The 55,853-nt window shown below is 34.6% G+C and carries 67 protein-coding genes (1 of these 67 only partly in view); 22 read left to right on the forward strand and 45 right to left on the reverse strand.

The genetic code is table 11. The annotated features are described in order from the left end of the window. Both KCG49_RS12460 and KCG49_RS12465 read left to right on the forward strand, forming a co-directional pair. A protein-coding gene (locus tag KCG49_RS12460; RefSeq protein WP_218546933.1) for a tetratricopeptide repeat protein crosses the window boundary here: on the forward strand, positions 1-493 show its 3' portion. The gene continues 383 nt to the left of window position 1, outside the view; the window shows 493 of its 876 coding nt (coding positions 384-876); its start codon lies beyond the left edge, outside the window; the stop codon is at positions 491-493. A gap of 124 nt (positions 494-617) precedes the next feature. Next, entirely contained in the window at positions 618-1,040 is a 423-nt protein-coding gene (locus tag KCG49_RS12465) for a VOC family protein (protein WP_218546934.1), read from the forward strand. A gap of 48 nt (positions 1,041-1,088) precedes the next feature. Here the strand turns inward: KCG49_RS12465 and KCG49_RS12470 are convergent, their stop codons facing one another. The 4 genes from KCG49_RS12470 to KCG49_RS12485 form a co-directional block, all read right to left on the reverse strand. Then, a complete protein-coding gene (locus tag KCG49_RS12470) occupies positions 1,089-1,973 on the reverse strand; it encodes a bifunctional 5,10-methylenetetrahydrofolate dehydrogenase/5,10-methenyltetrahydrofolate cyclohydrolase (RefSeq protein WP_218546936.1) in 885 nt (294 codons plus the stop codon). Positions 1,974-2,014: 41 nt separating this feature from the next. After that, positions 2,015-2,386 carry a four helix bundle protein gene (locus tag KCG49_RS12475; protein ID WP_218546937.1) on the reverse strand — a complete coding sequence of 124 codons (372 nt, stop codon included), beginning with the start codon at positions 2,384-2,386 and terminating at the stop codon, positions 2,015-2,017. A gap of 47 nt (positions 2,387-2,433) precedes the next feature. Beyond that, positions 2,434-3,765, reverse strand: a complete 1,332-nt coding sequence (gene ffh, locus KCG49_RS12480; RefSeq protein ID WP_218546939.1) for a signal recognition particle protein — start codon at positions 3,763-3,765, stop codon at positions 2,434-2,436. A gap of 345 nt (positions 3,766-4,110) precedes the next feature. Next, entirely contained in the window at positions 4,111-6,417 is a 2,307-nt protein-coding gene (locus tag KCG49_RS12485; protein ID WP_218546941.1) for an FIDD domain-containing protein, read from the reverse strand. Between the two features lie 101 nt (positions 6,418-6,518). Here KCG49_RS12485 and KCG49_RS12490 point away from each other — a divergent pair, with 101 nt between their 5' ends. The 4 genes from KCG49_RS12490 (at position 6,519) to KCG49_RS12505 (ending at position 10,890) form a co-directional block, all read left to right on the forward strand. Then, positions 6,519-7,034, forward strand: coding sequence for an RNA polymerase sigma factor (locus KCG49_RS12490; RefSeq protein WP_218546943.1), 516 nt, complete (start codon positions 6,519-6,521; stop codon positions 7,032-7,034). An 88-nt stretch (positions 7,035-7,122) separates the two neighbouring features. Next, complete coding sequence (locus tag KCG49_RS12495; protein WP_218546944.1) at positions 7,123-8,013, forward strand: FecR family protein; 891 nt, start codon at positions 7,123-7,125, stop codon at positions 8,011-8,013. After that, a complete protein-coding gene (locus tag KCG49_RS12500) occupies positions 8,006-10,303 on the forward strand; it encodes a TonB-dependent receptor domain-containing protein (RefSeq protein ID WP_218546945.1) in 2,298 nt (765 codons plus the stop codon). Before KCG49_RS12495 ends, KCG49_RS12500 begins: the two co-directional genes overlap by 8 nt. A 41-nt stretch (positions 10,304-10,344) precedes the next feature. After that, positions 10,345-10,890, forward strand: coding sequence for a YfiT family bacillithiol transferase (locus KCG49_RS12505; protein ID WP_218546946.1), 546 nt, complete (start codon positions 10,345-10,347; stop codon positions 10,888-10,890). 16 nt (positions 10,891-10,906) lie between these two features. Here KCG49_RS12505 and KCG49_RS12510 read toward each other — a convergent pair whose 3' ends face one another. Together KCG49_RS12510 and argS are read right to left on the reverse strand one after the other, a co-directional pair. After that, positions 10,907-12,208 carry a carboxypeptidase-like regulatory domain-containing protein gene (locus tag KCG49_RS12510; RefSeq protein WP_218546947.1) on the reverse strand — a complete coding sequence of 434 codons (1,302 nt, stop codon included), beginning with the start codon at positions 12,206-12,208 and terminating at the stop codon, positions 10,907-10,909. A 116-nt stretch (positions 12,209-12,324) separates the two neighbouring features. Then, a complete protein-coding gene (argS, locus tag KCG49_RS12515; RefSeq protein WP_218546948.1) occupies positions 12,325-14,106 on the reverse strand; it encodes an arginine--tRNA ligase in 1,782 nt (593 codons plus the stop codon). A gap of 119 nt (positions 14,107-14,225) precedes the next feature. Here argS and KCG49_RS12520 point away from each other — a divergent pair, with 119 nt between their 5' ends. The 4 genes from KCG49_RS12520 to KCG49_RS12535 all read left to right on the forward strand — a co-directional run bounded on the left by KCG49_RS12520 (position 14,226) and on the right by KCG49_RS12535 (position 18,783). Beyond that, a complete protein-coding gene (locus KCG49_RS12520) occupies positions 14,226-14,594 on the forward strand; it encodes a bleomycin resistance protein (protein ID WP_218546949.1) in 369 nt (122 codons plus the stop codon). A gap of 7 nt (positions 14,595-14,601) precedes the next feature. Further along, positions 14,602-15,729, forward strand: a complete 1,128-nt coding sequence (locus KCG49_RS12525; protein ID WP_218546950.1) for a glycoside hydrolase family 53 protein — start codon at positions 14,602-14,604, stop codon at positions 15,727-15,729. A gap of 329 nt (positions 15,730-16,058) precedes the next feature. Next, positions 16,059-18,113, forward strand: a complete 2,055-nt coding sequence (locus KCG49_RS12530; RefSeq protein WP_218546952.1) for a tetratricopeptide repeat-containing sensor histidine kinase — start codon at positions 16,059-16,061, stop codon at positions 18,111-18,113. Between the two features lie 40 nt (positions 18,114-18,153). Then, the gene (locus tag KCG49_RS12535) at positions 18,154-18,783 is read left to right on the forward strand and encodes a chromophore lyase CpcT/CpeT (protein WP_218546953.1); all 630 of its coding nucleotides are present in this window, start codon (positions 18,154-18,156) and stop codon (positions 18,781-18,783) included. Between the two features lie 64 nt (positions 18,784-18,847). Here the strand turns inward: KCG49_RS12535 and ctlX are convergent, their stop codons facing one another. After that, positions 18,848-19,780 (reverse strand): citrulline utilization hydrolase CtlX, encoded by a 933-nt coding sequence (gene ctlX / locus KCG49_RS12540; RefSeq protein WP_218546955.1) that lies wholly within the window; start codon positions 19,778-19,780, stop codon positions 18,848-18,850. Between the two features lie 114 nt (positions 19,781-19,894). On the opposite strand from ctlX, the gene KCG49_RS12545 reads away from it, so the two are divergent. Continuing rightward, positions 19,895-21,649 (forward strand): M14 family metallopeptidase, encoded by a 1,755-nt coding sequence (locus KCG49_RS12545; protein ID WP_218546956.1) that lies wholly within the window; start codon positions 19,895-19,897, stop codon positions 21,647-21,649. 129 nt (positions 21,650-21,778) lie between these two features. Here the strand turns inward: KCG49_RS12545 and KCG49_RS12550 are convergent, their stop codons facing one another. Then, positions 21,779-22,360, reverse strand: a complete 582-nt coding sequence (locus tag KCG49_RS12550) for an NUDIX hydrolase (protein ID WP_218546958.1) — start codon at positions 22,358-22,360, stop codon at positions 21,779-21,781. A gap of 118 nt (positions 22,361-22,478) precedes the next feature. On the opposite strand from KCG49_RS12550, the gene pyrE reads away from it, so the two are divergent. Continuing rightward, positions 22,479-23,123, forward strand: coding sequence for an orotate phosphoribosyltransferase (gene pyrE, locus KCG49_RS12555; protein WP_218546959.1), 645 nt, complete (start codon positions 22,479-22,481; stop codon positions 23,121-23,123). Between the two features lie 104 nt (positions 23,124-23,227). Further along, positions 23,228-23,623, forward strand: a complete 396-nt coding sequence (locus KCG49_RS12560) for an SRPBCC family protein (RefSeq protein ID WP_218546961.1) — start codon at positions 23,228-23,230, stop codon at positions 23,621-23,623. Here KCG49_RS12560 and KCG49_RS12565 read toward each other — a convergent pair. Continuing rightward, the gene (locus KCG49_RS12565) at positions 23,620-24,351 is read right to left on the reverse strand and encodes a biotin--[acetyl-CoA-carboxylase] ligase (RefSeq protein WP_218546964.1); all 732 of its coding nucleotides are present in this window, start codon (positions 24,349-24,351) and stop codon (positions 23,620-23,622) included. The two genes, KCG49_RS12560 and KCG49_RS12565, sit on opposite strands and share 4 nt — an antisense overlap. Positions 24,352-24,444: 93 nt before the next feature. Here KCG49_RS12565 and rsfS point away from each other — a divergent pair, with 93 nt between their 5' ends. The 6 genes from rsfS (at position 24,445) to KCG49_RS12595 (ending at position 29,229) form a co-directional block, all read left to right on the forward strand. Further along, a complete protein-coding gene (gene rsfS, locus KCG49_RS12570; protein WP_218546966.1) occupies positions 24,445-24,816 on the forward strand; it encodes a ribosome silencing factor in 372 nt (123 codons plus the stop codon). A gap of 30 nt (positions 24,817-24,846) precedes the next feature. Continuing rightward, positions 24,847-26,790 (forward strand): ATP-dependent zinc metalloprotease FtsH, encoded by a 1,944-nt coding sequence (gene ftsH, locus KCG49_RS12575; protein ID WP_218546967.1) that lies wholly within the window; start codon positions 24,847-24,849, stop codon positions 26,788-26,790. Between the two features lie 103 nt (positions 26,791-26,893). Continuing rightward, positions 26,894-27,502, forward strand: a complete 609-nt coding sequence (locus KCG49_RS12580; RefSeq protein WP_218546968.1) for an LUD domain-containing protein — start codon at positions 26,894-26,896, stop codon at positions 27,500-27,502. Beyond that, positions 27,502-28,323: a phosphatidate cytidylyltransferase gene (locus KCG49_RS12585; RefSeq protein ID WP_218546969.1), complete on the forward strand. Its 822-nt coding sequence runs from the start codon at positions 27,502-27,504 to the stop codon at positions 28,321-28,323. The genes KCG49_RS12580 and KCG49_RS12585 overlap by 1 nt, the downstream gene beginning before the upstream one ends. Beyond that, positions 28,313-28,966 carry a phosphatidylserine decarboxylase family protein gene (locus KCG49_RS12590; protein ID WP_218546970.1) on the forward strand — a complete coding sequence of 218 codons (654 nt, stop codon included), beginning with the start codon at positions 28,313-28,315 and terminating at the stop codon, positions 28,964-28,966. Before KCG49_RS12585 ends, KCG49_RS12590 begins: the two co-directional genes overlap by 11 nt. Next, positions 28,963-29,229: an acyl-CoA-binding protein gene (locus tag KCG49_RS12595; protein ID WP_218546971.1), complete on the forward strand. Its 267-nt coding sequence runs from the start codon at positions 28,963-28,965 to the stop codon at positions 29,227-29,229. The genes KCG49_RS12590 and KCG49_RS12595 overlap by 4 nt, the downstream gene beginning before the upstream one ends. Here KCG49_RS12595 and KCG49_RS12600 read toward each other — a convergent pair whose 3' ends face one another. Together KCG49_RS12600 and KCG49_RS12605 are read right to left on the reverse strand one after the other, a co-directional pair. Further along, positions 29,230-30,141, reverse strand: a complete 912-nt coding sequence (locus KCG49_RS12600; RefSeq protein WP_256259998.1) for a dimethylarginine dimethylaminohydrolase family protein — start codon at positions 30,139-30,141, stop codon at positions 29,230-29,232. Positions 30,142-30,204: 63 nt separating this feature from the next. Next, positions 30,205-31,491 (reverse strand): citrate synthase, encoded by a 1,287-nt coding sequence (locus KCG49_RS12605; protein WP_218546979.1) that lies wholly within the window; start codon positions 31,489-31,491, stop codon positions 30,205-30,207. Between the two features lie 217 nt (positions 31,492-31,708). On the opposite strand from KCG49_RS12605, the gene KCG49_RS12610 reads away from it, so the two are divergent. Next, the gene (locus KCG49_RS12610) at positions 31,709-32,461 is read left to right on the forward strand and encodes a DUF481 domain-containing protein (protein ID WP_218546981.1); all 753 of its coding nucleotides are present in this window, start codon (positions 31,709-31,711) and stop codon (positions 32,459-32,461) included. Positions 32,462-32,519: 58 nt separating this feature from the next. On the opposite strand, the gene eno is transcribed toward KCG49_RS12610, so the two are convergent. The 34 genes from eno to rpsL form a co-directional block, all read right to left on the reverse strand. Further along, entirely contained in the window at positions 32,520-33,812 is a 1,293-nt protein-coding gene (gene eno, locus KCG49_RS12615; RefSeq protein WP_218546982.1) for a phosphopyruvate hydratase, read from the reverse strand. A gap of 151 nt (positions 33,813-33,963) precedes the next feature. Then, a complete protein-coding gene (carA, locus tag KCG49_RS12620; RefSeq protein WP_218546983.1) occupies positions 33,964-35,067 on the reverse strand; it encodes a glutamine-hydrolyzing carbamoyl-phosphate synthase small subunit in 1,104 nt (367 codons plus the stop codon). A gap of 181 nt (positions 35,068-35,248) precedes the next feature. Beyond that, a complete protein-coding gene (gene rplQ, locus KCG49_RS12625) occupies positions 35,249-35,722 on the reverse strand; it encodes a 50S ribosomal protein L17 (RefSeq protein WP_218546984.1) in 474 nt (157 codons plus the stop codon). Between the two features lie 114 nt (positions 35,723-35,836). Then, positions 35,837-36,829 (reverse strand): DNA-directed RNA polymerase subunit alpha, encoded by a 993-nt coding sequence (locus KCG49_RS12630; RefSeq protein WP_218546985.1) that lies wholly within the window; start codon positions 36,827-36,829, stop codon positions 35,837-35,839. A gap of 94 nt (positions 36,830-36,923) precedes the next feature. Beyond that, positions 36,924-37,529 (reverse strand): 30S ribosomal protein S4, encoded by a 606-nt coding sequence (gene rpsD / locus KCG49_RS12635; RefSeq protein WP_218546986.1) that lies wholly within the window; start codon positions 37,527-37,529, stop codon positions 36,924-36,926. 243 nt (positions 37,530-37,772) lie between these two features. Then, on the reverse strand, positions 37,773-38,156 hold the full coding sequence (rpsK, locus tag KCG49_RS12640; RefSeq protein ID WP_218546988.1) for a 30S ribosomal protein S11: 384 nt from the start codon (positions 38,154-38,156) through the stop codon (positions 37,773-37,775). 97 nt (positions 38,157-38,253) lie between these two features. Beyond that, positions 38,254-38,628, reverse strand: coding sequence for a 30S ribosomal protein S13 (gene rpsM / locus KCG49_RS12645; protein WP_218546990.1), 375 nt, complete (start codon positions 38,626-38,628; stop codon positions 38,254-38,256). Positions 38,629-38,727: 99 nt separating this feature from the next. Beyond that, the gene (gene ykgO, locus KCG49_RS12650; RefSeq protein ID WP_008269159.1) at positions 38,728-38,844 is read right to left on the reverse strand and encodes a type B 50S ribosomal protein L36; all 117 of its coding nucleotides are present in this window, start codon (positions 38,842-38,844) and stop codon (positions 38,728-38,730) included. Between the two features lie 73 nt (positions 38,845-38,917). Continuing rightward, entirely contained in the window at positions 38,918-39,133 is a 216-nt protein-coding gene (infA, locus tag KCG49_RS12655) for a translation initiation factor IF-1 (RefSeq protein ID WP_007094967.1), read from the reverse strand. A gap of 78 nt (positions 39,134-39,211) precedes the next feature. Continuing rightward, the gene (secY, locus tag KCG49_RS12660; RefSeq protein ID WP_218546992.1) at positions 39,212-40,573 is read right to left on the reverse strand and encodes a preprotein translocase subunit SecY; all 1,362 of its coding nucleotides are present in this window, start codon (positions 40,571-40,573) and stop codon (positions 39,212-39,214) included. A 10-nt stretch (positions 40,574-40,583) separates the two neighbouring features. Further along, positions 40,584-41,036 carry a 50S ribosomal protein L15 gene (gene rplO / locus KCG49_RS12665; RefSeq protein WP_218546994.1) on the reverse strand — a complete coding sequence of 151 codons (453 nt, stop codon included), beginning with the start codon at positions 41,034-41,036 and terminating at the stop codon, positions 40,584-40,586. A 16-nt stretch (positions 41,037-41,052) separates the two neighbouring features. Beyond that, a complete protein-coding gene (rpmD, locus tag KCG49_RS12670) occupies positions 41,053-41,232 on the reverse strand; it encodes a 50S ribosomal protein L30 (protein WP_114300031.1) in 180 nt (59 codons plus the stop codon). A gap of 11 nt (positions 41,233-41,243) precedes the next feature. Then, a complete protein-coding gene (gene rpsE, locus KCG49_RS12675) occupies positions 41,244-41,768 on the reverse strand; it encodes a 30S ribosomal protein S5 (protein WP_218546996.1) in 525 nt (174 codons plus the stop codon). 6 nt (positions 41,769-41,774) lie between these two features. Continuing rightward, positions 41,775-42,131 carry a 50S ribosomal protein L18 gene (gene rplR, locus KCG49_RS12680; RefSeq protein WP_218546998.1) on the reverse strand — a complete coding sequence of 119 codons (357 nt, stop codon included), beginning with the start codon at positions 42,129-42,131 and terminating at the stop codon, positions 41,775-41,777. Positions 42,132-42,141: 10 nt separating this feature from the next. Further along, a complete protein-coding gene (gene rplF / locus KCG49_RS12685) occupies positions 42,142-42,684 on the reverse strand; it encodes a 50S ribosomal protein L6 (RefSeq protein ID WP_218547000.1) in 543 nt (180 codons plus the stop codon). Between the two features lie 12 nt (positions 42,685-42,696). Beyond that, complete coding sequence (rpsH, locus tag KCG49_RS12690; RefSeq protein WP_218547003.1) at positions 42,697-43,098, reverse strand: 30S ribosomal protein S8; 402 nt, start codon at positions 43,096-43,098, stop codon at positions 42,697-42,699. Positions 43,099-43,200: 102 nt separating this feature from the next. Then, positions 43,201-43,470 carry a 30S ribosomal protein S14 gene (rpsN, locus tag KCG49_RS12695; RefSeq protein ID WP_114300021.1) on the reverse strand — a complete coding sequence of 90 codons (270 nt, stop codon included), beginning with the start codon at positions 43,468-43,470 and terminating at the stop codon, positions 43,201-43,203. A 2-nt stretch (positions 43,471-43,472) separates the two neighbouring features. Next, entirely contained in the window at positions 43,473-44,024 is a 552-nt protein-coding gene (gene rplE / locus KCG49_RS12700) for a 50S ribosomal protein L5 (RefSeq protein WP_218547005.1), read from the reverse strand. A 2-nt stretch (positions 44,025-44,026) separates the two neighbouring features. Continuing rightward, complete coding sequence (gene rplX, locus KCG49_RS12705; protein WP_218547007.1) at positions 44,027-44,338, reverse strand: 50S ribosomal protein L24; 312 nt, start codon at positions 44,336-44,338, stop codon at positions 44,027-44,029. Between the two features lie 12 nt (positions 44,339-44,350). Next, a complete protein-coding gene (rplN, locus tag KCG49_RS12710; protein ID WP_155089961.1) occupies positions 44,351-44,719 on the reverse strand; it encodes a 50S ribosomal protein L14 in 369 nt (122 codons plus the stop codon). A 2-nt stretch (positions 44,720-44,721) separates the two neighbouring features. Then, positions 44,722-44,979 carry a 30S ribosomal protein S17 gene (rpsQ, locus tag KCG49_RS12715; RefSeq protein WP_008269174.1) on the reverse strand — a complete coding sequence of 86 codons (258 nt, stop codon included), beginning with the start codon at positions 44,977-44,979 and terminating at the stop codon, positions 44,722-44,724. 17 nt (positions 44,980-44,996) lie between these two features. Beyond that, positions 44,997-45,188 carry a 50S ribosomal protein L29 gene (gene rpmC, locus KCG49_RS12720; protein WP_218547009.1) on the reverse strand — a complete coding sequence of 64 codons (192 nt, stop codon included), beginning with the start codon at positions 45,186-45,188 and terminating at the stop codon, positions 44,997-44,999. A gap of 12 nt (positions 45,189-45,200) precedes the next feature. Further along, on the reverse strand, positions 45,201-45,620 hold the full coding sequence (rplP, locus tag KCG49_RS12725; protein WP_218547011.1) for a 50S ribosomal protein L16: 420 nt from the start codon (positions 45,618-45,620) through the stop codon (positions 45,201-45,203). Positions 45,621-45,640: 20 nt separating this feature from the next. Next, positions 45,641-46,357, reverse strand: a complete 717-nt coding sequence (gene rpsC / locus KCG49_RS12730) for a 30S ribosomal protein S3 (RefSeq protein WP_185790315.1) — start codon at positions 46,355-46,357, stop codon at positions 45,641-45,643. A 9-nt stretch (positions 46,358-46,366) separates the two neighbouring features. After that, on the reverse strand, positions 46,367-46,774 hold the full coding sequence (rplV, locus tag KCG49_RS12735; protein WP_218547013.1) for a 50S ribosomal protein L22: 408 nt from the start codon (positions 46,772-46,774) through the stop codon (positions 46,367-46,369). A 5-nt stretch (positions 46,775-46,779) separates the two neighbouring features. Further along, entirely contained in the window at positions 46,780-47,058 is a 279-nt protein-coding gene (gene rpsS, locus KCG49_RS12740; protein WP_008269180.1) for a 30S ribosomal protein S19, read from the reverse strand. 10 nt (positions 47,059-47,068) lie between these two features. Next, positions 47,069-47,896 (reverse strand): 50S ribosomal protein L2, encoded by an 828-nt coding sequence (rplB, locus tag KCG49_RS12745; protein ID WP_218547014.1) that lies wholly within the window; start codon positions 47,894-47,896, stop codon positions 47,069-47,071. An 8-nt stretch (positions 47,897-47,904) separates the two neighbouring features. Next, complete coding sequence (gene rplW / locus KCG49_RS12750) at positions 47,905-48,195, reverse strand: 50S ribosomal protein L23 (protein WP_218547017.1); 291 nt, start codon at positions 48,193-48,195, stop codon at positions 47,905-47,907. Positions 48,196-48,202: 7 nt separating this feature from the next. Then, a complete protein-coding gene (rplD, locus tag KCG49_RS12755) occupies positions 48,203-48,832 on the reverse strand; it encodes a 50S ribosomal protein L4 (RefSeq protein ID WP_218547019.1) in 630 nt (209 codons plus the stop codon). Then, entirely contained in the window at positions 48,832-49,449 is a 618-nt protein-coding gene (rplC, locus tag KCG49_RS12760; protein ID WP_218547020.1) for a 50S ribosomal protein L3, read from the reverse strand. Before rplC ends, rplD begins: the two co-directional genes overlap by 1 nt. Positions 49,450-49,633: 184 nt before the next feature. Continuing rightward, entirely contained in the window at positions 49,634-49,939 is a 306-nt protein-coding gene (gene rpsJ / locus KCG49_RS12765; protein ID WP_007650482.1) for a 30S ribosomal protein S10, read from the reverse strand. 12 nt (positions 49,940-49,951) lie between these two features. Then, entirely contained in the window at positions 49,952-52,078 is a 2,127-nt protein-coding gene (gene fusA / locus KCG49_RS12770) for an elongation factor G (protein ID WP_218547022.1), read from the reverse strand. A 5-nt stretch (positions 52,079-52,083) separates the two neighbouring features. Beyond that, a complete protein-coding gene (gene rpsG, locus KCG49_RS12775; protein ID WP_218547025.1) occupies positions 52,084-52,560 on the reverse strand; it encodes a 30S ribosomal protein S7 in 477 nt (158 codons plus the stop codon). 22 nt (positions 52,561-52,582) lie between these two features. Beyond that, on the reverse strand, positions 52,583-52,957 hold the full coding sequence (gene rpsL, locus KCG49_RS12780) for a 30S ribosomal protein S12 (RefSeq protein ID WP_008269190.1): 375 nt from the start codon (positions 52,955-52,957) through the stop codon (positions 52,583-52,585). 214 nt (positions 52,958-53,171) lie between these two features. Between rpsL and KCG49_RS12785 the strand changes: the two genes are divergently transcribed. Next, positions 53,172-54,860 carry a POTRA domain-containing protein gene (locus KCG49_RS12785; protein ID WP_218547027.1) on the forward strand — a complete coding sequence of 563 codons (1,689 nt, stop codon included), beginning with the start codon at positions 53,172-53,174 and terminating at the stop codon, positions 54,858-54,860. A gap of 23 nt (positions 54,861-54,883) precedes the next feature. Next, a complete protein-coding gene (rlmB, locus tag KCG49_RS12790) occupies positions 54,884-55,624 on the forward strand; it encodes a 23S rRNA (guanosine(2251)-2'-O)-methyltransferase RlmB (RefSeq protein ID WP_218547029.1) in 741 nt (246 codons plus the stop codon). Positions 55,625-55,853 lie beyond the last annotated feature (229 nt).

The following is a 55,853-nucleotide window of genomic DNA, read 5'->3' on the forward strand; positions in this document are numbered from 1 at the left end:
TAATTCGCTCAGAGATAACGAACGTTTTAAAACCATTAGCAAAAACATGTACAAACGCGCCAATCCTTGTAAGTTTGACGAAAATTATAGAAAATTTGATTTTTGGTTTGGTGAATGGGAGGTGTATTCGCAAGGTCAGAAAATTGCTGAAAGCAGTATTACAAACACCAATGGAGACTGTGGCATTTTAGAAAACTGGCGACCAACAAATAGTAATGGGGGAAACTCTATAAGCTATTATGATTCTACAGATAAAAAATGGAAACAAAACTGGGTAGCTAACGGTAGTGTAAGTCATTACGAAGAACCCGAAAACTATAAAGATGGTAATATGCAACTAATTGCGAAGAGTGATAACGTTTGGTACAAAATGGTTTACACTCGTAACGAAGCAGAAGATACTGTGAGACAAACTTTAGAATCTAGTACCGATGAAGGAGAGACTTGGACTATATCGTTCAATGGATTATATAAAAGAAAACAGAAAGATTGATTGATGGTTAGATTGATTTTTTGTTATGGCTTGCTAAAATTCTATGTTTTAGCAAGTCTTTTTAATTTTGGATGAATTGAAATCTTATTTTGATTATATTTAAATCAGCAATCAATCCATTATTATGTCCAGGATTACCCCATTTCATTTAGCAATTCCTGTTTCTAATTTAGCAGAATGCCGGAATTTTTATACCCATATTTTAAATTTTGAAGAAGGTCGAAGTAGTGACCATTGGGTAGATTATAACTTTTTTGGACACCAACTTGTTATACACTACAAACCTAAAGCCAAAGGGGATAATCATACCAATGCCGTAGATGGAAAAGATGTGCCTGTTCCACATTTTGGTGTAGTTTTGCCATGGAACACTTTTGAAGAATTTGCAGATTTACTAAAATCCAAGGACATCAAATTTATTATAGAACCTTATATACGTTTTGAAGGACAAGTTGGTGAGCAAGCCACCATGTTTTTTAAAGATCCATCTGGCAATGCCTTAGAATTTAAAGCCTTTAAAGACATCGGGCAGTTATTTGCCAAATAGCCTCTACTGCACAAAAAATAATGTACCACAGAGAAAAGATAAAACCAACTATCTATTATGGAGTCTATGCTGTTCTCTTGCCAACAACGTATTCTTTAATAACATAGCAATGGTCATAGGCCCTACACCGCCTGGAACAGGTGTTATGTAACTTGCCTTTTTACTTACGTTTTCAAAATCAACATCACCAGTAATATAGTAGCCTTTTTCAGAATCATCTGGTACACGTGTAATACCAACATCAATAACAACAGCATCATCCTTTACCATCTCTGCTTTTAGAAAATTTGGTATCCCTAAAGCTGAAATTACAATATCAGCTTGCGAAGTAATTTGGGTGATATTTTTTGTATGGCTATGTGTTAGAGTTACTGTTGAGTTTCCAGGAAATCCCTTACGCCCCATTAGAATACTCATAGGACGACCAACAATGTGAGAACGGCCAATGACGACCGTATGCTTTCCTTTGGTTTCCACACCGTAACGATCTATAAGTTCTAAAATCCCAAATGGGGTTGCAGGTATAAAGGTTGACATGTCTAGAGCCATCTTTCCAAAATTTGTCGGATGAAATCCATCTACATCTTTATCTGGATGCACAGCCATTAATACTTTTTGCGTATTAATTTGTGGAGGTAATGGCAACTGAATAATAAAGCCGTCTATATCGTCATTATCATTTAATTCCTCTATTTTATCAAGCAGTTCTATTTCGCTAGTTGTGTTTGGAAGACGTACCATTGTAGATTCAAAACCAACACGTTCACAAGCTCTTACCTTACTGCCAACATAAGTTAAACTCGCCCCATCATTACCAACGATTACAGCAGCAAGATGTGGTACTTTTTCACCGTTGGACTTCATTTTATCAACTTCGGCCTTTATTTCGTCTTTAATATCCTTGCTGGTTTTTCTTCCGTCTAAAATTGTCATGCTTTAATTAGTTTTCAGTCACAGTCGCAGTATTCAGTTACTTACTCTTCCTTTACTCCGAATTTGTCTGGATTATTAATCATATAATTTATTAATTTACCTATCTCTATGGCTTGATTAGATAAATCTCTATATACATTCTCTGAAATATATTGACATTCTAATGCAAAATCTAACCAAGTGGATGTTTCAGAATTTTCACCGTCAGAATCTGTTAACTTAGTAATAAAATGTCTAGGATATTTTCTCTTTCTATATGCTTCGGCAATGTTGGCATTTACAGAACGAGAATTTCTTCTTATTTGGTCAGTTAACGGATAAGTCTCCTCCTTTGGAAATGATTTTGAAATTTCAAAAATTGACATGGCTAAATCAAAACCTTTTTGATAAGCTAGTAATTTTTTGAAATCCATATATTTTTATTTCTAATTCTGTAAACTGAGACTGAGACCGCCAACTTCTAACGTGGCATGTTCTTCATGGCCTGCATCATACGCTTTCCGCCTCCACCTTGCATCATCTTCATCATCTTGCTCATTTGGGTAAACTGTTTCAATAATTGGTTGACTTCTTGTACAGATGTACCTGATCCTTTACCGATTCGTTTTTTACGGCTAGAATTGATTATTGATGGATTAGAACGTTCTGCTGGGGTCATTGAATGGATAATGGCTTCAATGCCCTTAAAGGCATCATCATCAATATCAATATCTTTCATCATTTTACCAGCACCAGGTATCATTCCGATAAGATCTTTCATGTTACCCATTTTCTTAATTTGTTGAATCTGCTTTAGAAAATCATCGAATCCGAATTGATTTTTAGCAATCTTCTTTTGAAGTTTACGTGCTTCCTCTTCATCAAATTGTTCTTGGGCACGTTCTACAAGCGATACAACATCTCCCATTCCCAAGATACGATCTGCCATACGTGATGGATAGAAGACGTCAATCGCTTCCATTTTTTCACCTGTACCAATAAATTTAATAGGTTTATTAACTACCGATTTAATAGAAATTGCAGCACCACCTCTGGTATCACCGTCTAACTTAGTAAGAATAACACCATCAAAATTTAAAATATCGTTAAAAGCTTTTGCGGTATTTACAGCATCTTGACCCGTCATAGAATCTACAACAAACAATGTTTCTTGTGGCTGAATGGCTTTATGAATATTTGAAATTTCTGTCATCATAGCCTCATCTACAGCCAAACGACCAGCAGTATCTATAATAACTACATTAAACCCATTGGCCTTTGCGTACGCAACACCTGCTTTTGCAATGGCAACAGGATCGTTGTTGTCTTTGTCACTGTATACTTCAACGTTAATTTGATCACCTACCACGTGCAATTGATCTATCGCTGCAGGACGATATACATCACAAGCTACCAATAACGGTTTCTTTGTTTTTTTGTTTTTAAGATAGTTGGCGAGTTTACCTGAGAATGTGGTTTTACCAGATCCCTGTAAACCAGACATTAAAATTACACTTGGATTACCCGAAAGGTTGATGCCTTCTGCATCTCCTCCCATAAGCTCAGTTAATTCGTCCTTAACGATTTTAACCATTAACTGACCTGGTTGAAGTGTGGTCAATACATTTTGACCTAAAGCTTTCTCTTTAACTTTATTAGTAAATTGTTTTGCAATTTTAAAGTTAACATCGGCATCTAAAAGCGCACGTCTCACTTCCTTTAAAGTTTCGGCTACATTGACCTCTGTAATGCTGCCATGACCTTTAAGAACATGTAACGCTTTATCTAACTTATCACTTAAATTATTGAACATATTTTCAGTATTCAGTTTTCAGTCTGCAAGTAAGCAGTCTGTTTATTTTTTTATAGGATGCAAATTTAAGAATTTAAGAGAGATAAACGAATGTGATATTTATAATTCTATACTTGTAATTTTAGGAATTATATAAGAATTAGACTTTCAGCGGGATTATTGCAGCTTGCAATTTTCAGTAAGGTTTACGGATTGCTAAAAATCAAAAAAATAAATTTAATACTAGATATCTCTCTCTAGCGGGATTAGTTTTGCTAAAAAAGAAAAGAGCTGCCTAGCGGTTGGCAACCCTCTTCATCAACTTAAACTTACTAAAATTACTAACTAACCTAGTGCTTTTGTTTATTAACTACAATTTTGTTCTAAAACTAAAATATCGTCTCCTCTGTGCAGTTCTAATCGATTATCTTCACACTCTACAACTAACCATTCTCCAGTTATAGCCTGTATATTTGGGCCTGTTACATTGGTAAAGGTTACTATAGCACCATCATTGGACTGTGATGTGGTCCAAGTCGCATCTATAGTTTCTGTATCTGTGTATATAACTACGATTTGGTTGTTTCCTTCAAAATCAAAATTCCAATTCATTAAATTATCGCTACCATTGTAGTTTACCGCATTCCAAATACATTGTGTAAGTATGCCATCTATATCTTCTTCTGTACAGTAATTTGCACATTCTTCAACGATTAATTCATGTGTGAAAATTTGGAAAACACTTGGGTTACCCGCCAAAGAAACTCTGGAGTAAATAACTTGAGGATTCGATGTATTAACATAAGGGGTAGGTATGGCTCCTAAATCATTTTCTGCATCAGCTATAGTCTGATGAAATGTATATTCAATATCATCATTAGGGCAATTTGCATAGATAAGATTTAAATCAAACGAGCCAAAACTATCTTGTATGCCATCATCTTCGTCACACACAGATAAATCATAATTACCAAAACACTCAAAAGGATTTTCTTCTGAATCTTGACAAACTAATATTAACTCACTATCTCCTTGATAAAAAACTAAATCATCATCATCGCATTCAGACAAATACCATTGTCCGTTATAATACTGGTCTATAAAGGAAGGGAAAGTAATGATTATGAAAACTCCATTATCATCAGAGCTTATGTCCCATGTGCCAGTATGAGGAAGATCCCCTTGATACATTGTAAACAAACTGTTGTCTTCTGAAAACTGAAATGTAGTTAATGGTGAAGTATAGCCATTAACTGTCGGCACTATATTACAAGACGTTAAATAATCACTGACTTCTTGTTGAGTACAATCAGGCTCTAAATCGCATTCTTGTTCTAATTCTATATAATTATTGCCACTGACTAAATACAATTCATCATCTTCACATTCTACAATTTGCCACTGACCATTTAAACTACTTAGGTCTTGCTGCAAATTAAGCTCTATAAAAACATCTCCAGCAATGAGCATTAACTCATAAGTTCCTATTTGGGTTTCTGTTCCATCATTATTGTCGATTAAAACTTGTCCATTTGGTGTAAAGTAGACATAAATCTGTACAGTAGTGTCAATAAGATTAGTTTCGAGTTCCCAAGGACATTCCCCAAGAACTTCATTTATATCCACCACAGAACATCCTAAATCGCCTTCGCAATCTTGTTCTAATTCAATATCGTAATCTCCTCTCACGATTTCAATTTCATCATCATCGCATTCAACAATTAACCATTCTCCACCTAAATCATCTTGAAATGCAGTTAGGTCAGTTAAATTCAAAATAAGACCTTCTGAGGTTGAAGATAAGCTCCATGATCCACCAATGGCAGATGTGGCTTCACCTTCTGTTATTGCTAAGCTTCCGTCTTCGTCAAAAATGATTTGATAGATTTCAAAATCATCATTTTCATCTTCAATATCCCAAGGACATTCTACTAATAAATCAGCAATATCTTCTTCGTTACATTCGTAGCTATTGTCAACACAATCACCTTCAGCAGCTTCAATGGCCTGCGCCAATTCTTCATTAGAGTTCACCTCTATGCTTTCTCCGTTTGCATAAATTAAGGTTACAGGATAATTTAAACTTACAATCAGAGCATTGTCATCTTCTTCTAAACCATCGATAAATTCGTAAAGTGCTTCGTCGTTCTCAATAGTTATGGTTTCAATAAGACTGAATTCTGAATTGAAGACAGAAAAGGAAATAGGATATTCAAAATCTACACATTCAATGATATCATCATCTTCTTCACCTTCACAGTCTTCAATAAAATCTTCGAGCTGTTCTTCATTTTCAATAACAATTGTAGTATAGTCATTAAAAATTATTGTGATTGGAAATACAAAGTCTAAAACCTCGTCATCATCGTCCAGGTCTTCGTACAATTCTTCTAATTGTTCTAAATCTTCTTCAGTTTCTATAACCATAGTAATATCGTTTACAATAATGGTTACAGGCAATTCTACGGAAAAACAACTCGCTTCATCCAAGATATCATCCATAGCACCATGGTTAGCCGTTGTTCTGCTTACCAATTCAGCTAACGGAGTACCAGATTGAATGGTTTCTTGTTCTTCAGAATTATTAACTTCTGATGCTTCATCTTGGCATGCCGTAAAACTTAATAAGGCAAAAAGGGCGAATAGAAATAAATAATTGATTTTGATTTTCATATAAATTGGAGCTTTTATCAATTTATTATAAAACAGTTATAATATAAAAATCCCTACCCTAAATTTTCAAAATATTATTTATAATTTGTGAAGCGAAAAATATGGATCAACCTCTAAACGATAATATTTGCCAAGAACAGCTGTTTGAACGTTTTTACAAAAAACATTCAAAGAACTTGCATGACTTTTTGTATTATAAATTTGGTGAGCACCTCAATCCACAAGATAAAGTACAGGAAGCATTTATAAAGCTATGGCAAAATTGCGGAAAAGTTTCGCTAGATAAGGCCAAAAGCTTTTTATTTACTACGGCTAACAACCTAATGCTTAATGCTGTTGCACACCAAAAGGTTGTTTTAAAGTACCAAAAATTACCTCAAAAATATTCTACAAACGAATCACCAGAGTTTGTAATGCAAGAAAAGGAATATCATAAAAAACTACAGAATGCTTTGGCTAATTTAACCGAAGCACAACGTGTTGCTTTTTTAATGAACCGGATTGAAGGTAAGCGTTTTAAGGAAATTGCAACACTTTTGAATATTTCTACCAAAGCCGTAGAGAAACGCATTTATGGCGCATTAAAGAAGTTGCGTGAAGATATTGATGAGTTGTGAGTGATAAGTGAATATAAAAACTTGAATACTGAATACAAGAAGGGTAGGAATTTTGGTATTATAACTGTTATATGGTTGAAATACGATTATGAAAAGAGAGGAACTCATAAAAAAATGGTTAGATAATAACCTAAATGCCAAAGAGCTAAAGGCTTTTGAGCAGCTACAGGATTACAATGAATTAATCCAGATGAATAGTGCTTTAAAATCTTTTAAAGCTCCTGAGTTCTCTGTTGAGAATAGTTACGAGAATTTAAAACCGAAACTCAAGCACATTAATTCTAATAATTGGTTAAAACCTATACTTAGAATTGCTGCGATGTTAGCAATATGTTTTAGTGTTTACTATTATTCTACAGGTTCAGATACTGAAATCAATACACAAATTGCACAAAGCACTAAAGTTAATCTACCGGATACCTCAATAGTTCACCTTAATGCAAATTCCACATTAAGTTTTAACGAAAGAAGCTGGGACAATAACCGTGAAGTACAATTGAATGGTGAAGCTTTTTTTAAGGTTGCAAAAGGACAAGTATTTGATGTTTTAACAACAAGTGGGACAGTTAGTGTTTTAGGAACTCAGTTTAATGTAAAGCAACGTAACGACTACTTTGAAGTGACTTGCTATGAAGGTCTGGTCGCTGTTACACATAATGGAGAATCTGTAAAATTACATCCTGGAGATACTTTTAGAAAAATAGATGGGAAACTAATTACTACTGAAAAAGAAATCGTCACGCGACCTACATGGTTACGTGGTGAAAGTAGCTTTAAAACCGTACCTCTAATACTTGTTATTGCAGAGCTTGAAAACCAGTACGGTATCAAAATATTGGCTCCAAAAATCGATACACAACGATTATTCACAGGTAGTTTTACGCACAAAAATCTAGATTTAGCATTGCAATCTGTTACAATACCCTTAAATTTAAGCTATAGTAAATCTGGAAACTCTATTGTACTAAAGCGTGAATAAACGGTTACAACGTGTTATTTTATTTGTTTTTATTATTACCTCTTGTGGTCTAGCTCATAGTCAAAATGAGGAACCACAACCACTTGCCCAAATTCTTACACAGTTAGAAAAACGCTACAATGTAAAGTTCTCTTACGAAAACAAAATCATTGAAGATATTGCAATAACACCATTGTATCCTGAACTTTCGTTAGAACAAGCTCTAAATCAATTACAGTTAATAACACCATTGGAATTTAATGTTTTGAGCAGTCGGTTTATAGCCATATCACCAAAAGACGAAACTATTGAACGCTTAGAAGAGGTTGTGGTCACCAATTACCTTACCAAAGGAATCTCTAAAACCAACAACGGTGCTGTAGAGGTTGATAGTAAAGCATTTACAATCCTACCTGGTTTAATAGAGCCAGATGTATTACAGATTGTACAAAGCTTGCCAGGTATTATTAGTGTAGACGAGTTGATTTCCAGCATTAATGTGAGAGGTGGCACAAATGACCAAAATCTAGTGTTATATGAGGGCATTAGAATGTATCAAACTGGTCATTTTTTTGGCTTAATTTCTGCGTTCAACCCATATTTAACTGATGAGATTAGGATTTCAAAAAACGGAACCAGTGCATTATTTGGTGATGGAGTTTCTAGCACTATTTCTATTAAAAACACCAACAAAATAAGCAATACACACGATGGTGGTTTGGGAGCCAATCTTTTGAGTGTAGACGGTTACGCAAACATTCCCTTGAGTAAAAAAACAGAACTACAAGTTTCGGCCAGACGCTCTTTTACAGATGTTGTAGCCTCAAGCACATATGATGCCTATTTCGATAGAATTTTTAGGGATTCTGAGCTTGGTACCTCTAATAACGTTGGTACAGTTTTAGGTTTGGATGAGCGTTTTCTATTTTATGATTTTACTGCTAAGTTTTTGTACAATATCAACAAAACATCAAAACTACGGATCAACCTGCTCAATATTTATAATAACTTAGATTACAATCAAATATTTACCAATACAGAAAATAACTTTCAAGAAACAGAAAGCGAGTTAAACCAAGTAAGTTATGGTGCAAGTGCATCTTACTCTAAAATTTTTAAAGATAACGTAAATGCTTCTGCTCAAATTTATTATTCTCATTACGACTTAGATGCTCAGAATAATGATCTTACAAATCAGCAATTTTTAATTCAAGAAAACAAGGTAGAAGATTACGGACTCCGTTTAGATGTTTCTAAAATTATTGATAACAATACCGAGTTAAGAGGTGGCTATCAATTTAACGAAGTAGCTGTCACAAATTTTGAAGATGTTATCAACCCAGACTTTACAAGTTTAATAAAAGAAATCAATAGAACGCATGCTTTTTTTGGTGAGACCGAGCGTTATTCAAAATCACGAAATACATATATTAGATTAGGTGCACGAATCAGTTATTTTGAAAAACTTAAAGAGCTTGTTATTGAGCCTCGTTTTGCCTTTAATCAAAAAATTTCGGATTATATTAGGTTAGAAGTACTGGGAGAACTAAAAAGTCAGTCTATATCCCAAGTGATTGATTTACAACAGGACTTTTTTGGAATTGAAAAACGGCGTTGGCAATTATCCAACACTACAGATTCACCATTAGTTAGGAGTCAGCAGATATCGCTTGGTATTAGCTACAATCAGAACAATCTATTAGTTTCCCTAGAAGGCTATTACAAAAATGTTGATGATATTAACGCGCGTAGTCAAGGGTTTCAAAATCAGTTTCAGTTTGTTAACGATATTGGCTCTTATACCATTACTGGTCTCGATTTTCTTATCAATAAACGCTTTAATAATTTTAGTGCCTGGTTAAGCTATACTTTGAGTAACAATGATTATAAATTCGATAATATTAACGATGGAGACGCTTTTCCCAATACCTTCGACCTAACGCAAGTGGCAAATGCTTCGTTAACCTATAATTTAGATAATTTTAAAATAGGTCTTGGTATCAATTGGCATTCAGGAAGACCGTATACCCAACCGTCCCAAATTCAAAATAATGCAAATTCTACCATAGAGTATAGTTCACCTAATAGCTCTAGGCTCAACGATTATTTTAGAACAGACATTTCTGCCGTTTACAATTTTAAGTTTTCAAAGGGAGTTAAAGCAGAAATTGGTGCTTCTGCATGGAATATCTTCAATCAAAATAACATTATTAACCGTTACTATTTATTAAATTCAGAGAATGATATTGTTGAGATTGATAACCAAGCATTGAAGTTTACCCCTAACCTAAGCTTTAGGATCAATTTTTAAATTTAAAAACTTAATTTTAAGTTTTCAAAATATGATTGATTATGACAGAACAAGACTTCTATAAACTGAGGTTTCCTGTTGGGGAATTTAAAAAACCAGTACATATTACTCAGCAACACCTAGACCAATGGATCAACTCCATTGAAACATTACCGCAACGAATAGTTACAGTTACCAAAAGCCTCAATGAAGAAGAGTTAAATTACAAATACAGACCAAAAGGTTGGACCATTAAACAAGTGATACACCATTGTGCAGACAGCCATATGAACAGTATTATACGATTTAAACTTGCAATTACCGAAGATACCCCAACGATTAGGCCTTATTTTGAAGATCGCTTTGCTAAACTTATAGATTATTTTGAGCCTATTGATGCCCCAATTTCAATACTTAATGGTGTACATAAAAAACTTGCCGTATTGCTAAGAAACTTTTCTAAAGAGGATTTAAAACGGGTTTTTGTGCATCCAGAACATGGAATGAGTTTTACACTTGAAGAAGCTATCGGTATCTATGCTTGGCATAGCAACCATCACTTTGCGCATATAGAGCAAGCCTTACAGTATGGAGGAAAATTTAATTAGTGCCATTCAGGGCCAATTAAGGACTCCCATTTGCTGTTTGTTGTTGTCTTTCTTTTTCTCTTTGTTTCTCTAGATTCTTTCTTATTTTTTCAATTGCTGACTCAATTGATTTATCTGGCTCTATTAAATTATAAGCTCCCCAAAAATTTGGATCAGAGAATCCTGAAATAGCATCTGTTATAATTACTGATGGTCGCAATCTATCTTTGCCACTCATTTTTCTCTCTTGGGTATTAATTTCCCAATCGGTCACAGCCATCTCACTAGACAGTGTATAAACCTTATTGAAAATTTCCCGTTTCTTTTTCACTTTGAATTTTAAATTAAGGTTAGAATAACTGTAATACCATTTGTTGCCTTTAGCCTTATAGTCGACTTTATATTCTGCTACCAATGGGTAGACAACAATACTGCTAGGTTTCTTTTTTACCAACAAATTCTTACTCTTGTTCTTATTGCTTACATCCAAAGCATAATTAGCACTTACCAAAGCCAATGATTGTGAATCAATATAGAGCTTACCATTATAGTTTAGATTTAGCCCGTTATTCTTTGATTTAAAATCTACAACATAGACACTTCTATTATTTACTGTTGAGGGTTCATTAAAAGTAAAGTTGTAACTGCTTATGGTTTCGTCAGTAAAGATGTATTCAGGGTATTTCATAATATCCAAATATATTGTTGAAAATGGCCCACCTTGTAGCTTTACAGATACGGTGTCTAAACGTTTATAATCTGTACTTTTTCTTGCTTTGTTCAACTTTATAGCATCTCGAACCAGAGACTGATTAGGGTATTTTAAAATATTGACCACAGCTTCAGTTAATGATACATTTCTATTACGTCGTTTTATGGTTTCCCTGTAAAATGCCGTCATATAAACCGATTGGTTTTGATGGTTTTTCTCTTTATTCTTAAAAACTTTTTTAACCAAATTTTCTGCGCTCTTAAAGGTAGATATATTAACTGTTGAAAGCTCAGTTACTGCTTCATATAATTCTATAACATTATCACTTTTAGACAATTGAGATAAAGGCAACACCCTTGTATTATACCCCAACAAACTGACTATGACTTTAGAATCTAGGCTTTCATCAGGTACCTTAAGTACAAAATCCCCCTCAGAATTGCTGATAGTGCTAATGTTGCTTTCATTAATACTAAGACTTGCAGCGACTAATGCTTTGTTAGATTTTCCATCAATTACTTTTCCACTATATTCCGTAAGGTTAGTCTGGGCAGCTAGTGAAAAAGGCACTAGCAGTATAGCCATATATAAAATAGAAAAGCACTTTTTAAAGTCTAGAGTTTTCATAATGATATTATTTAGAATTTGGCCTACTACTAAGATACATTAAATAGGGCGAAAATTCTATAAATCAAAATGTTAAACCGTTAACTCTTAAATTTTTAACGTATTTTATGAAGAATTTACATACGTTCTGGCACATCAATACCTAAAACACCAAATGCATTTTTAATGGTTTGTCCAACAGTTTTAGACAAAGCTACTCTAAAGGCTTTTTCATGTTCAGTATCTGCACCAAGAATAGGTACATTTTGGTAAAAAGAATTAAAATCCTTTACCAAATCGTAGGTATAGTTGGCAATCAATGCAGGGCTATGTTGCTCAGCCGCATTTTGAATAACTACAGGAAATTGCTCTAATTGTTTAAGGAGCTGCTTTTCTTTGTCTTGTAATTGCATCTCAAACTGGCTTAGCGTAACACTACTATCTTGATTAGACTTTCGCAGTATAGACTGAATTCTAGCATATGTATATTGAATAAAGGGTCCTGTATTTCCTTGAAAATCTATAGACTCCTTTGGGTCGAACAAAATCCGTTTTTTAGGATCTACTTTTAAAATATAATACTTAAGCGCTCCTAAACCTATAATTTTGTACAGTGATTTCTTTTCTTCTTCAGAATAATCTTCAAGTTTTCCTAATTCCTTAGAAATTTCTTCGGCTGTATCTGCCATTTCCTGAATTAAGTCATCGGCATCAACAACAGTACCTTCCCTGCTTTTCATTTTTCCACTTGGCAAATCTACCATACCATAGCTTAAATGAAATAAGTTTTTCGCCCAATCAAAGCCGAGTTTCTTTAAAATTAAGAACAAAACCTTAAAATGATAATCTTGCTCATTTCCAACCGTATAAACCATACCACCAACATCTGGATAATCTTTAATACGCTGAATTGCCGTACCAATATCTTGCGTCATGTAAACCGCTGTACCATCACTACGCAATACTATTTTTTCATCTAGACCATCTTCGGTTAAATCGCACCAGACCGAGCCATCATTTTTCTTAAAAAAAACTCCAGTTTTCAGACCTTCAGCAATAAATTCCTTACCCAACAAATAGGTTTGGCTTTCGTAATAATTTTTATCAAAATCAACACCAATGGCTTTATAGGTTTCTTCAAACCCATCGTAAACCCAACCGTTCATTGTTTCCCAAAGTGCAACAATATCCTTGTCGCCTGCTTCCCACTTACGGAGCATCTCTTGAGCTTCCAACAAAACTGGTGCATTCTTTTTGGCATCTTCTTCAGACTGGCCTTTTGCAATTAATTCTGAAATTTCTTTTTTATAGGCTTTATCAAATTCTACATAGTAATTACCAACCAACTTATCACCTTTCAACCCAGTAGATTCTGGTGTTTCACCATTTCCAAAACGTTTCCAAGCCAGCATACTTTTACAAATATGAATCCCTCTATCGTTAATGATTTGTGTTTTATAGACATTCTTACCAGAAGCTTTTAAAATCTCAGCAACCGAATACCCTAAAAGCACATTTCTAACATGGCCTAAGTGCAAAGGTTTGTTAGTGTTTGGTGAAGAATACTCTACCATTACCGCTTTATCATCTTTATTTTTAGAAAAGCCGTAATCTTCGCTGTCCTTTATACTGTTGAAAAAATTGATGTAATAAGAATCTGCTATTTCAATATTCAAAAAACCTTTGACTACATTGAAGCTTTTAACCAAGTCTACATTATTCTGCAAATACTCACCAATTTGTTCTCCTATAGCCGCAGGGTTACCTTTTACCACACTTAGCATTGGAAAAACCACAATCGTAATATCACCGGCAAACTCTTTACGGGTCGCTTGGAATTCTACAGATTCTAATTCTGATTGAAACAAGGCTTTTACTGCCGTTTTTACGTGTAATTCTAAGGTGTCTTGAAGCTTCATTATTGTGCTGTTTTGGACTTTTAAAACGTTGGCAAAGATAGCAGTTTTATTGTTTTATTAAGATTATGGACAATCTTAATTCCCTATTTTTATGGACAAAAAATCACATCAATCTAAAAATGGAAAGAAAAGAACATTTACTAAGAGGGATTCCTGTTTTGGCTTCCTTGGACATTAAAAAAACCGTAGAATTCTATAAAACAAAACTCGGCTTTAATCGTCTTGGCTATCTCGATGACAACTATGCGATTATTGCTCGAGATAATTTTGTGGTACACTTCTGGAAATGTAATGACAAAATCCATCCAGAAAACACAAGTTGTTATGTTGACGTTGAGGACGTTGACACGCTATATGAAGAATTAAAAACTTTTGGAGTTATTCACCCCAACGGAAAATTGAGAGATCACGATCATGGTATGCGAGAGTTTGCCATTTTAGATGAAGATGGAAATATGATTAAATTTGGACAAGAAATTTCCAATTGATGGTCTTATGAAGTTTCAAAAAATACCCCTTTTTATATTTTTGTTATTGGCATTGTCTTGCTCTGAAAATGATGACCCCAATGGTGATTCAAACCCCGAAAACAAATTTTACAGAGGTATGGATTTGTCATTTCAAAGTGAATTAGAAAGTTACAATGTAGACTATAAAGATGCCAATGGAAATTCTGTAGAACTTCTCGATTTTGTGGAGTCTAAAGGCACTAATTTAATTAGGCTTAAACTCTGGCACACACCTCAAGACGGCGAAAATAGTCTAGAAGATGTAAAAGCTTATGCGCTTAAAGTGAAATCCAAAAACATGGACTTTTTACTCAACTTCCACTACAGCGACTATTGGGCAGACCCTGGCACTCAAAATCCGCCTGCAGCATGGCAAAACATGACTCTGGACCAAGTAAAATCCGCCATATATGACTATACAAAAAACGTCATTGCCCAACTAAATGCACAAAATACATTGCCAGAGATCATTCAGATTGGTAATGAAACAGATAGTGGTTTCCTTTGGGACTATGGAAAAGTATGGAATGAATTTAGCAATAATTGGGTAAATTATGCCGATTTAGTTTCTGAAGCTATTAGAGCTGTTAGAGCGATTGATACCGAAAACAAAGTGAGCATTATGCTCCACCATTCTAGCGTAGAAAATGCAATATTTTTCTTTAACGAACTACAGGTCTATAATCTAAATTTTGATATTATTGGCTTATCTTATTACCCACAATTTCAGATTAGAGATCTCAACTTGGTAACTTCAAAATTAAATGAACTTGCCAGTACTTTTGACAAGGATATTCTTATGGTTGAAGTGGCTTATCCCTTTACCTTACAATGGAACGACAATCAGACAAATTACATAGGAAGTCTAGACCAAACTTTATCTGAGTTTTCACCAACTCCCCAAGGTCAAAAAGCTTATTTAGAATGGCTAATTACTACCATAAAAAATATTCCGAATAATAAAGGAATCGGTTTTTGTTATTGGGCACCAGATTGGGTAGCTTTTAACGGTAATGAAAGTACCTCTACAAATGGCACATCTTGGGAAAATCAGTGTCTCTTCGATTTTAATCTTAAAGCACTTCCTGCCACGTATGTATTTAATTATAACTAACTGATAAACAATTAATTAAGCATATAGTGCATTTCATCGATAAAAGTGTAGTTTTTCTATTATTTTTGCAGTTAATCGATTTGGTGAATTCTTTATGAATTTTAACCCTCAGTTTATCTAATTTATTGGTATTAAATCCTAATAATTAGCGTATCTGAGTGCTTTATGGCATTTTTGGTAGGCTATTAATCAATGTCCCAAACATTAATGAGGCTTAATTATCAAACATTAACAACGTTGTTATTGTTTTGTGTTAACTTACTTTTGACGTCCCTCTATAAAAGTTTTTCGCACCAAAACATTACCGTTCGTTCAATTTTAATTCGTAGATGAAACAGTTACTGACATTAGCTGTTTGTCTTGCGTCTCTTTTCGTTTTCTCTCAAAATGAAAGGATAGATGACCTTACGGTAAAATTGGCCTATCAGAACCAAGATTCTACCAAGGTGGACATGTCACTAATGCTCATTGAAGAACTATTTGCGATTGAGGATTACAAAAAAGCTTTACTTTATATTAACCAAACGGCAAAACTTTCCGAAACGTTAAGCTACATCAAGGGATTAGCCGAAAGCACTTATTACAGAGCCCTGGTTTACAGCCAGCGTAACGACTACTACAACGCCATTGATAATTATAATAAATCTCGAAAATACTACCTTCAGTTAAGTGACACATTGGGAGTTGCCAAAGTGAGCAACAGTATTGGGCTTATTGAAATAAAGCGTGGAAATTATGCCATTGGACTTAAAAACTCTTTGTCTGCTATCGATATTTTTGAAAAACAAGGTCTCAAGGGCCAACTTAGCTCTGCATACAACAATTTAGCAGAGGCATATTTTAAGACCAATCAAATTGATAAAGCTATTGATTTTAACCATAAAGCATTGGCAGTTAGGACAGAAGTCAACGATAAGGCTGGTATTATAATGTCAACTAAAAATATCGCTAATCTTTATTCACTACGTAAAGAACATCGTAAGGCGATTGAGTACTACGAAAAGGTATTAGACCTCATCAATCCCGAAACTGACCAAGCTGTACGTGGAGAAATACTTCCGAAACTTGGAAGTGAGTATCTAAAGTTTAAAGAGTATGATAAAGCCTCAGAATATTTGGTTGAAGGGTTAAGATACAACAGGAAACAAGGAAATCAAGAAGGTATCCTTAGAGCATTAAATGCTATTGGTAATTTAAACCTTCAAAAACGAAAAGTAAGATTGGCAGAGATTCAACTTAACGAAGCTAAATCTATTGCTCAGAAAACTAATAATAAAGTTGAACTTTTAGAAAATTACAGACTTCATATAGCATTAGATTCTACACGTGGTTACTTTCAGAATGCTTTCTATTGGCAAAATAAGTATTATGATTTAAAAGAAAGACTTTCCAAAACAGATCAACCTGTTTTCCCTACCGAAGTTGTACCGTTGGATTTAAGTGAAAGCAAATCTATAGAAGAAGAACTGGGTAATTTTGAAAACAAAGACAAAACCACTAAAAAATCATGGTTAAACAACCCTTTGATTACATACTGCGCATTAGCGGCATTGGCTGTTCTATTAACACTTTTACTATTTAATTTCTTGAAAAATAAAAAGTATAAGGATACCATTACTTCACAAAAGGAACAATTAGAACATGAGCAAGTTAGAAATGAAGCCATACTTGAGCAAACACATCATCTTGAAGAAGTAAACCAAGTTAAAGATAAGCTTTTCTCAATAGTTTCGCACGATTTAAAAGATTCTATTTCGTCCATCAAGGCCTTTTTAGATTTATTGAAGGAAGACAGTATCTCAAAAGAAGAGTTTAGGGAATTAATACCAGAATTGAGTGAAAATGCCAATAACGCATCATCACTCTTGTTCAATTTACTGAATTGGTCCAAATCGCAAATGCAAAACTTAGAACCTAAACCAGAGTTGTTCAACATTCAAGAGGTATTCCACACCAAAATGGCATTGGTAGAACAAAAAGTTGAAGATAAGCGTATTGTCCTCATTGATGAATCTCAACGCGATTTTGTCTATGCAGACAAAAGTATGATGGAGATTGTAATTCAGAATTTAATTACAAACGCTGTTAAGTTTAGTAGAACTGGCGATGTCATTACAGTGTCTAACCAAGATGTTGATGGTAAATCGTTAATCTGTGTAGAAGATACTGGGGTAGGTATCTCAAGAGAAAATATTGACAAACTCTTTAATGCCAACAAAAACTTTACAACTGTAGGTACCAAAAATGAAAAAGGTACTGGTTTGGGATTAACCATTGCGAAAGATTTAGTAGAACTTAACAATGGACGTATATGGGTAGAAAGTATTCAAAACGTTGGTAGTAAATTCTTTATTGAATTACCTAAATCCGCTCCACAAGCTTAGTTTATTTTCTATATATTTAGAGCTATAAAATTGTAGACTTATGAAACACTTATTCTATTTTTTGATTATTACAATCTCATTTTACAGCTGTAAAAATGAAACCACATCAAAAGACATTAAAGAAGATAAAGAACTCAAGGAATTATTTTCATTAATGCAAGGCTCTTTTAATTCTGAAGTGCAATCGCAAGTTGATTCGTCTTACTACAATATATCATTGCACATGTATCCTATTTGGGAAGAGAAAGGTAATTTTCTGTATGTAGAACAAGCCTTAAATCGTATGCAAGATAGACCGTATCGTCAACGTATTTATGAAGTCACAAGAATATCGGACAGCACATTTAGTTCGGCCGTTTACAAATTAGATGTCGATTCACTGTGGATTGGTAAATGGAAAACACCCAAAGCATTTGATTCTATTTCGTTAAGAGATATAGCACTTAAGGAAGGCTGCGAAGTTATTCTAAAACGTATAGCACCGAAACATTTTGTGGGAGAAACAGGTGATAACACTTGTGTAAGTACCATGCGCGGGGCATCATTTGCGAGAAGTGAGGTTGAAATTCTGGAAGATAAAATTATGTCTTGGGACCGTGGTTTTGATGCGGAAGGCAACTATGTTTGGGGAGCCGAAAAAGGGGCTTACATTTTTAATAAACTGGATTAGTAAGTAATAAAAGTTAAAGTAGTAAGTAGGCGTTTCTTTTCACTTAAAATACTACGCTAGAAGACTAAGCCCAAGGTAAAAACACTTCAGCCATCATACAACGTGCACTTCCACCACCGCAAGTTTCTATAGTATCTAAAGAACTCGAAAGGATTTGACAATGTTTTTCTATGCGATTGATTTGATCTTTGGTTAGACTATTGTGAGCCGCTTCGCTCATCACTAAATAACGCTGATTATTTTTGCCACGTAATTGTAGCATATTACCTGCAAATTGGTGCATCTGCGCTTCGGTAATAGAAATAATTTCTTTTCCGTCTTGCTTTAAATGTTTTACAACATTTTTACGCTCCTTTTTATCATCAATACTATCTAAACAAATCACGGCAAAATTCTCTGCCAAGCACATCATAACATTAGTATGGTAAATCGCCAGACGCTTTCCGTCTACGGTTTGATTTGCAGTAAAAATTACCGGAGTATATTCAAAATCTTCACAAAACTCTATAAACAAATCCTCATCAGCTCTTGGAGATAAAGCACAATATGCTTTTCTATTTACGCGATCCATTAAAATACTTCCCGTACCTTCTAAAAAGATGCCCTCATGCTCCGCAGAAGTGTAATCGATAATATTTTCAATCTTAAAACCCTCACTTTCTAGCCTAATAAACACTTCATCCCTGCGCTCTCGCCTTCTATTCTCAGCAAACATCGGATACTTAGCCACATCACCATTGCTATGAAAACTCACCCAGTTATTCGGAAAAATAGAATCTGGAGTATCCATTAATTTATCATCTTGTTCCACAATAACATTAATACCCACAGCTCTCAACTTTTCAACAAAAGCATCAAATTCTTCTTGTGCTTTTGCATTTATTTCAGCATTCTTAATCTCTAAATCTTCCTGAAAATAATTATTGACAGCCGTTTGCTCATTCATCCTAAAACTTACGGGACGAATCATTAAAATAGTATCTGTGGTTTGTTGCATTTTTAAAATTTTGAAAAGTGACACAAAATTAGTCTTTTTTCTAATTTGAAAATTATGTTCACAAAAGTTTTTATAGCTTAAAATATGTAAGTTTGATGTATAATCTATTTCAATATGAAAAAACTGATATTACTGGTCGTAATTTTCACCTCTTGTTCAGAAAATTCCAAACAAAAAAGCATTGATAAATCCAATATAGACTTTACAACTGTTTTTGAAAAGAGTAAAGGATTAGAAACGGCAACCTACGAAGAAACCATTCAATATTATTTAAATTTAGCTGATAGTTATAATGAAATTTCTATTCGGGAAATTGGAGAGACGGATTCTGGCAAACCACTACATATAGTAACTTTAAATATAAATGGTCCTGGCAGTGATTTTGAAAGTTTAAGAGCCAACCATAGAATAATACTCATAAACAATGGCATTCACCCAGGTGAGTCTGATGGGATAGATGCTACGATGATGCTTTATAGAGATATTGTACAAGGAAAAATTGAAGCTCCAAAAAGTACAATTTTAGTTACCATCCCTATTTACAATATTGGCGGAAGCCTAAATAGAAATTCTGGCACACGCACCAACCAAAATGGACCAAAATCATATGGTTTTAGAGGCAATGCACGCAATTACGATTTAAACCGTGATTTTATAAAATCAGATACCAAAAATGCCAAAACCTTTGCACAAATATTCCATCTCGTACAACCCGATGTTTTTATAGACAATCATGTTAGCAACGGTGCTGATTATCAATATACCTTAACCCATTTGTTTACCCAACATAATAAAATGGGAGGTGTTTTGGGAGATTATATTCATAATCAAATGATGCCACAACTAGAGCAAAAGCTCGAAGCTAAATCTTGGGATATCACACCTTATGTCAATGTATTTAATCGTACTCCAGATTCTGGTTTTTCACAATTTATGGATTTGCCACGTTATTCTACTGGCTATACTACATTATTTAATACGTTGGGTATTATGGTAGAAACACACATGTTAAAACCTTACAAACAACGTGTAGAAGGCACTTACGAACTTATGAAAAGTATGCTGGAAATTACCGAAGAGCAAGGAGCAAGAATTTCGGAATTAAGACAAACACAAGAAAAAACTTGGTCAGCTGGTAATACCTATCCATTGACTTGGACTGTTGATACTACCAAATTTTCGATTTTAAAGTTTAGAGGTTATGAAGGAAAAATGATTTCGAGTGAATTAACAGGTGCACAACGCTTAAAGTATAACAGGTCGAAACCGTTTATCAAAGATGTAGCATATCAAAATTATTTTAAGCCAAGTGATTTGGTTACCATTCCAAAAGCTTATGTCATTCCACAAGGATGGCATAATGTAATTGAGCTATTAAAGTTAAATAATGTAAAGCTCACTCAAATTGAAAAAGACACAACCCTTACTGTAGAGTCCTATAAAATTGATGATTACAAAACCAGAACTTCTGCTTATGAAGGTCACTATGTACATTACAATACTAAAGTAAAAACTACTGAAGAAAAACTAAGGTTTAGAGCAGGTGATTATATTGTAAACACGAACCAAAAAGCGATGCGTTATTTACTGGAAACATTAGAACCGAGCGCTCCAGATTCATTCTTTAACTGGAATTTCTTTGATACCATTCTACAGCAAAAAGAGGGGTTTTCGCCTTATGTGTGGGAAGATAAAGCAGAACTACTTTTAAAAGCCCATCCCAAACTACAAATTGAGTATAATGTTAAAGTAAGCTACGACGAAGATTTTGCCAATAACTGGTTTGCTCAACTCGATTGGATACATAAAAAAAGTGAACATTATGAAAAAGCTCATTTACAATACCCTATTTATCGATTAAATAAGTAGTATTGGAAAATACAAAAATTATTACTTGGTAATAATCATGGCTGACCTTGACAACTCATACTAAGGCTTTAATAACACCTCGTTTTTCTATAATTATAAATTTAGTGTTGACAAGATTTATCAAAATGACTAAACCAAAATCTTAATATTAGCATAACTATTCTCCAAGGCTTTCTGAGATGCTTTTTCATCTAGCCATTCTACCTTAGTAATGCCTTCACTTGTTTCGGGATAAAGTTTGCCTTCAAAATTGGTATGCATTTCAAACCAATACGTAATTTTTATTTTGTGCTTACCATTACGCTTAAAAATGTGATAGGTCGTTGGTAATGGTTTTGTAATTTTCAACCCTTTTACACCAGTCTCCTCTTCCACTTCCCTGATCGCCGTTTCTTCAATAGATTCCCTTCGTTCTGTTTTACCTTTTGGCAGATCCCATTTATCATTTCTATAAATAAAGAGCACTTCTCCATTACTATTGTATGCTTTTCCCCCACCTGCGACAACATTTGGCAGCAATTTAAGAAAGTGTTTTAAAAGCTTATCGGGATTATTATGAATTAAATGCACGGCCTCTAAATCTGTATTATTAAGTGTTTTTATCACCTTCCCAATATTAACTGATTTAAGGAGATAGGATTTAAAATTCGTTTCCTTTTCAATTTTAGCTGTTAAAATAATAGGTTTATCTCCTACATAAATGGTATACATGGATATAGTCAGTTAACTTTACTATTGTAAAAGTATTATTTTTTAATAGAACCGTTAAGAATTGAAAATTAAATTGAGATTAAATTTTAAAGCTTTTAAAATTCATTAATTTTGCAACATGATTTTTAATAAAGAAACCGCAAAAAAAACCGCAGAAGTTTTACTGCAAATCAACGCCATAAAACTACAGCCAGATACGCCTTTTACATGGGCTTCTGGTTGGAAATCCCCTATATACTGCGACAATAGAATTGTCTTATCCTACCCTCTAATTAGAAATTATATTAGAGAAACCATGGCGAGACATATTGAGGATTATTATGGCAAACCAGATGTAATTGCTGGCGTTGCTACGGGAGCCATTGGCATTGGAGCTTTAGTCGCCGATTACTTAAACCTTCCTTTTATTTATGTAAGGCCAGAAGCAAAAAAGCATGGACGTAAAAATCAAGTTGAAGGGCATATCGAAAAAGGACAAAATGTTGTCGTTATTGAAGATTTAATAAGCACAGGGAAAAGTAGCCTTAATGCCGTTGCAGCTCTTAAAGAAGCTGAAATTAACGTCAAGGGTATGGTTGCTATTTTCTCTTATGGTTTTGATGTGGCAAATAAGAATTTTGAAGATGCCAATATGGAATTGCATACGCTTGGCAATTATGAAAACCTGTTAGAACAAGCACTAGACACCAATTATATTACAAAGCAACAACAAGACATTTTAGCACAATGGAATGCCAATCCTAGCGAATGGAACGCTAATTGATATATTATTGTTGAATTGTTTAGTTGCAAAGTCAATTTATAAACATCTACTTATAGTAAGACTTCAATTAAACTATTTTACAAAAACAACTTAATACTTAAAGCATGAATTTAGAATCACCAAAGGTAACTTTAGATAAATCAACAGAAGAGACATTCAACTTTCTATCAGATGTCAAAAACTTTGAAAGTCTAATGCCAGAAAACATTAGCAAATTTGAGGTCTTAGAAGAAGATAAATTTCTTTTCGCTCTTAAAGGTATGCCAGAAATTATCTTAAAGAAAAAAGAAGCTATACCTAACAACAAAATAGTTTTAGGTGCAGCTGGCGGAAAATTAGATTTTTCGCTTGTTGCTGACATAACAGAAGTTGCAACTGATAAAAGTGAGGTGCAATTGACTTTTAATGGTGAATTCAATGCCATGATGGCTATGATGATAAAAGGACCTATCAGCAAATTTATTGAAACATTGGCTACCAATATGAAAACTACTGTTTAATACAGTAGCGTCGCTTCCTTTAAATCAAAGATCTTTATAATTTCATCTTCGGTCCAAACTTTGAGTTTACCAGTTTCGGTAACACCCTGTATAATACCTAGAAGAATTTCATTATTAGACATTTTAAACGTTGAAGGTTTATCTCTTCTAAAGAGACTTGCTTCATATTCAGTTTTTAATACATCAAATTTTTGATTTTCCAATAATTTGAAATAAACTTGAAGTTGCTTCAAAATTTTAGATAATACCTCGTCTTTATCAAATACAATTCCTGTTAATAAACTCATGGAAGATGCTTTTGGCAAAGCATCAAAAAATTTCTGGTTCACGTTAAGCCCAAAACCAATAATCGAGCCCTGAAATTTGTTGTTTTTGATGACATTTTCAATTAAAACTCCACATATTTTTTTCTCTGCTGACAAAATGTCGTTAGGCCATTTTATACGTAATTTAGGTATACGAAACCCTTCTAATGCTTTGCAAACTGCCAACGAAACTACCATACTAATATAGAATTGGTTTTCGACCTTAAAATTATAAAAGTGTTTAAACACGCTAGCTGTTAGGTTTTTACCAACCTCTGTTTGCCATTGAGTACCCATTTGTCCGCGTCCCTTAGTCTGTTGCTCAGCTACAACAACCGTATAGTCTTTAGGCAAATTAATCGATGCCATACCTTTTAAGTAGGTATTGGTAGAGTCAATGGCATCAAGTTTGATTATATACATTTAAAGGCAATTTTATTTTATAGTTTTCTTATGACAATTACAGCTTACAAGAACTAAAAAAATAATAACTTTGCATAAAATTAATTCAAATTAATGACGAAAGAAAAAACCAACGCAGACCAACTCATTACAACAATTATAGGAGGTATAGAAGAGGTTAAAGGAAAAGAAATTACAATTTTAGATTTAAGAGATATTGAAAATACGGTTTGCGATTATTTTATTATTTGTGAAGGTACTTCTAATACACAAGTAAACGCTATCGTCAATTCCATACACAAACAGGTTAGTAAAACCCTAAAAGATAAGCCATGGCATATTGAAGGCACAGATAATGCTGAGTGGGTTTTATTGGATTACGTAAATGTTGTGGTGCATGTGTTTCAGAAGCATATACGAGAATACTATGATATTGAAAGTCTTTGGGGAGACGCAAAAACCACACAAATAGAAACAAGTTACTAAAATAAAGATTACCGTATTCGCGGCAACAAGATGGCAAAAGACAATAAAAATTTAAACAAAAAACCTAAAATGAATCCGTACTGGATATACGGAATCATCATAGCGGTTTTTCTATCCATTCAATTATTTTCTGGTGGTTTTGGAGACTCTTCGGGAAGCAAAACGACACCTACAGAATTTTTTAGCTATTTAAGAAATGGAGACGTAGATAAAGTAGAGATAATCAACAGTCGTGTTGCAAGGGTGTATTTAACCAAAGAAGCACAAGAGTTAGAAGTTCATAAAAAATCAAAGCCTAAGACTTTTCTTCCTTCGGTTACACCTATACCAAATTACAAATTTGAATTTGGTGATTTAAAATTATTTCAAGAAGAAATCGATAAGATTAAAACCGAAAACAATCTCGATGTTCCAATAGCTTTTGATACCGAGCAAAATGTCTGGGGAGATCTACTGTTAACATTACTACCTTTTATTTTAATTATTGGGGTTTGGATATTTATTATGAGACGTATGTCTTCTGGAGGCGGAGGCGGTGCTGGTGGACAGATTTTTAACATCGGGAAATCTAAGGCTAAACTTTTTGACGAAAAATCGGATACCAAAACCTCATTTAAAGATGTAGCAGGTTTAGAAGGTGCTAAAGAAGAAGTGCAAGAGATTGTAGATTTCTTGAAGTTTCCTGAAAAATACACTTCGCTAGGAGGCAAAATTCCCAAGGGTGCACTCCTTGTTGGCCCTCCAGGAACTGGTAAAACTTTACTGGCAAAAGCCGTTGCAGGTGAAGCTAAGGTGCCTTTTTTCTCACTGTCTGGTTCAGATTTTGTTGAGATGTTTGTAGGTGTAGGTGCATCTCGTGTAAGAGATTTGTTTAAGCAGGCTAAAGAAAAATCGCCTTCAATAATTTTTATTGATGAGATTGATGCCATTGGTAGAGCAAGAGGGAAGAATAATTTTTCTGGCTCTAATGACGAGCGTGAAAATACCTTGAATCAATTATTGACCGAAATGGATGGTTTTGGCAGTAACACTAATGTCATTGTATTGGCTGCAACCAACAGAGCTGACGTTTTAGATAGTGCTTTGATGCGTGCTGGTCGTTTTGACAGACAGATTTATGTAGACCTACCCGATGTGAGGGAACGTAAGGAAATTTTTGAGGTACATTTACGTCCGCTTAAAAAAGAGGAAACATTAGATATCGATTTTCTTGCTAAACAAACACCTGGATTCTCTGGTGCCGATATTGCTAACGTATGTAACGAAGCGGCTCTTATTGCAGCAAGAAAAGGTAAAAAAGCGGTAAATAAACAAGATTTCTTAGATGCCGTCGATAGAATTATCGGTGGATTAGAAAAGAAAAACAAAATCATTACACCAGAAGAAAAACGTGCTGTTGCTTTTCATGAGGCTGGTCATGCTACTGTAAGTTGGATGTTAGAACATGCCGCCCCATTAGTAAAAGTCACTATAGTTCCTAGAGGTCGTTCTCTCGGTGCCGCTTGGTATTTGCCAGAAGAACGTCTTATTGTTAGGCCAGAACAAATGCTAGATGAAATGTGTGCTGCTTTAGGTGGCAGAGCTGCTGAGAAAGTGATTTTTGATAAAATCTCAACAGGTGCTTTAAGTGATTTAGAAAAAGTAACCAAGCAAGCCAGAGCAATGGTAACCATTTATGGTCTTAGTGATAAAGTTGGTAATTTAACTTATTATGATTCTTCGGGGCAATCAGAATATGGCTTTACTAAACCTTACAGTGAACAAACTGCTGAGCTAATAGACAAAGAGATTTCAGATATTATAGAAGAGCAATATGAACGTGCTGTAAAACTTTTAGAAGCTAATAAAGATAAGCTTACGGAACTTGCGGAAGTGTTGTTAGACAAAGAAGTTATATTTAAAGATAATCTTGAAAAAATCTTTGGAAAACGTGCTTTTGGCAAAGAGGAAAAACTTGCCGAAGAGGAAGAATAACACTACATACAATCATATAAAAAACTTAAATTGACTAAATGTTAATTTAAGTTTTTTTATATTTGAGAAATGCACTAATTACAAGATTAACAGCAACAATTGAATGAGCTTATTTCGTAAACTCTTCGGGAAAAAATCTGATCAGTCCGAAGAACAAATACCAAATCAAGAGCGTGGCAAATATATGCCGGAAGTTAAGTTGCCTGCCGACGAACGTTTTACCATAAATTTCAAAGCTAATGGTGGAAAATTCTTGTATTGTGAAAACATGGAAGAAGTCAAGGACAGCTTCAATTCCATATTAGATGAAAACCAATGGCATAACGATAAGGTTTTTATGATAGACGAGCGTTTATCTTCCTTGTTTAAAGACTTCAACCTTAACAGTACAAAAAAAATATCTGAAAGCTCATATTTTCTATCTACTTGTGAATATCTAATTTCTGATGATGGTTCATTATTAATTTCTTCTAATCAAATTGCTGAAAAAAAATTAAAAGAGCTTCCAGATCATTTTATAATCTATGCAACCACAAGTCAATTTGTTGAAAATATTGGGGAAGGTTTAAAAGGTATTAAGTCTAAAAGTAAAACCAGTATTCCTACTAACATTACTACAATAAAGCATTTTAAAACTGCAGAAGACAAGGACTTTCTAACATACGGAAGTAGTGCTAAAAACTTATATTTGCTTCTACTAGAAGATTTATAATGAAGGAATTATCTATAAGAGCCATATCTGGTGCTGTATATGTTCTGTTACTTATAGGTTCGCTTTACTTTCAAATCGGGCTTGTAATTACTCTTATACTTTTTGGTATTATTAGCTTAATGGAATATAGTAAATTAATTAAGCTAAAAGGGTTTTCGCAATACATCATCTTTGTAATTCTTTATGGCCTCTTTTGGTATATATGCCTTTATAACACTCATCCTTTTGATAGTAATGAAGCCATTAATATCTTATTGGTTCTCACTATTTTTGTGAATCTCATCCTAATAAAAGATTTATTTACATTTAAAAAAATACCACTTTTTGAAACTAAACGCTATATAACTACCACGTTCTACCTCAGTAGTGGTTTTGTGTTTATGTTATTGATTGCAAACTTTCAAAACATATTTACTCCACTTTTGCTTTTGGGAGCTTTCATTTTAGTTTGGGTTAATGATAGTGCAGCCTATTTGATTGGCAAAAATTTTGGAAAGCAAAAATTGTTTCCAAGTATTTCACCAAAAAAAACAGTTGAAGGTTTTTTAGGTGGTTTGTTTTTTGCTTGCGTTGCCAGTTATTTTATTGCCATATATTCAGAAATGCTCAATTCTACCAATTGGTTAATCATGGCAATCATTGTTAGTGTTTTGGGCACTTTCGGCGATTTAATTGAATCGAAGTTTAAGCGTCAAGCTGGTGTAAAAGATAGTGGTGTGATAATGCCTGGGCATGGTGGACTTTTAGATCGCTTAGATAGCATTATCTTTGCAGCACCATTTATATATTTATTTTTAAGAATTGTAAATTATGTTTCATAAAGAAGGTCATAAAATCATATTTATAACGCTGGTAATTGTTGTTGGTTCGTTTTTCTTAATCGATGAGTTTGTTACCAATGAATGGTTACGCAAAGGATTAATGATTAGCGTTCTTATCTTATTTATTCTTATTCTTCAATTTTTTAGAAACCCAAAACGCCATACACATGCTGACGAAAAGCATGCTTTATCACCCGTGGATGGTAAAGTTGTAGTGATTGAAGAAGTTATGGAGAATGAAGTTTTTAAAGACAAACGTATTCAAGTATCCATATTTATGTCACCTATCAATGTTCATGTTACAAGATACCCAATAAGTGGAACCATAAGTTACAGTAAATATCACCCTGGTAAATATTTAGTGGCTTGGCATCCTAAAGCCAGTGAAGAAAACGAACGTACGACCGTTGTAGTTAAAAATGAAAGTTTCGGAAAAGTGCTCTACAGGCAAATAGCTGGTGCATTGGCAAAACGGATAGTCAATTATGCAACTTTAAATTCTAAGGCTACACAAGGTGCGGATTCTGGTTTTATTAAATTTGGCTCGCGTGTAGATTTATTTTTACCTTTAGATGCAGAGATAAAAGTAGAACTTAACCAAAAAGTTCGAGGTGGCGAGAGTATCATTGCCGAAATGAAATGACACCAGAAGAATTACATATAGAATTTGAAGAAGCTGTTGAGCGTGTAAATGCCCATGCTGAACCTTTTCCTGCAGATTTTTTATTGCGTTTGTACGCTTATTACAAAAAGGCCACCAATGATTATGGCAGGCCAAGTAGCCGTAAGCAGATTATAAATGCTTTTAAAACCAATGCCCTTTTTCAAGTGCAAGATATTAGCGAGGATGAAGCTAAACAGGAATATATAGATCTGGTAAAAAATTACTTTTTGTATCGCAAATAGCTAATCCCTAACCAATGGCATTGTAGAACAGCGTAACAAACCTTCCTGTTTTGCAATTTCGGCATAAGGAACTTCTTCAACAGTAAAACCATTATCTCTAAGCCACGCATTTAATCTCGTAAAGTTTTTTTCGGAAATTATTACATCCTCAGAAATTGAAAATATGTTGCTATTCATATCATACATTTCATCCTTAGTAATTTCAAAGACGTTCTCCTTTCCAAAAAAATCTATCAACCAGTTATATTCATTTTCCACTAAAAACCCGTTTTTATGAATTATGGCTTTATCTTTTCCTATAGGCTGAAAACAACAGTCTAGATGTAATGCATTGTCTTTCGGGTCAGTGTTCGATTTTCTGAGTTCAAAAGACTTTACTATTTTATTTGGAAATAACTCTTGAATGGCAATAACAGCATCCATATTAGTACGCGCCGTAATATAATCTGGGTAATCATCACCTGAATAAGTGCCAATAAAAATATAATCATTCCAAGGCATTACATCTCCACCTTCAACATGGCATTCCTCAGGTAAAATAATTCTATTGTCCTTATCTACATTTTTCCAGACATACTCGGTAGCCTCAACTTCTCGCTTTCGGTCTGGTAGAATATTGGCAATTATAATTTTATCCTCTATTACAAAAGAGATGTCTCTTGCAAAAATTTGATTGTAATCTTGTATAACTTCAGGTCTATATACTGTAACATCGTATCTCTTTAATACAGCTGCAACAGCTTCCATTTCCTTAACCATATCGGCTTCTTTGGGATAAGTCCCAGCCAATACATGCTGACGGCTTTTTGGATCGTAACAATCTTCTACTTTGGGAGTAGGCCCATTACTTTCTGCAGTTCCTAAGATAACTGCTCTAAGACGGGACGTTTCGTTTTGTATGTTTAATTTCATGTTAGGGAGAATACAAAAAAGCTTCATAAAAATTATGAAGCTCTAATTGATTATAGTTTTTTACTAGCGCTTTTCTATGGGTTTAAAAGCTCTATGGGTTTCGCCGACATATAGTTGTCTTGGTCTACCTATTGGCTCTTTTCGCATACGCATTTCTCTCCATTGGGCAATCCATCCCGGTAAACGCCCTAAAGCAAACATTACCGTAAACATTTCTACAGGTATTCCCATCGCTCTGTATATAATACCTGAGTAAAAATCTACATTTGGATATAGTTTTCTATCTACAAAGTATTGATCTTCTAAAGCTTCTTTTTCTAAGCCCTTAGCAATGTCCAAAATTGGATCTTCTATACCTAAATCTCCCAATACCTCATCAGCCGCTACTTTTATAATTCTAGCTCTTGGGTCGAAGTTTTTGTATACACGATGACCAAAGCCCATTAAACGGAAAGGGTCATTCTTATCTTTAGCTTTTGCCATATATTTTTTGGTGTCTCCCCCATCTTCTTTTATGGCTTCGAGCATTTCTAAAACAGCTTGATTAGCTCCACCATGTAAAGGCCCCCAAAGTGCTGATATACCAGAAGCGAGAGACACAAATAAGCCTGCGTGTGACGATCCGGTGATTCTAACTGTAGATGTAGAACAATTTTGCTCATGGTCCGCATGTAATATCAACAACTTATCTAAAGCGTTTACCAAAATAGGATTTTGAACATATTCGCTATTAGGTTTTTTAAACATCATTTTTAAGACATTTTCAACATAGCCCAAGTTATCATCACCATATTCTAATGGTAGACCGTGTTTTTTACGCATCGTCCAAGATACCAATACTGGAAACTTACCCAGAATTCTAACAATGGCATTATACATCGCCTCCTCTGAATTAACATCTACAGAAGTTGGATAGAAAGCTGTTAATGCACTTGTCAAAGATGACAGCACTCCCATAGGATGTGCTGACTTAGGGAAAGCATCTAAAATCTTTTTTATATCGTCATCTACAACAGATTTTTCTTTAATGTCCGCATGAAACTTATCCAGTTGTTCTTGCGTTGGTAATTCACCAAAAATCAACAGATAAGCTACTTCTAAAAAGTCTGCTTTTTCAGCTAACTCTTCTATAGAATAACCTCTATACCTCAGAATACCTTTTTCACCATCCAAAAATGTTATGGCACTTTCACAGCTTCCTGTATTTTTATAACCAGGATCTATGGTAATAACACCTTTTGTGGCGCCTCTTAAGGTTTTAATATCTATAGCGACTTCATTTTCTGAACCAATTTTTACGGGAAATTCAAACTTGTCGCCATTAATTTCTAAGGTAGCTTTATCTGACATGTTAATTTATATATGTTTGTGAATTTAAAGGATTGTAAATTTACGAAATATCAAACGATTTCGGAAGTCAATTTATAACGCTTTTAACAATTTCGGTATTATTAAAATAAATAGTGAAAACTATAATTTCAATACCTCAAACTATTGATAATATATCGCACCATAGCAATTAAAAAATATGGTATAATCACTAATTTTGTTCTACTTATAATTAGCTATGATTTATATTAGAATTTTTATTTTTCTTGTCTCATTTTCTTGTTTTTCGCAAGTTGTTAATATTGAAACTTTACGAAAACCTAATGATTCTGTAAAATGGACTGGTTCGGTGAGTCTAGATGTGTCACTGATTAAAAATACCAATGATATTTTTAGAATTGCCAATAAAGCTCATATACAGTATAACACTACTATCAATTTTTGGTTATTTGTCAATGATTTAAACCTTCAGAAAATTGAGGAAAATTCCTTGGTAAATCGAGGTACACAGCACCTGAGATACAATAGAAGAATCTCAGATAAAGTGAAATGGGAAGCTTTTGTACAAGGACAATATGATGCTATTTCTGAAATTGGCTTTAGAGGTTTAATTGGCACCGGACCTCGATTTAAATTATCTAAAAATGATAATTATAGGTTTTACCTAGGTACTTTAATTATGTATGAATACGAAAAGGCATCTAGTGCCATTCCCGACCGAATACAGCAAGATGTTAGAGGAAGTGCTTATTTATCATTTAGCTTATACCCAACTGAAACCATTAGCATTATCAGTACAAGTTACTATCAGCCAAGAATTGATGCCTTTAATGATTTTCGTTTTTCTAGCAATACCTCAATGCTTTTTAAAATCCTTGAAGATTTAGCTTTTAAGGTTAATTTTAATTTTTTCCATGATGCTTTTCCTGTAAGTTCAGCTGTACCAGAGACTCAATTTGAACTCACTAATGGCCTACTCTACACTTTTTAGAAAAAGAAAAACCTATTCAAGCGAATGAATAGGTTCTTTAAGTCTATTTTAGAAACAATTACTTTACCTTAAACGCATTTTCTTGAGGAAAATAAGCTACATCACCCAATTCTTCTTCTATACGCAATAACTGGTTGTATTTTGCCATACGATCACTACGTGATGCTGAACCTGTTTTAATTTGCCCTGTGTTGAGTGCTACCGCTAAATCTGCGATGGTATTATCTTCTGTTTCCCCAGAACGGTGAGACATTACTGAGGTGTACCCAGCATTATGTGCCATATTCACTGCGGAAATAGTTTCAGTTAATGTACCTATTTGATTGACTTTAATTAAAATAGAATTCGCAATACCTTCAGAAATTCCTCTTCCTAAACGCTCTACATTAGTCACAAATAAATCATCACCGACCAACTGTACTTTATCCCCAATTTTTTCGGTTAATAACTTCCAACCGTCCCAGTCATTTTCATCCATACCATCCTCAATAGAAATTATAGGATATTTTGAAGCCAGTTCTGCCAAGTATTTTGCTTGTTCTGCTGATGTTCTAACGACACCCGAATCTCCTTCAAATTTTGTGTAATCATATTTTCCGTCTACATAGAACTCTGCTGCTGCACAGTCTAGTGCAATTTTAACATCGCTACCAAAAGTATATCCTGCTTTTTCAACAGCCAACTTAATAGAATCTAAGGCATCTTCTGTTCCGCCTTCTAAATTGGGTGCAAAACCACCTTCATCACCTACGGCTGTACTTAAACCTCTGTCGTGCAATACTTTTTTTAGGTTGTGGAATATTTCAGTTCCCATTTGCATGGCATGGGTAAAGTTTTTTGCTTTTACGGGCATTACCATAAATTCTTGAAATGCAATCGGCGCATCACTATGCGAACCACCATTTATAATATTCATCATTGGTAATGGCAACGTATTGGCAGAAACGCCACCAACATATCTGTATAATGGCATGCCCAATTCATTTGCTGCTGCTTTTGCAACTGCCAAAGACACACCTAAAATGGCATTAGCACCTAACTTTGATTTGTTTGGCGTACCATCTAAATCTATCATTAACTGATCTATGGCATTTTGTTCAAAAACAGAAACTCCCAATAATTCTTGAGCAATTACTGCATTGACGTTTTCCACAGCTTTTAAAACTCCTTTTCCCATGTAGTCATCTCCACCATCTCTTAACTCTACAGCTTCGTGCTCACCAGTTGATGCGCCAGAAGGTACTGCAGCTCTTCCCATAATACCACTTTCGGTAACAACATCTACCTCTACCGTAGGGTTTCCTCTTGAATCTAAAATTTGTCTTGCGTGTACATTAATTATAATGCTCATTGTTATTGTGTTTAATGTTGATTAAGATCAAAATTACGAAAATCTAAAGCTAAAAACAGAACATAAATCATATTTGCGATTAATATTTACTATAATGTTTTCGTAACCTAAAAAACGCAACAAAATTTAAGTTTTGTTGCGTTTTTTGTATTTAATTGTTTTTGATGTTCTCTATAAACTGATCAAATAAATAGACCGAATCATTGGGTCCAGGACTCGCTTCTGGATGGTATTGTACCGAGAAGCAGTTTTTATCTTTAATCTTTATGCCAGCTACAGTATCGTCATTGAGATGTACGTGTGTAATTTCTACATTTGTATTTGCTTCGGTTTCTTCTCTGTTAATAGCAAAACCATGGTTTTGAGACGTAATTTCACCTTTACCGGTTATCAAGTTTTTCACGGGATGGTTGATACCTCTGTGACCGTTGTGCATTTTATAAGTTGATATGCCATTAGCCAAAGCTATAACTTGATGCCCAAGGCAAATTCCAAATAAAGGTTTATTTCTTGAAATAATTTCCTTAGCCACAGCTTGTGCTTCAACCAAAGGCTCAGGATCACCAGGACCATTGGACAAGAAATACCCATCTGGATTAAAGGCTTCTAAATCTTCAAATTTTGAATTGTACGGAAACACCTTAATGTATGCATCTCTTTTAGCTAGGTTTCTAAGGATGTTCTTTTTAATGCCTATGTCTAAAGCCGCTATTTTATACCTTGCATTTTCATTACCGAAATAATACGGTTCTTTAGTTGATACTTGAGAGGCCAACTCTAAACCTTTCATATCTGGTTGTTCTGCTAACTGCTGCTTTAAACCTTCAATATTATCAACTTCTGTTGATATTACGGCATTCATGGCACCGTGATCTCTAATATAACTTACCAATGCTCTCGTATCGACATCCGCAATAGCCAAGGTGTTATGTTTTTCAAAGAATTCTTCTAACGATGCATCACCTGCAGGTCTGGAATATTCAAAACTGAAATTTTTACAAATCAATCCAGCAATTTTAACGGTATCGGATTCCATTTCATCTTCTTTGGTACCATAATTACCTATATGAGCATTGGTTGTCACCATTAACTGCCCATAATAAGAAGGGTCTGTAAAAATCTCTTGATAGCCTGTTGTACCAGTATTAAAACATACTTCGCCAAAAGCAGTGCCTTCTTTACCTATTGACTTACCATGAAAGATTGTACCGTCTGCTAATAAAATAAGTGCCTTTTTTCTTTGTTTGTATTTCATTTCTTTTGCGGTGTATTATATAATTGTGAGATTTCTCTTGGTTCGTTCCTCACTCACTTCGACCTTGCTCAGTACAGGCTGTTGAAATGACATTGAAGTTTAAACTTTGCAAAAATCCAAAAAAAAAGGATAAACTTAAAAAGTCTATCCTCTATATTTATTAATCGTTATTAACATCCGATTATTCTTCTTCGTTAGTAGCTTTAGTTTCTACTGGTGCAACAGCAGCAGTACTATTCTTACCACCTCTTCTACTTCTACGAGTTTTCTTCTCTGGCTTGCCGGCTTTATAGATCTCGTTGTAATCTACTAGCTCTATCATTGCCATATCAGCGTTATCACCTAATCGGTTTCCTAACTTAATGATACGTGTGTATCCACCTGGACGATCCGCAACTTTAGCAGCAACATCTCTAAACAATTCAGCGACAACTTCTTTTTGTCTTAACCTAGACATTACAATTCTTCTATTGTGTGTAGTGTCTTCTTTAGACTTTGTAATTAAAGGTTCAACAAATTGCTTAAGCGCTTTTGCTTTTGCAGTAGTTGTATTAATACGCTTGTGTTCGATTAAAGAACATGCCATATTAGCCAACATTGCTTTTCTGTGAGCTGATTTTCTGCTTAAGTGATTGAATTTTTTTCCGTGTCTCATGACTCTCGTTTTATCATCTTGCTACCAAACTCTTCTATCTGAGGAGCAAAATATGATTAATAATAATTGTTTTTATAGGATGAGATTACTGCTTTCGCAGGAATGACAAACTATTTAGTCTTTATCTAATTTATATTTACTTAAGTCCATTCCGAAGTTAAGACCCTTAACGTTTACTAATTCTTCTAGCTCAGTTAAAGACTTCTTACCGAAGTTTCTGAATTTCATTAAATCATTTTTGTTGAATGATACTAAATCACCTAAAGTATCTACTTCTGCAGCTTTTAAACAGTTAAGTGCACGCACAGAAAGATCCATATCAACTAATTTAGTTTTCAATAGTTGTCTCATGTGAAGTGATTCTTCATCATAAGTTTCGGTCTGTGCAATTTCATCAGCCTCTAAAGTGATACGCTCATCAGAGAATAACATAAAGTGGTGAATCAATATTTTAGCTGCTTCTGTTAAAGCATCTTTAGGATGGATAGATCCATCAGTTTGAATTTCGAAAACTAATTTCTCGTAATCTGTTTTTTGCTCAACACGGAAGTTTTCGATACTATATTTTACATTCTTTATCGGAGTGTAAATAGAATCCGTAAAAATAGTTCCGATTGGTGCAGAAGCTTTTTTGTTTTCTTCAGCAGGAACATATCCTCTACCTTTCTCGATAGTTAATTCCATATTGATGTTTACTTTAGGATCTAAGTTACAGATTACCAAATCCGTATTTAACACTTGGAATCCTGAAATAAACTTCTGAAAATCACCAGCTGTGATTTGATCTTGTCCTGAAATTGAAATTGTAACGGTTTCGTTATCAACTTCGTCAATCTGACGCTTAAAGTTAACTTGCTTTAAGTTTAAAATCATTTCAGTAACATCTTCAACTACACCAGAAATTGTAGAAAATTCGTGATCAACACCTTCTATTCTAACTGAAGTGATTGCGAAACCTTCCAATGAAGATAATAACACACGTCGTAACGCATTACCTACTGTTAATCCGTAACCTGGTTCTAGTGGTCTGAATTCGAACTTACCTTCGAAATCAGTAGAATCAATCATGATTACTTTGTCGGGTTTCTGAAAATTTAATATTGCCATTTTTTCTTCGTTTTAATTGTTATTTAGTTGCGCGGTATAAAGGTTTGAAGAAGACCAATAAACCCTTTGGCTAAATACCAATATGATTAATTTATTATTTAGAGTAAAGTTCAACGATAAACTGCTCGTTGATTTGTTCTGGAATTTGAATTCTCGCAGGAACGGAAACGTAAGTTCCTTCCATTGTATCATTATTCCATGTAATCCATTCGTATACATTGCTAGAGTTAGCTAATGAATTTTGAATAGCTTCCAATGATTTAGATTTTTCTCTTACGCCAACAACATCACCAGCTTTTAATTGGTAAGAAGGTACATTTACCTTTTGACCGTTAACTGTGATGTGTCTGTGAGATACTAATTGTCTGGCACTACTTCTAGTTGGAGCAATTCCCATTCTGAAAACAACGTTATCTAAACGTGATTCACATAATTGTAATAAAACTTCACCTGTAATACCTTGAGCTGCAGTCGCTCTTTTAAACATGTTTCTGAACTGCTTTTCTAATACACCATAAGTGTATTTAGCCTTTTGCTTTTCCATTAACTGGATAGCATATTCAGATTTCTTTCCACGACGACGGTTGTTTCCATGTTGTCCTGGAGGATAATTTCTTTTTTCGAAAGCTTTATCATCTCCGAAAATAGCTTGCCCAAATTTACGAGCGATTTTAGTTTTAGGACCAGTATATCTTGCCATTTTTAAATTGTTTTGAGAGTGATTATAAAATTAAGGTCTTAATCTTATCCTTCTACAACCGTTAATCTCTCGTTGATACTTGATTTATAATTAAATTCTATTCGAATTTTTCAGTTTGCAAATTTAAGCAAAATAAACTAATACCAAACATTTTAGAGTGATATTAGTTTATTATGATAAACTTCTTAGTTTGTGTGTTCTAAATCTGAGTCAGTATTCGTAAGAACCTGAAACTAGCTCAGTTTAAACACGGCGCCTTTTTGGTGGACGACAACCATTATGTGGCATTGGAGTAACATCGATAATTTCTGATACTTCGATACCCGAATTATGTATAGATCTGATAGCAGATTCTCTTCCGTTACCAGGACCTTTTACATATACTTTTACTTTCTTTAAACCAGCTTCTTTTGCTACACCTGCAGCATCTTCTGCGGCTAATTGCGCTGCATAAGGAGTATTCTTTTTAGAACCTCTAAAGCCCATTTTACCTGCTGATGACCAAGAAATAACGTCACCTTTTTTATTTGTTAAAGAAATAATGATGTTGTTAAATGAAGCTGTGATGTGTGCTTCTCCCATTGCATCAACAATTACTTTACGTTTTTTTGTACTTGACTTTGCCATATTTGTTTAGCTTTTAGTTTTAGTAATAGTCGCTAGAATCCTAAACCGTTAAATTTCAAACAGATTCTTTCCAACGTCTAAAGACTAAAGACTATTATTATTTAGTTACTTTTTTCTTGTTAGCAACTGTTTTTCTTCTACCTTTTCTTGTACGAGAGTTGTTCTTGGTACGTTGTCCTCTTAATGGGAGACCGGCTCTGTGACGAATACCTCTGTAACACCCAATATCCATTAATCGCTTAATGTTTAATTGTGTTTCAGAACGTAATTCACCTTCGATTTTGAAATTTCCAACAGCCTCACGGATAGCTCCGATTTCGTCGTCAGTCCAATCTTGTACTTTAGTGCTTTCGTCAACTTTAGCAGTTTCTAAAATTTCTTTAGCTCTACTTCTACCTATTCCATAGATATAAGTTAAGGATATTACTCCTCTTTTTTGTTTTGGTATGTCTACACCTGCAATTCTTGCCATATAATTTAGTTTTTAGCTGTTAGCTTTTAGTTGTTAGAATCCTAAACCTTTCGATTTCGAACAGATTCATCTAACTACTAATTACTAATGACTTTCTTTTTATCCTTGTCTTTGTTTGAATCTAGGGTTCTTTTTATTAATAACGTAAAGTCTACCTTTTCTACGCACTAATTTACAATCTGCGCTTCTTTTCTTTACTGATGCTCTTACTTTCATCCTTGTTAGTTTAAAAGTGTAAAGTATAAAGTTTAAGATATAACACTTACAACTTTTTACTTTATACTAATTTTTAGTATCTATAAGTTATACGAGCCTTAGTTAAATCGTAAGGACTCATTTCTAATTTTACTTTATCACCTGGTAACAACTTAATGTAATGCATACGCATTTTACCAGATATGTGTGCAGTCACAATGTGACCATTTTCTAATTCTACTCGGAACATTGCATTAGATAATGCTTCAATTATTGTTCCGTCTTGTTCTATTGCTGCTTGTTTAGCCATAAATTATTTTTAGTGTTCAATCCTCAATTAACAAATACCTTGCCGAATTCTTCAGATTAAATTTTCTAAGTTTTATAATTATGAGGTCACAGATTTTCTGTTTTTACCGGTCTTCATCAAGCCATCATAATGCTTATTCAATAAATAAGAATTAATCTGCTGCATTGTGTCAATTGCCACACCAACCATAATTAATAGCGATGTACCACCAAAGAATAATGCCCAACCCTGCTGTACTTTCACTAAATTAACAATGAATGCTGGAAATACTGCAATCAAGGCTAAGAAAATAGAACCTGGTAAGGTTATCTGTGACATTATTTTATCTAAATATTCTGAGGTTTCCGATCCAGGACGAATGCCAGGTATAAACCCTCCACTACGTTTTAAATCATCAGCCATCTTATTTGTTGGTACTGTAATGGCCGTATAGAAATAGGTGAATACTATAATTAACAATGCAAATACTAAATTGTACCAAAACCCGAAGATATCAGAAAAATTAGTTTGCATCCATTGACCTGTACTTGTGTCTTTTAAAAATGAAGATCCCCCAATAAGACTTGGAACAAACATAATTGCCTGAGCAAATATAATTGGCATTACACCAGATGCATTTAATTTTAATGGTAAAAATTGGCGTGATCCAAATACATTTTTCTCGTAACCACCAGAAGCCGTTCTTCTTGCATATTGTACAGCAATTTTTCGTACTGCCATTACTAGGAATACTGAAGCCAATATGATTAAGAACCAGATAACTAATTCTATTAATATAATCATAAATCCTCCATTACCCTCTAATCTTGAATACATATTCTGAACGAAAGATTGCGGCAAGGTAGCTATGATACCAACCATGATTAATAAAGATATACCATTACCAATACCTTTATCTGTAATCTTCTCACCTAACCACATGGCGAATACACAACCTGTGACTAAGATGATTACCGATGAAAAGTAAAAGATGTTTTCAGAAAAGCCTGGCACCAATAAACTACTCATAGACGGAGATCCTGATAATGCAGGAACACTTGCTAAATAACCTGGCGCTTGTACTAAACAAATACCAATAGTTAACCAGCGTGTAATCTGAGTAATTTTCTTTTGTCCACTAGCTCCTTCTTTCTGAAGTTTTTGCAAATAAGGAATAGCAATACCCATTAACTGTACAACGATGGATGCAGAAATGTATGGCATAATACCCAATGCAAATACAGAGGCATTTGCAAATGCACCACCTGTAAAGGCATTTAACAATCCTAATATACCGCCATCCATACCAGCTTGTAACCCACCTAATTTATCGATATCAATACCAGGTAATACAACCTGAGCACCAAAACGGTAAACCAATAACAAACCTAAGGTTAGCATAATCCTATCCTTAAGCTCTGTGATTTTCCAAACGTTTTTTAATGTTTCTATTATCTTCATCCTTAGGGTCTTATAAAGTTACAGCTTCACCACCAGCAGCTTCAATAGCAGCTTTTGCCGTAGCAGTAAATTTATGAGCAGTTACTGTTAATTTAGATTTTAATTCACCTCTACCTAAGATTTTAACCAGATCGTTTTTTCCAGCTTTACCTAATGATACAAGTGTTTCAAAATCTACAGTATCTTTAATTTTCTTTTCGTCTACCAACTGTTGTAAGGTATCTAAGTTTATACCTTGATACTCTACTCTATTGATATTGGTAAATCCAAACTTAGGAACACGTCTTTGTAAAGGCATTTGACCACCTTCAAATCCTAATTTCTTAGAATAACCAGAACGTGACTTAGCACCTTTGTGTCCTCTACGTGCAGTACCACCTTTACCAGATCCCTGACCACGTCCAACACGCTTTCCTTGATTTTTTACTGAACCTTCTGCAGGTTTTAGATTACTTAAATCCATTTTTAAGTGTATATTTTTAAGCTTCTTCTACAGAAACTAAGTGTTCAACTTTTTTTACCATACCAAGGATATTTGGTGTGGCGTCGTGCTCTACAACTTGACCAATCTTTTTTAAACCTAAAGCTTCTAATGTTAGCTTTTGTCTTTTAGTACGATTAATTGCACTTTTTACTTTCGTTACTTTAATCTTTGCCATCTTGTCTTAGATTATCCTTTAAATACTTTTTCAAGTGAAATTCCACGCTCTTTAGCTATAGCTTTAGCATCTCTTAATTGTAATAAAGCATCAAAAGTTGCTTTTACTACATTATGAGGGTTAGAGGATCCTTGAGACTTCGATAATACATCATGTATACCAACAGCTTCAAGTACTGTTCTTACAGCACCACCAGCGATAACTCCTGTACCAGGTGCAGCTGGGATAATGTTTACTCTAGCTCCGCCATATTTACCTTTTTGCTCGTGTGGCAATGTTCCTTTAATGATAGGAATTCTTACTAAGTTTTTCTTAGCATCTTCTACAGCTTTAGCAATTGCAGTAGCAACATCTTTAGATTTACCCAATCCATGTCCTACAACTCCTGCTTCGTCACCTACAACAACAATAGCAGAAAAGCCAAATGCTCTACCACCTTTTGTTACTTTAGTTACACGCTGTACACCAACTAAGCGATCTTTTAAGTCTAATCCGCCTGGCTTTACTAATTCTGCGTTTTTATATTTTTGATACATAATGTCTTAAAATTTAAGTCCTGCTTCTCTAGCACCTTCTGCTAATGATTTTACTCTTCCGTGATATAAGTAACCACCTCTATCAAAAGAAATAGTTTCAACACCAGCTTTCATAGCCTTTTCTGCAACAGCCTTACCAACTAAAGCCGCAACTTCGGTTTTGTTTCCTTTAGACTTTGCAATATCCTTATCTCTTGAAGATGCAGCAGCTAAAGTTTCACCAGTTACATCATTCACGATTTGAGCATAAATTTCTTTATTGCTTCTAAAAACAGCCAATCTTGGTCTTGTTTCAGTACCAGATACTACCTTACGGATTCTGTTTTTTATTCTTGTTCTTCTTTCGTTCTTTGTCAATGCCATAACTTAATTATTAAGCTGATTTACCTGCTTTTCTTCTAATTTCTTCACCGACAAACTTGATACCTTTTCCTTTATAAGGCTCTGGCTTACGGAAACCGCGAATCTTCGCAGCGACTTGACCAACTAATTGCTTATCGTGAGATGTTAATTTAACGATTGGATTTTTCCCTTTTTCTGAAATGGTTTCAACTTTCACCTCTGGGGCAACATCTAAAATGATGTTATGTGAAAAACCAATTGCTAAATCTAATTTTTGTCCTTGATTTGATGCTCTGTAACCTACACCAACTAATTCTAGTTCTTTGGTCCAGCCTTTAGAAACACCTTCTATCATGTTAGCAATTAACGCTCTGTATAGACCATGTTTTGCTCTGTGATCTTTTTTCTCAGAAGGACGAGACAATGTTACCGTACCGTCTTCTAATTTTATTTCAACATCTGAATACTCTTGGGTTAATTCACCTAATTTACCTTTAGCGGTAATTACGTTGTCCTTAACCTCAAGTGTTACACCTTCAGGAACTGTTATTGGGTTTTTACCTATTCTTGACATAATTTCCTGTTTTTAGTATACGTAACATAATACTTCGCCACCAACGTTTTCTCTTTGCGCTTGCTTACCTGTCATCACTCCGTGAGACGTAGAAACAATTGCAATACCTAAACCATTTAAGATTCTTGGCATTTCGTTAGCACCTGCATATTTACGTAAACCTGGTTTACTGATTCTTTGAATTTTTTTGATAACTGACTCCTTTGTGTCTTTGTTGTACTTTAAGGCAATTTTAATTGTGCCTTGTGCAGTAGATTTGTCATCAAACTTGTAACTTAAAATATAGCCCTGATCAAACAATATTTTAGTCATTTCTTTTTTTAAGTTAGATGCAGGAATCTCAACCACTCTGTGGTTTGCTTTCACAGCATTTCTAACTCGCGTTAAATAATCCGCTATTGGATCTGTGTACATAGTTTTTAGTTTTGGAAAATGGTTTTCGAAACTCTCGAACCTAAATCCCGATTATACAATAATTATATTGTTAATAGTACAGAAGCTAATTCGCTTCCTTATTTACCAACTTGCTTTTTTTACACCAGGAATTAATCCTTTGTTAGCCATTTCTCTAAACATTACACGAGAAATACCAAACTGTCTCATATAACCTTTTGGTCTTCCTGTAAGCTTACAACGGTTATGCATACGTATAGGTGAAGCGTTTTTTGGTAGCTTTTGCAATGCTTCGTAATCACCAGCTTCTTTTAAAGCTTTACGTTTCTCAGCATATTTAGCAACCATTTTTGCACGCTTTACCTCACGAGCTTTCATTGATTCTTTAGCCATAATTAATTCTTTTTAAATGGTAATCCTAATTCTGTTAATAGTGACTTTGCTTCTTTATCAGTATCGGCAGTTGTCACAAATGTAATATCCATACCATTGATTTTATTGATCTTATCAATATCAATCTCTGGGAAAATAATCTGTTCTGTTACACCTAAATTGTAATTTCCACGACCATCAAAGCCAGTGGCCTTGATACCGTTAAAATCTCTAACTCGGGGTAAAGCTGAAGTCACCAAACGATCTAAGAACTCATACATTTGCTCACCTCTTAAAGTTACTTTAGCACCAATTGGCATACCTTTACGTAACTTAAAAGATGCAACATCTTTTTTAGAGATCGTAGCAACGGCCTTTTGTCCTGTGATCTTAGTTAATTCATCAACAGCGTGATCTATTAACTTTTTATCTGCAACAGCAGCACCAACACCTCTAGATAAAACTATCTTTTCGAGCTTAGGCACTTGCATCACATTTTTATATCCAAATTCTTCTGTAAGAGCAGGAATTACTTTATCCTTATACTCTTGTTTTAATCTTGCAACGTAAGCCATAATTAAATTACTTCATTAGATTTTTTAGAAAATCTTACTTTATTGTCGCCATCCATTCTGTAACCCACTCTTGTTGTTTCACCTTTAGAGGTTAATAACGATAAGTTAGACATATGAATTGATGCTTCTTTCTCTACGATTCCACCTTGAGGGTTTTGTGCACTTGGCTTAGTATGTTTCTTCACCATGTTTACACCTTCTACAATGGCCTTGTTCTTATCTCTTAATACTTTAAGTACTTTACCTTCTGATCCTTTATGATCTCCAGCAATGACTTGTACCGTATCTCCTGATTTTATTTTAAGCTTTGTCATCTTATTTATCAATTAAAGCACTTCTGGTGCCAATGATACAATTTTCATGAATTGTTTATCACGAAGTTCTCTAGCTACAGGGCCAAAAACACGTGTGCCTCTCATTTCGCCCGTTGGGTTTAATAGTACACATGCATTGTCATCAAATCTGATATAAGAACCATCTGGTCGTCTTACCTCTTTTGCTGTACGCACTACAACTGCTGTTGAAACCGCACCTTTTTTGATGTTTCCGTTTGGAGTCGCATCCTTCACAGATACTACAATTTTATCTCCAACAGACGCATATCGTCTTTTAGTTCCTCCTAATACACGGATAGTTAAAACTTCCTTTGCACCAGTATTGTCAGCTACTTTTAATCTTGATTCTTGTTGTACCATAATTACTTCGCTCTTTCAATTATTTCTACTAATCTCCAACACTTAGATTTACTCATAGGTCTTGTTTCCATGATCTTTACAGTATCTCCTTCGTTGCAGTCGTTTGTTTCATCGTGTGCGACATATTTTTTAGTCTTTAACACGAACTTTCCATACATAGGGTGCTTTACTTTTTTAACTTCGGCAACGACAATAGATTTCTCCATTTTGTTACTTGTTACTATCCCTATACGTTCTTTTCTTAAATTTCTTTTTTCCATCTTTCAGCAGAATACAATTATTGATCGTCTCTTTTAGTTAATTCTGTCGCAACTCTAGCTACAGTACGACGTGCGTGACGTAACTGAATTGGATTTTCTAAAGGAGATATTGCGTGAGCCATTTTTAGGTCTGCATAACTCTTTTTAGTCTCACTAAGTTTTTCTTGTAACTCAGCTGTTGAAAGCTGTTTAATTTCTGATTGCTTCATAATACCTTTTTATTAAGCTTCGTAATCTCTAGCTATGATAAACTTAGTCTTCACAGGAAGTTTTTGTGCTGCTAAACGTAATGCTTCTTGAGCTACGTCTAATGGCACACCACTTACTTCAAATAATACGCGTCCTGGTTTTACAACAGCTGCCCAATATTCTACGGCACCTTTACCTTTACCCATACGTACTTCAAGAGGTTTCTTTGTGATAGGCTTGTCTGGAAATATTTTAATCCATAACGATCCTTCTCTTTTCATATAACGAGTAGCGGCAATACGTGCAGCTTCTATTTGACGAGCAGTTATAAAAGACGAGTCTAATGATTTAATACCGAAAGTACCATTTGATAACAAATGACCTCTTCCTGCATTTCCTTTCATACGACCTTTTTGCTGCTTACGAAATTTTGTTCTTTTAGGCTGTAACATTTTTTCTTTTCTTTAAAAAATTACTTTCTACGACGTTGGTTTCCTTTGTTTCCACCTCGTCCACCTTTTCCTTTTTGCTTAGAAAGACCAACTAATGGAGAAAGCTCTCTTTTTCCATATACTTCACCTTTCATAATCCACACTTTTACACCTAATCTACCGTAGGTAGTATGTGCTTCAACTAGAGCATAATCGATATCAGCTCTAAATGTAGATAGCGGAATACGTCCTTCTTTGTAGTGCTCAGAACGTGCCATTTCAGCACCATTTAAACGCCCACTAATTTGAACTTTGATTCCTTCAGCATTCATACGCATTGCAGCAGCGATAGCCATTTTAATTGCACGTCTGTATGAGATTCGACTTTCAATTTGACGAGCAATACTTGCCGCTACTAAATGTGCATCTAGTTCAGGTCTTTTAATTTCAAAGATGTTCAATTGAACTTCTTTACCAGTAATTTTCTTAAGCTCTTCTTTTAACTTGTCTACCTCTTGACCACCTTTACCGATAATAATACCAGGTCTAGCAGTAGTGATAGTAACGGTTACAAGTTTAAGCGTACGCTCAATAATTACTCTACTCACACTAGCTTTAGATAAACGCGCATGGATATACTTACGGATTTTATCATCCTCAGCAAGTTTATCTCCATAATCATTTCCGCCATACCAGTTAGATTCCCATCCTCTGATAATACCTAAGCGATTTCCGATTGGATTTGTCTTTTGTCCCATATCTCTATCTTAGCTTTGTGTTTTATTTAATGCATCTACAACCACGGTAACGTGATTAGATCTTTTTCTTATTCTGTGCGCTCTACCTTGAGGAGCTGGACGTAATCTTTTTAACATAGATCCACCATCTACTCTTATCTCTTTGATATAAAGCTTTGCTTCTTCAACATCTGCATCTTCGTTTTTAGCTTGCCAGTTTGCAATTGCAGACATTACAAGTTTTTCTAAACGACGAGACGCTTCCTTAGGACTAAATCTAAGAATCTGAAGTGCTTTATCAGCCTTTTCACCTCTTACTAAATCCGCTACTAAACGCATTTTTCTTGGAGATGTTGGACAGTTATTTAGCTTAGCAAAAGCAACTTGCTTTTTCTCCGCCTTAATAGCTTCCGCCATTTGTTTTTTACGACTTCCCATGATTCTTATTTTTTACCTTTATTCTTAGCACCTGCATGACCTCTAAACGATCGTGTTGGTGAAAATTCTCCTAATTTGTGACCTACCATATTTTCAGTAACATATACCGGAACAAATTGACGACCGTTGTGAACTGCTATAGTTTGCCCAACGAAATCTGGAGAAATCATTGATGCTCTAGACCAAGTTTTGATTACCGTCTTTTTGTTTGAAGCTACATTTTCTGCAACTTTCTTTTCTAATTTATAATGGATATAAGGTCCTTTTTTTAATGAACGTGCCATACTATCTTAATTATTTCTTTCTACGTTCTACAATATACTTATTACTCGCTTTCGTCTTAGAACGCGTTCTATAACCCTTAGCAGGAATACCGTTTCTAGATCTTGGGTGTCCACCTGAAGATTTACCTTCACCACCACCCATTGGATGATCAACCGGATTCATTACTACTGGTCTTGTACGAGGACGTCTTCCTAACCATCTTGATCTACCTGCTTTACCAGATACTAACAATTGATGATCTGAGTTAGAAATAACACCTATTGTAGCCATACACGTTGCCAATACCAGTCTAGTTTCACCAGATGGTAATTTAATCGTAGCAAACTTACCATCTCTAGCCATTAACTGAGCAAATGCACCAGCACTACGCGCCATAACAGCACCTTGACCAGGACGTAACTCTATACATGAGATAATAGTACCTAAAGGTATTTCACTTAATGGCATTGCGTTTCCAATTTCTGGAGCGATACCTTTTTCACCAGACACAATTTTTTGCCCTACCTGTAAACCATTTTGAGCGATAACGTAACGTTTCTCACCATCTTGGTAATTTAATAAAGCAATAAATGCTGTTCTGTTTGGATCATATTCGATTGTCTTAACTTCTGCTGGAATACCAGTTTTGTTACGTTTAAAATCGATAATACGATACTTCTTCTTATGACCACCACCTTTGTAGCGCATGGTCATTTTTCCTTGACTGTTTCTACCACCAGTTCTTTTTTTCGGAGCAAGCAAGCTTTTCTCCGGCTTATCAGTAGTAATGGCGTCAAATCCATTTACTACTCTAAAACGCTGAGCTGATGTGATCGGTTTTAATTTTCTTACTGACATAAGTCTAATTACATGTTAGCGTATAAATCTATTGTTTCACCTTCCGCCAGTTGTACAATTGCCTTTTTAACAGCATTTGTTTTACCATGTTGCACACCAGTTTTTGTAAACTTGGTCTTGCGATCTGGACGGACATTTATTGTACGAACTTTTTCTACAGAAACACCATAAGCAGCTTCAACCGCTTTTTTGATTTCTACCTTGTTCGCCTTTGTATTCACCTCAAATGCATACGCATTTAACAACTCACTTTGCATGGTTGCCTTTTCTGTGATGATAGGTTTTATTAAGATACTCATCTGTGTTCTATTTACTTAAGTTCGATTCAATTCTTTCTAATGCACCTTCTAAAAGAATGACTTTATTTGCATTCATTATTTTATAAGTGCTTAATTCTGAAGATGTTATAACCTCAGAACCTTTAAAATTGCGTGATGACAAATATACATTATTATTTGAGTCACCCAACACAATGAGAGATTTTTTGTTTTCAACCTCTAATGCCTTTAAAACATTGATAAAGTTTTTGGTTTTTGGAGCTTCAAAATTGAAGTCTTCCAATACCATAATTGATTTATCATTTGCTTTAATACTTAATGCAGATTTACGTGCTAATCGCTTTACGTTTTTGTTTAATTTAAAACCATAATTTCTTGGTCTAGGACCAAACATACGACCACCACCTTTAAATACACCAGACTTAATAGAACCTGCACGAGCTGTACCTGTTCCTTTTTGTTTCTTAATCTTACGTGTACTACCAGCAATTTCTGCTCTTTCTTTAGCCTTATGCGTTCCCTGTCTTTGATTTGCTAAGTATTGCTTAACATCTAAATAGACAGCGTGATTATTAGGCTCTATAGCGAATACGTCTTTAGAAAGCTCAGCTTTTCTACCCGTATCTTTTCCGTTTATATCTAAAACTGCTACTTTCATTACTTCTCAATAATTACATAAGAGTTTTTGTGACCAGGAACACATCCTTTTACCACAAGTAAGTTCTTTTCCGGAACTACTTTATAAACTCTTAAATTTTGAACTTTAACTGTTTCACCACCCATTCTTCCGGCCATTTTCATTCCTTTGAATACTCTCGCAGGATAAGAAGCTGCACCAATAGAACCTGGAGCTCTTAAACGGTTGTGCTGACCATGCGTTGCTTGACCTACACCTCCGAAATTGTGACGCTTTACTACACCTTGAAAACCTTTACCTTTTGAAGTTCCGGAAACATCCACAAACTCACCTTCGATAAATTGCTCTACTGTGATAGCATCACCTAATTTGTACTCCTCATCAAAACCTTTAAATTCTACGACTTTGCGTTTTACAGAAGTACCCGCTTTTTTTGCATGACCGATGTCAGCTTTAGTAGCGCTTTTTTCTGTCGCGTCATCGAAACCTAATTGAAGTGCATTGTAACCATCCACTTCTTCAGTTCTGACTTGGGTAACGATACATGGTCCAGCTTCGATTACTGTACATGGAACATTTTTTCCATTTTCATCGAAGATGCTGGTCATACCGATTTTTTTTCCAATTAACCCAGACATTTTAATTTACGATTTACGATTGCTGATTTTTAAAATCCTCAATCAATTATTAATTTACTTATTTAAATATTTCAAGGCTGAAAAATACATTTCAGCCTTGAATTGTATTTTTTACCGTTTTTCCTTTGCTCGCAGCTCCGGACATGTTTCGCTTCGACTACGCTCAGCGACCAATCATAATTACTTACACCTTAATCTCAACTTCAACTCCACTTGGTAATTCAAGCTTCATTAAAGCATCAATTGTTTTAGAAGAAGACGAGTAAATATCTAATAATCTCTTGTAAGAGCTTAATTGAAATTGTTCTCTAGACTTCTTATTAACGTGAGGTGAACGTAACACAGTGAAAATTTTCTTGTGCGTTGGTAAAGGAATTGGCCCCGTTACTACAGCACCTGTACTTTTTACTGTTTTTACAATCTTATCAGCAGACTTGTCAACTAAATTATGATCGTAAGACTTTAATTTTATTCTAATTTTCTGACTCATTTTCTTTTAGTTTTAAGCTTCTACGCCTTTTGCTGCTTTAATTACTTCTTCTGATATGTTAGATGGTGTCTCTGCATAATGAGAGAATTCCATTGTTGATGTTGCTCTACCTGAAGATAATGTCCTCAATGTAGTTACATAACCAAACATTTCAGATAATGGAACAGTAGCTTTTACAGTTTTTGCTCCGGCTCTATCTCCCATATCACTTACTTGGCCTCTTCTTCTGTTTAGATCACCAACAATATCACCCATGTTTTCTTCTGGAGTAATTACTTCCAATTTCATAATTGGCTCCATAATTACTGCTTTAGCGGCTTTTGCTGCATTTTTGAATCCAAGTTTAGCTGCTAATTCGAATGATAATTGATCAGAATCCACATCGTGATAAGATCCATCTTTTAAAGTTACTTTTAAAGCATCTACTTCATAACCTGCTAAAGGACCATTGACCATAGCCATTTTGAATCCTTTTTCAATTGAAGGGATAAATTCTTTAGGAACATTACCACCTTTAATTTCTGAGATGAATTCTAATCCTACTTTTCCTTCTTCTGCTGGCTCAACTGTAAATACAATATCAGCAAACTTACCACGACCACCAGATTGCTTTTTATAAACCTCTCTATGGTCTGCAGCCTGAGTAATAGCTTCTTTATATTCAACTTGTGGTTGACCTTGGTTAACCTCAACTTTAAATTCACGCTTTAAACGATCTACAATGACGTCTAAGTGAAGTTCACCCATTCCAGAAATAATAGTCTGTCCTGAAGCTTCATCTGTACGTACTGTAAATGTTGGATCTTCTTCAGCCAATTTAGCTAAGCCCATTCCTAATTTATCAACATCAGCCTTAGTCTTTGGCTCAACAGCGATACCAATTACTGGATCTGGAAAGTCCATAGATTCTAAAACGATAGGATGCTTTTCAGCCGTTAAGGTATCTCCTGTTTTAATGGACTTAAATCCAACAGCAGCTCCAATATCTCCAGCTTCTATAAAATCAATTGCATTTTGCTTGTTAGCATGCATTTGGTAGATACGAGAAATACGTTCTTTTTTACCTGAACGGTTATTCAGTACATAAGAACCTGCATCTAAACGACCAGAGTACGCACGGAAAAATGCTAAACGCCCTACGAATGGGTCTGTTGCAATTTTAAATGCTAAAGCAGCAAATGGCTCCTTTACATCTGGCTTACGAATTTCTTCTTGATCTGTTTCTGGGTTAATACCTGCAATACCTTCTTTATCAACTGGTGAAGGTAAATAACGACATACAGCATCTAACAAGAACTGTACACCTTTATTCTTAAACGCAGATCCACAAATCATAGGAATGATGGCCATATCCATAACAGCAGCTCTAAGTGCAGCATGCACTTCTTCTTCTGTTATAGAATCTTCATCTTCCATGAACTTTTCTAATAAGTTTTCATCGTAACTTGCTACTTCCTCAATTAATAAAGCTCTATATTTTCTAGCTTCAGCTTTAAGCTCTTCTGGGATTTCGATAACATCAAAAGTTGCCCCTTGAGTTTCGTCATGCCAAACAATAGCTCTATTCTTTACTAAATCTATAATACCTTTAAAATCTATCTCGTCACCAATGTTTAAAACAATTGGCACTGCATTAGACTTTAACATGTCTTTTACTTGTTGACAAACACCTAAAAAGTTAGAACCTTGACGATCCATTTTGTTAACAAAACCAATACGTGGCACTTTGTAGTTATCAGCAAGTCTCCAGTTAGTTTCAGATTGTGGCTCAACACCATCAACTGCACTAAACAAGAACACCAAACCATCTAGTACACGTAAAGAACGATTTACCTCTACGGTAAAGTCAACGTGACCAGGAGTATCAATTATGTTAAAATGGTATCCTTTAGTTTCTGGTGTTGGCTCTCCGTTTTCTAATGGGAAGTTCCATGTACAAGTTGTAGCAGCAGATGTAATTGTAATACCTCTTTCTTGCTCTTGCTCCATCCAATCCATTGTTGCAGCACCATCATGTACTTCACCAATTTTATGAGAAACACCTGTATAATAAAGAATACGTTCTGTTGTAGTAGTTTTTCCTGCATCAATGTGTGCAGCAATACCTATATTTCTTGTGAATTTTAAATCTCTTGCCATTTTAATTAAAATCTAAAGTGTGAGAATGCTTTGTTTGCTTCTGCCATTTTGTGAGTATCTACTCTTTTCTTAACGGCTGCACCTTCTTCTTTAGCCGCAGCTAATACTTCTGCTGCTAAACGTTGTGCCATAGATTTTTCGTTTCTTTTACGTGCGTAGCTAATTAACCACTTCATCGCCGTAGAAACTTTACGGTCTGGACGAATCTGCATTGGAATTTGGAACGTTGCCCCACCTACACGACGACTACGTACTTCTACGTGAGGCATCACATTAGACAAAGCTTCTTTCCAGATTTCTAAAGCTGTTTTTTCGTCATCGTTCTTCTTCTCTTCAACAATATCAATTGCATCGTAGAATACTTTAAAAGCTACAGACTTTTTACCATCCCACATCATCATGTTAACAAAACGCGTCACTAACTGATCGTTAAATCTTGGATCTGGTAAAAGTGGTCTCTTTTTTGCTGCTCTTTTTCTCATGTCTTCTTCTTAAAGTTTTAAATTACTTTTTAGGGCGTTTTGCACCATACTTAGATCTACGTTGGGTCCTTCCAGCAACACCTGCTGTATCCAAGGCACCACGAACGATGTGATATCTAACACCTGGCAAATCTTTTACCCTTCCACCTCTAACCAATACTATCGAGTGCTCTTGTAGATTATGACCTTCTCCACCGATGTATGCATTTACTTCGTTTCCGTTTGTTAAACGAACCCTTGCCACCTTACGCATTGCTGAGTTAGGTTTTTTAGGTGTCGTTGTGTAAACACGAGTACATACACCACGTCTTTGAGGACACGAATCTAAAGCAGCCGATTTACTCTTCTTGGTTATTTTGGCTCTTCCTTTTCGTACTAATTGTGAAATTGTTGGCATATATTTCTATATAAAATTTTATTTAACCCTCACTTTTGAGGGCTGCAAAGGTAGAAATATATATTTATTATTCAAATAGTTGAGAATTTATTTTTCAAAGAAATATTACTATTCATTTTTTACATATATATAATGGTCTATTTTTACGTTATTCTTCTAAAGAATTTAGATCGTTGCACTGATTAGGTGTTAGAATATAGACTCACATAGGTAAATGCTTAAAATTTATAATTTTATTCTTATAGCTGCTCTGTTGGTTTTTGTAAATCGGCTCACTGCTCAAAACTTAAATCTAAAGGTTGTAGGTGACACCGAAACTAAAACTTCAGTTATCGATTCTGTTGGATACAAAACTTCTTATAAAAACTACAACAGTTTAGGAGAGGAATTAAACTCTTTAAAAAATAAACTAGCACGCCTAGGTTATATCGATACGACTATCGACAGTATCACAAAACAAAATGACACTATATTTAATGCTTATTTATTTTTAGGCAAAAAGATTCGTAGAATTAGAATTCAATACGATTCTACTTTTAATGCTGAGTTGTTGAATTTTGTAAACCACAAAAAGGGCGATAATTTCTTTGAGCTAGATATTATTGAACTTGAAAGTTCCCTAAATGAGTTAAACTCAAAAATTGCAGAACAAGGTGATCCGTTTTCAAGCTTACAGCTTACAAATATCTCTAAGTTGAATTCTGATTTGATTTCCGCTGATTTAAAAATCACAAACAATCAAAAACGACGCATAGATAAAATCATTGTAAAGGGTTACGAAAAGTTTCCAAAGTCCTATGTAAAACGCTTCTTAAAACTAAGAACTGGTAAGTCATTCAACTTAAATGCTATTAGAGATAAAGTTGAACTTTTGCAAGATCTACGGTTTGCCAGAAAGATTAAAGATCCCGAAGTGCTTTTTACTAAAGATTCTACCACACTATATCTATATATAGAAAAGACCAGAACCAATAATTTTGATGGATTTCTCGGTTTTGGAACTAACGAAAACACCAACAGAATCGAATTTGATGGTTATTTGGATTTAAGACTCATTAATAATTTAAACTTTGGGGAGACTTTGAACTTATTTTATAAAAGTGACGAAATTGACCAACAGACTTTTAGAGTGGATGCCGACTTGCCTTACTTGTTTGGTTCGCCAGTAGGATTGCAGGTTGGACTCAGAATCTTTAGAAAAGACTCCACTTTTTTGAACGCAAATCAGTATGCGAAGATCAACTATCAAATCAGTGCAAAGCACAGAATTGGTGTTGGGATTACTTCTACCAATTCCACTAACCTCTTAGAAAATGATACCGCTTTATTAAATGACTATACATCCAATTTCTATACATTAAATTACAACCATACCAAAGCCCAGTTTTACGACCCATTATTTCCTATTAACTTTTGGTTTGATTTCTCTTCTGGTTTTGGAAACAGAAATAATGACTTTGGAAAACAAACGCAAAGCATTTTTAATTTAGACACCTATAAAATTTTCAATCTTAATAACAAGAATAGTGTTTACACAAGATTTAACGGTGCTATTTTAACTTCTGATGATTACCTAGATAACGAATTATTTCGCTTTGGCGGCATCAACTCCATAAGAGGTTTTGAAGAGAATAGTTTAGTTGCCAATCTCTATGGCGTTATTAATACAGAATACAGATACCGATTGAGCAGTAGCATTTATGTACACTCTGTATTGGATGCCGCATATTTTGAAAATCAAATCACTGATACCAGAGAAAAGCTCTTTGGCTTTGGCTTTGGTTTGGGTTTACTTACCAATGCTGGTTTATTTCGATTAAACTATTCTAGTGGAAAATCTGAAAACAGACAGTTTAGATTATCGGATTCTAAAGTTCATGTAAGTTTAACTGCCACTTTTTAAATTGGTTTCAATACCTTTACGGCATGAAAAATGAAACCACAATTTTTGGAATTAGAGCCATAATGGAAGCTGTAAATTCTGGTGAGACCATTGACAAAGTTTTTTTACAAAAAGGAGTACGAAGTGAGTTGTTTCAAGAGTTAGAACATTTATTAAGACAAGAAGGTATCAATTCGTCTTACGTACCCATTGAAAAGTTGAACCGTTTAACACGTGGTAATCACCAAGGTGCTGTTGCGCAAATTTCGCCAATTGAGTTTCATAATATAGATGATTTAGTGATGCAGGTCATTGAATCTGGAAAAACACCCCTATTTTTATTGCTAGACCAACTCAGCGATGTTAGAAACTTTGGTGCTATTGTGCGCACTGCTGAATGTACTGGTGTTAATGGCATTATTATTCAAAAAAAAGGTGGCGCACCTATAAATGGTGATACCATAAAAACCAGTGCAGGAGCAATTTTTAAAATACCCATCTGCAAAGTTGATCATATAAAGGATGCCGTATTCCATATGCAATCTTCTGGTATAAAAGTCATTGCTGCAACCGAAAAGGCTGATGATTATTTATACGATGTATCTTTCAAAGAGCCATGTGCCATAATTATGGGATCAGAAGGCAAAGGCATAAACCCTTCAGTTTTAAAAGCTGTAGATACAAAAGCCAAACTTCCCATTTTAGGGGATATAGAATCACTTAATGTCTCAGTAGCTTGTGGTGCTTTTCTATACGAAGTCGTAAAACAGCGCATTAAAGGCTAACGATTTAACTTATTATTCTACTAAAAAATATTTATAGGAATTTTCTTAAAACCTAGATAAACACTGGGCTAACAAATTATTTTGTAAGAAAAATATAATTTTGGATGTAAGAAAATTTAGTATTATTTTGGTTAATTGTAAGTTTTAGTGTACGTTTATGTTAAAATTTTAACATAAATGAAAACAAAAATCAAGTTAATTCTTACATTATTTTTAATGTATGCAATGC

It is taken from the genome of Winogradskyella luteola, assembly GCF_019203985.1.
GTDB classification, from domain to species: Bacteria; Bacteroidota; Bacteroidia; order Flavobacteriales; family Flavobacteriaceae; genus Winogradskyella; species Winogradskyella luteola.

What these genes read in the sequence shown, in the direction of transcription:
- KCG49_RS12600 (WP_256259998.1), bottom strand. Translation starts at nt 30,141, where the DNA reads ATGAAATTAAACATACAAAACGAAACGTCCCGTCTTAGAGCAGTTATC.
- KCG49_RS12510 (WP_218546947.1), bottom strand. Translation starts at nt 12,208, where the DNA reads ATGAAAACTCTAGACTTTAAAAAGTGCTTTTCTATTTTATATATGGCT.
- KCG49_RS12465 (WP_218546934.1), top strand. Translation starts at nt 618, where the DNA reads ATGTCCAGGATTACCCCATTTCATTTAGCAATTCCTGTTTCTAATTTA.
- KCG49_RS12520 (WP_218546949.1), top strand. Translation starts at nt 14,226, where the DNA reads ATGGAAAGAAAAGAACATTTACTAAGAGGGATTCCTGTTTTGGCTTCC.
- KCG49_RS12595 (WP_218546971.1), top strand. Translation starts at nt 28,963, where the DNA reads ATGACACCAGAAGAATTACATATAGAATTTGAAGAAGCTGTTGAGCGT.
- KCG49_RS12560 (WP_218546961.1), top strand. Translation starts at nt 23,228, where the DNA reads ATGAATTTAGAATCACCAAAGGTAACTTTAGATAAATCAACAGAAGAG.
- secY (WP_218546992.1), bottom strand. Translation starts at nt 40,573, where the DNA reads ATGAAGATAATAGAAACATTAAAAAACGTTTGGAAAATCACAGAGCTT.
- KCG49_RS12565 (WP_218546964.1), bottom strand. Translation starts at nt 24,351, where the DNA reads ATGTATATAATCAAACTTGATGCCATTGACTCTACCAATACCTACTTA.
- KCG49_RS12590 (WP_218546970.1), top strand. Translation starts at nt 28,313, where the DNA reads ATGTTTCATAAAGAAGGTCATAAAATCATATTTATAACGCTGGTAATT.
- rplB (WP_218547014.1), bottom strand. Translation starts at nt 47,896, where the DNA reads ATGTCAGTAAGAAAATTAAAACCGATCACATCAGCTCAGCGTTTTAGA.
- rplD (WP_218547019.1), bottom strand. Translation starts at nt 48,832, where the DNA reads ATGAAAGTAGCAGTTTTAGATATAAACGGAAAAGATACGGGTAGAAAA.
- KCG49_RS12535 (WP_218546953.1), top strand. Translation starts at nt 18,154, where the DNA reads ATGAAACACTTATTCTATTTTTTGATTATTACAATCTCATTTTACAGC.
- rplC (WP_218547020.1), bottom strand. Translation starts at nt 49,449, where the DNA reads ATGTCTGGGTTAATTGGAAAAAAAATCGGTATGACCAGCATCTTCGAT.
- KCG49_RS12495 (WP_218546944.1), top strand. Translation starts at nt 7,123, where the DNA reads ATGAAAAGAGAGGAACTCATAAAAAAATGGTTAGATAATAACCTAAAT.
- infA (WP_007094967.1), bottom strand. Translation starts at nt 39,133, where the DNA reads ATGGCTAAACAAGCAGCAATAGAACAAGACGGAACAATAATTGAAGCA.
- rpmC (WP_218547009.1), bottom strand. Translation starts at nt 45,188, where the DNA reads ATGAAGCAATCAGAAATTAAACAGCTTTCAACAGCTGAGTTACAAGAA.
- ctlX (WP_218546955.1), bottom strand. Translation starts at nt 19,780, where the DNA reads ATGCAACAAACCACAGATACTATTTTAATGATTCGTCCCGTAAGTTTT.
- rpsL (WP_008269190.1), bottom strand. Translation starts at nt 52,957, where the DNA reads ATGCCAACAATTTCACAATTAGTACGAAAAGGAAGAGCCAAAATAACC.
- ftsH (WP_218546967.1), top strand. Translation starts at nt 24,847, where the DNA reads ATGGCAAAAGACAATAAAAATTTAAACAAAAAACCTAAAATGAATCCG.
- KCG49_RS12525 (WP_218546950.1), top strand. Translation starts at nt 14,602, where the DNA reads ATGAAGTTTCAAAAAATACCCCTTTTTATATTTTTGTTATTGGCATTG.
- rplO (WP_218546994.1), bottom strand. Translation starts at nt 41,036, where the DNA reads ATGGATTTAAGTAATCTAAAACCTGCAGAAGGTTCAGTAAAAAATCAA.
- KCG49_RS12585 (WP_218546969.1), top strand. Translation starts at nt 27,502, where the DNA reads ATGAAGGAATTATCTATAAGAGCCATATCTGGTGCTGTATATGTTCTG.
- carA (WP_218546983.1), bottom strand. Translation starts at nt 35,067, where the DNA reads ATGAAATACAAACAAAGAAAAAAGGCACTTATTTTATTAGCAGACGGT.
- KCG49_RS12610 (WP_218546981.1), top strand. Translation starts at nt 31,709, where the DNA reads ATGATTTATATTAGAATTTTTATTTTTCTTGTCTCATTTTCTTGTTTT.
- rpsG (WP_218547025.1), bottom strand. Translation starts at nt 52,560, where the DNA reads ATGAGAAAAAGAGCAGCAAAAAAGAGACCACTTTTACCAGATCCAAGA.
- rplX (WP_218547007.1), bottom strand. Translation starts at nt 44,338, where the DNA reads ATGACAAAGCTTAAAATAAAATCAGGAGATACGGTACAAGTCATTGCT.
- rpsS (WP_008269180.1), bottom strand. Translation starts at nt 47,058, where the DNA reads ATGGCACGTTCATTAAAAAAAGGACCTTATATCCATTATAAATTAGAA.
- rpsJ (WP_007650482.1), bottom strand. Translation starts at nt 49,939, where the DNA reads ATGAGTCAGAAAATTAGAATAAAATTAAAGTCTTACGATCATAATTTA.
- rplV (WP_218547013.1), bottom strand. Translation starts at nt 46,774, where the DNA reads ATGGGAAGTCGTAAAAAACAAATGGCGGAAGCTATTAAGGCGGAGAAA.
- rpsK (WP_218546988.1), bottom strand. Translation starts at nt 38,156, where the DNA reads ATGGCAAAGTCAAGTACAAAAAAACGTAAAGTAATTGTTGATGCAATG.
- eno (WP_218546982.1), bottom strand. Translation starts at nt 33,812, where the DNA reads ATGAGCATTATAATTAATGTACACGCAAGACAAATTTTAGATTCAAGA.
- KCG49_RS12485 (WP_218546941.1), bottom strand. Translation starts at nt 6,417, where the DNA reads ATGAAAATCAAAATCAATTATTTATTTCTATTCGCCCTTTTTGCCTTA.
- KCG49_RS12545 (WP_218546956.1), top strand. Translation starts at nt 19,895, where the DNA reads ATGAAAAAACTGATATTACTGGTCGTAATTTTCACCTCTTGTTCAGAA.
- rpsC (WP_185790315.1), bottom strand. Translation starts at nt 46,357, where the DNA reads ATGGGACAAAAGACAAATCCAATCGGAAATCGCTTAGGTATTATCAGA.
- KCG49_RS12550 (WP_218546958.1), bottom strand. Translation starts at nt 22,360, where the DNA reads ATGTATACCATTTATGTAGGAGATAAACCTATTATTTTAACAGCTAAA.
- KCG49_RS12490 (WP_218546943.1), top strand. Translation starts at nt 6,519, where the DNA reads ATGGATCAACCTCTAAACGATAATATTTGCCAAGAACAGCTGTTTGAA.
- rpsN (WP_114300021.1), bottom strand. Translation starts at nt 43,470, where the DNA reads ATGGCTAAAGAATCAATGAAAGCTCGTGAGGTAAAGCGTGCAAAAATG.
- rpsM (WP_218546990.1), bottom strand. Translation starts at nt 38,628, where the DNA reads ATGGCAAGAATTGCAGGTGTAGACATACCAAAACAAAAAAGAGGAGTA.
- KCG49_RS12475 (WP_218546937.1), bottom strand. Translation starts at nt 2,386, where the DNA reads ATGGATTTCAAAAAATTACTAGCTTATCAAAAAGGTTTTGATTTAGCC.
- rpsH (WP_218547003.1), bottom strand. Translation starts at nt 43,098, where the DNA reads ATGTACACAGATCCAATAGCGGATTATTTAACGCGAGTTAGAAATGCT.
- rplP (WP_218547011.1), bottom strand. Translation starts at nt 45,620, where the DNA reads ATGTTACAGCCTAAAAGAACAAAATTTCGTAAGCAGCAAAAAGGTCGT.
- rlmB (WP_218547029.1), top strand. Translation starts at nt 54,884, where the DNA reads ATGAAAAATGAAACCACAATTTTTGGAATTAGAGCCATAATGGAAGCT.
- rplE (WP_218547005.1), bottom strand. Translation starts at nt 44,024, where the DNA reads ATGGCTTACGTTGCAAGATTAAAACAAGAGTATAAGGATAAAGTAATT.
- KCG49_RS12785 (WP_218547027.1), top strand. Translation starts at nt 53,172, where the DNA reads ATGCTTAAAATTTATAATTTTATTCTTATAGCTGCTCTGTTGGTTTTT.
- rplR (WP_218546998.1), bottom strand. Translation starts at nt 42,131, where the DNA reads ATGGCATTGACAAAGAACGAAAGAAGAACAAGAATAAAAAACAGAATC.
- rplQ (WP_218546984.1), bottom strand. Translation starts at nt 35,722, where the DNA reads ATGAGACACGGAAAAAAATTCAATCACTTAAGCAGAAAATCAGCTCAC.
- rplW (WP_218547017.1), bottom strand. Translation starts at nt 48,195, where the DNA reads ATGAGTATCTTAATAAAACCTATCATCACAGAAAAGGCAACCATGCAA.
- KCG49_RS12605 (WP_218546979.1), bottom strand. Translation starts at nt 31,491, where the DNA reads ATGTCAGATAAAGCTACCTTAGAAATTAATGGCGACAAGTTTGAATTT.
- KCG49_RS12630 (WP_218546985.1), bottom strand. Translation starts at nt 36,829, where the DNA reads ATGGCAATATTAAATTTTCAGAAACCCGACAAAGTAATCATGATTGAT.
- rplN (WP_155089961.1), bottom strand. Translation starts at nt 44,719, where the DNA reads ATGGTACAACAAGAATCAAGATTAAAAGTAGCTGACAATACTGGTGCA.
- KCG49_RS12505 (WP_218546946.1), top strand. Translation starts at nt 10,345, where the DNA reads ATGACAGAACAAGACTTCTATAAACTGAGGTTTCCTGTTGGGGAATTT.
- rpsE (WP_218546996.1), bottom strand. Translation starts at nt 41,768, where the DNA reads ATGTATCAAAAATATAAAAACGCAGAATTAGTAAAGCCAGGCGGATTA.
- KCG49_RS12580 (WP_218546968.1), top strand. Translation starts at nt 26,894, where the DNA reads ATGAGCTTATTTCGTAAACTCTTCGGGAAAAAATCTGATCAGTCCGAA.
- rpsD (WP_218546986.1), bottom strand. Translation starts at nt 37,529, where the DNA reads ATGGCAAGATATACTGGTCCTAAAACTAAAATCGCTCGTAAATTTGGG.
- fusA (WP_218547022.1), bottom strand. Translation starts at nt 52,078, where the DNA reads ATGGCAAGAGATTTAAAATTCACAAGAAATATAGGTATTGCTGCACAC.
- rpsQ (WP_008269174.1), bottom strand. Translation starts at nt 44,979, where the DNA reads ATGGAAAAAAGAAATTTAAGAAAAGAACGTATAGGGATAGTAACAAGT.
- rsfS (WP_218546966.1), top strand. Translation starts at nt 24,445, where the DNA reads ATGACGAAAGAAAAAACCAACGCAGACCAACTCATTACAACAATTATA.
- rplF (WP_218547000.1), bottom strand. Translation starts at nt 42,684, where the DNA reads ATGTCAAGAATAGGTAAAAACCCAATAACAGTTCCTGAAGGTGTAACA.
- ffh (WP_218546939.1), bottom strand. Translation starts at nt 3,765, where the DNA reads ATGTTCAATAATTTAAGTGATAAGTTAGATAAAGCGTTACATGTTCTT.
- KCG49_RS12530 (WP_218546952.1), top strand. Translation starts at nt 16,059, where the DNA reads ATGAAACAGTTACTGACATTAGCTGTTTGTCTTGCGTCTCTTTTCGTT.
- KCG49_RS12470 (WP_218546936.1), bottom strand. Translation starts at nt 1,973, where the DNA reads ATGACAATTTTAGACGGAAGAAAAACCAGCAAGGATATTAAAGACGAA.
- pyrE (WP_218546959.1), top strand. Translation starts at nt 22,479, where the DNA reads ATGATTTTTAATAAAGAAACCGCAAAAAAAACCGCAGAAGTTTTACTG.
- argS (WP_218546948.1), bottom strand. Translation starts at nt 14,106, where the DNA reads ATGAAGCTTCAAGACACCTTAGAATTACACGTAAAAACGGCAGTAAAA.
- ykgO (WP_008269159.1), bottom strand. Translation starts at nt 38,844, where the DNA reads ATGAAAGTAAGAGCATCAGTAAAGAAAAGAAGCGCAGATTGTAAATTA.
- rpmD (WP_114300031.1), bottom strand. Translation starts at nt 41,232, where the DNA reads ATGGCAAAGATTAAAGTAACGAAAGTAAAAAGTGCAATTAATCGTACT.